The sequence below is a fragment of the Desmospora activa DSM 45169 genome (genome assembly GCF_003046315.1).
In the GTDB taxonomy this organism is placed as follows: domain Bacteria; phylum Bacillota; class Bacilli; order Thermoactinomycetales; family DSM-45169; genus Desmospora; species Desmospora activa.
On record NZ_PZZP01000003.1, the window covers coordinates 56273 to 113943 of the forward strand.

Annotated in this window: 58 protein-coding genes and 2 other annotated features; of the genes, 8 read left to right on the forward strand and 50 right to left on the reverse strand. The window is 49.5% G+C overall.

Translation table 11 applies throughout. The features are described from left to right. Nucleotides 1-276: 276 nt before the first annotated feature. From C8J48_RS16365 to rpmG, 8 genes are all read right to left on the reverse strand, one after another. Nucleotides 277-885, reverse strand: coding sequence for a class I SAM-dependent methyltransferase (locus C8J48_RS16365; RefSeq protein WP_107728341.1), 609 nt, complete (start codon nucleotides 883-885; stop codon nucleotides 277-279). 69 nt (nucleotides 886-954) lie between these two features. Continuing rightward, the gene (rplL, locus tag C8J48_RS16370) at nucleotides 955-1320 is read right to left on the reverse strand and encodes a 50S ribosomal protein L7/L12 (RefSeq protein ID WP_107728342.1); all 366 of its coding nucleotides are present in this window, start codon (nucleotides 1318-1320) and stop codon (nucleotides 955-957) included. Between the two features lie 72 nt (nucleotides 1321-1392). Further along, complete coding sequence (gene rplJ, locus C8J48_RS16375; RefSeq protein ID WP_107728343.1) at nucleotides 1393-1905, reverse strand: 50S ribosomal protein L10; 513 nt, start codon at nucleotides 1903-1905, stop codon at nucleotides 1393-1395. A gap of 25 nt (nucleotides 1906-1930) precedes the next feature. Next, nucleotides 1931-2070 (reverse strand) — a sequence feature (ribosomal protein L10 leader region). A gap of 25 nt (nucleotides 2071-2095) precedes the next feature. Beyond that, nucleotides 2096-2788: a 50S ribosomal protein L1 gene (gene rplA, locus C8J48_RS16380; RefSeq protein ID WP_107728344.1), complete on the reverse strand. Its 693-nt coding sequence runs from the start codon at nucleotides 2786-2788 to the stop codon at nucleotides 2096-2098. Between the two features lie 85 nt (nucleotides 2789-2873). Further along, nucleotides 2874-3299 (reverse strand): 50S ribosomal protein L11, encoded by a 426-nt coding sequence (gene rplK, locus C8J48_RS16385; protein ID WP_107728345.1) that lies wholly within the window; start codon nucleotides 3297-3299, stop codon nucleotides 2874-2876. A 199-nt stretch (nucleotides 3300-3498) separates the two neighbouring features. Then, nucleotides 3499-4032, reverse strand: a complete 534-nt coding sequence (gene nusG / locus C8J48_RS16390; RefSeq protein ID WP_107728346.1) for a transcription termination/antitermination protein NusG — start codon at nucleotides 4030-4032, stop codon at nucleotides 3499-3501. A gap of 52 nt (nucleotides 4033-4084) precedes the next feature. Then, nucleotides 4085-4312 (reverse strand): preprotein translocase subunit SecE, encoded by a 228-nt coding sequence (gene secE / locus C8J48_RS16395; RefSeq protein ID WP_107728347.1) that lies wholly within the window; start codon nucleotides 4310-4312, stop codon nucleotides 4085-4087. 42 nt (nucleotides 4313-4354) lie between these two features. After that, on the reverse strand, nucleotides 4355-4504 hold the full coding sequence (rpmG, locus tag C8J48_RS16400) for a 50S ribosomal protein L33 (protein ID WP_107728348.1): 150 nt from the start codon (nucleotides 4502-4504) through the stop codon (nucleotides 4355-4357). Between the two features lie 352 nt (nucleotides 4505-4856). On the opposite strand from rpmG, the gene C8J48_RS16405 reads away from it, so the two are divergent. Both C8J48_RS16405 and C8J48_RS16410 read left to right on the forward strand, forming a co-directional pair. Further along, a complete protein-coding gene (locus C8J48_RS16405; RefSeq protein WP_107728349.1) occupies nucleotides 4857-6203 on the forward strand; it encodes a purine-cytosine permease family protein in 1347 nt (448 codons plus the stop codon). Further along, nucleotides 6193-6936, forward strand: coding sequence for an N-acetyltransferase (locus tag C8J48_RS16410; RefSeq protein WP_146160521.1), 744 nt, complete (start codon nucleotides 6193-6195; stop codon nucleotides 6934-6936). The genes C8J48_RS16405 and C8J48_RS16410 overlap by 11 nt, the downstream gene beginning before the upstream one ends. A gap of 679 nt (nucleotides 6937-7615) precedes the next feature. On the opposite strand, the gene sigH is transcribed toward C8J48_RS16410, so the two are convergent. The 11 genes from sigH to C8J48_RS16465 form a co-directional block, all read right to left on the reverse strand. After that, nucleotides 7616-8272, reverse strand: coding sequence for an RNA polymerase sporulation sigma factor SigH (sigH, locus tag C8J48_RS16415; protein ID WP_425430489.1), 657 nt, complete (start codon nucleotides 8270-8272; stop codon nucleotides 7616-7618). Nucleotides 8273-8346: 74 nt separating this feature from the next. After that, on the reverse strand, nucleotides 8347-8850 hold the full coding sequence (locus tag C8J48_RS16420) for an NYN domain-containing protein (RefSeq protein WP_107728351.1): 504 nt from the start codon (nucleotides 8848-8850) through the stop codon (nucleotides 8347-8349). Between the two features lie 3 nt (nucleotides 8851-8853). Beyond that, nucleotides 8854-9606 carry a 23S rRNA (guanosine(2251)-2'-O)-methyltransferase RlmB gene (gene rlmB, locus C8J48_RS16425; protein ID WP_107728352.1) on the reverse strand — a complete coding sequence of 251 codons (753 nt, stop codon included), beginning with the start codon at nucleotides 9604-9606 and terminating at the stop codon, nucleotides 8854-8856. Then, a complete protein-coding gene (locus C8J48_RS16430) occupies nucleotides 9596-10033 on the reverse strand; it encodes a Mini-ribonuclease 3 (protein WP_245891267.1) in 438 nt (145 codons plus the stop codon). The genes rlmB and C8J48_RS16430 overlap by 11 nt, the downstream gene beginning before the upstream one ends. Nucleotides 10034-10035: 2 nt before the next feature. Continuing rightward, complete coding sequence (cysS, locus tag C8J48_RS16435) at nucleotides 10036-11436, reverse strand: cysteine--tRNA ligase (protein ID WP_107728353.1); 1401 nt, start codon at nucleotides 11434-11436, stop codon at nucleotides 10036-10038. Further along, complete coding sequence (cysE, locus tag C8J48_RS16440; RefSeq protein ID WP_281261229.1) at nucleotides 11402-12142, reverse strand: serine O-acetyltransferase; 741 nt, start codon at nucleotides 12140-12142, stop codon at nucleotides 11402-11404. Before cysE ends, cysS begins: the two co-directional genes overlap by 35 nt. A gap of 48 nt (nucleotides 12143-12190) precedes the next feature. Beyond that, nucleotides 12191-12408: a binding site (T-box leader), on the reverse strand. Between the two features lie 312 nt (nucleotides 12409-12720). Further along, the gene (gene gltX / locus C8J48_RS16445; protein WP_107728354.1) at nucleotides 12721-14205 is read right to left on the reverse strand and encodes a glutamate--tRNA ligase; all 1485 of its coding nucleotides are present in this window, start codon (nucleotides 14203-14205) and stop codon (nucleotides 12721-12723) included. 27 nt (nucleotides 14206-14232) lie between these two features. Beyond that, complete coding sequence (ispF, locus tag C8J48_RS16450) at nucleotides 14233-14715, reverse strand: 2-C-methyl-D-erythritol 2,4-cyclodiphosphate synthase (protein WP_107728355.1); 483 nt, start codon at nucleotides 14713-14715, stop codon at nucleotides 14233-14235. Continuing rightward, a complete protein-coding gene (gene ispD, locus C8J48_RS16455; protein ID WP_107728356.1) occupies nucleotides 14712-15398 on the reverse strand; it encodes a 2-C-methyl-D-erythritol 4-phosphate cytidylyltransferase in 687 nt (228 codons plus the stop codon). Before ispD ends, ispF begins: the two co-directional genes overlap by 4 nt. Nucleotides 15399-15482: 84 nt before the next feature. Further along, on the reverse strand, nucleotides 15483-16556 hold the full coding sequence (locus C8J48_RS16460; RefSeq protein ID WP_107728357.1) for a PIN/TRAM domain-containing protein: 1074 nt from the start codon (nucleotides 16554-16556) through the stop codon (nucleotides 15483-15485). Nucleotides 16557-16657: 101 nt separating this feature from the next. After that, entirely contained in the window at nucleotides 16658-17155 is a 498-nt protein-coding gene (locus tag C8J48_RS16465; protein WP_107728476.1) for a CarD family transcriptional regulator, read from the reverse strand. A gap of 269 nt (nucleotides 17156-17424) precedes the next feature. Here C8J48_RS16465 and C8J48_RS16470 point away from each other — a divergent pair, with 269 nt between their 5' ends. Continuing rightward, nucleotides 17425-17820, forward strand: a complete 396-nt coding sequence (locus C8J48_RS16470) for a nucleoside triphosphate pyrophosphohydrolase family protein (protein WP_107728358.1) — start codon at nucleotides 17425-17427, stop codon at nucleotides 17818-17820. Nucleotides 17821-18092: 272 nt separating this feature from the next. Here C8J48_RS16470 and pssA read toward each other — a convergent pair whose 3' ends face one another. The 9 genes from pssA to C8J48_RS16515 all read right to left on the reverse strand — a co-directional run bounded on the left by pssA (nucleotide 18093) and on the right by C8J48_RS16515 (nucleotide 28356). After that, the gene (gene pssA / locus C8J48_RS16475; RefSeq protein WP_107728359.1) at nucleotides 18093-18806 is read right to left on the reverse strand and encodes a CDP-diacylglycerol--serine O-phosphatidyltransferase; all 714 of its coding nucleotides are present in this window, start codon (nucleotides 18804-18806) and stop codon (nucleotides 18093-18095) included. A 104-nt stretch (nucleotides 18807-18910) separates the two neighbouring features. Further along, complete coding sequence (gene disA, locus C8J48_RS16480) at nucleotides 18911-19942, reverse strand: DNA integrity scanning diadenylate cyclase DisA (protein ID WP_245891277.1); 1032 nt, start codon at nucleotides 19940-19942, stop codon at nucleotides 18911-18913. A gap of 44 nt (nucleotides 19943-19986) precedes the next feature. Then, complete coding sequence (gene radA / locus C8J48_RS16485; protein WP_107728361.1) at nucleotides 19987-21369, reverse strand: DNA repair protein RadA; 1383 nt, start codon at nucleotides 21367-21369, stop codon at nucleotides 19987-19989. A 115-nt stretch (nucleotides 21370-21484) separates the two neighbouring features. After that, the gene (locus tag C8J48_RS16490) at nucleotides 21485-23932 is read right to left on the reverse strand and encodes an ATP-dependent Clp protease ATP-binding subunit (RefSeq protein WP_107728362.1); all 2448 of its coding nucleotides are present in this window, start codon (nucleotides 23930-23932) and stop codon (nucleotides 21485-21487) included. Between the two features lie 83 nt (nucleotides 23933-24015). Then, entirely contained in the window at nucleotides 24016-25083 is a 1068-nt protein-coding gene (gene mcsB / locus C8J48_RS16495) for a protein-arginine kinase McsB (RefSeq protein ID WP_107728363.1), read from the reverse strand. 15 nt (nucleotides 25084-25098) lie between these two features. After that, entirely contained in the window at nucleotides 25099-25626 is a 528-nt protein-coding gene (gene mcsA / locus C8J48_RS16500) for a protein-arginine kinase activator protein McsA (protein WP_107728364.1), read from the reverse strand. 6 nt (nucleotides 25627-25632) lie between these two features. After that, nucleotides 25633-26103 carry a CtsR family transcriptional regulator gene (locus tag C8J48_RS16505; protein WP_107728365.1) on the reverse strand — a complete coding sequence of 157 codons (471 nt, stop codon included), beginning with the start codon at nucleotides 26101-26103 and terminating at the stop codon, nucleotides 25633-25635. A gap of 250 nt (nucleotides 26104-26353) precedes the next feature. Next, the gene (locus C8J48_RS16510) at nucleotides 26354-27040 is read right to left on the reverse strand and encodes an MgtC/SapB family protein (protein ID WP_107728366.1); all 687 of its coding nucleotides are present in this window, start codon (nucleotides 27038-27040) and stop codon (nucleotides 26354-26356) included. Nucleotides 27041-27372: 332 nt separating this feature from the next. Continuing rightward, nucleotides 27373-28356, reverse strand: coding sequence for an aromatic acid exporter family protein (locus C8J48_RS16515; RefSeq protein ID WP_107728367.1), 984 nt, complete (start codon nucleotides 28354-28356; stop codon nucleotides 27373-27375). Nucleotides 28357-28626: 270 nt separating this feature from the next. Here C8J48_RS16515 and C8J48_RS16520 point away from each other — a divergent pair, with 270 nt between their 5' ends. Further along, nucleotides 28627-29946: an alkaline phosphatase gene (locus C8J48_RS16520; protein WP_107728368.1), complete on the forward strand. Its 1320-nt coding sequence runs from the start codon at nucleotides 28627-28629 to the stop codon at nucleotides 29944-29946. A 193-nt stretch (nucleotides 29947-30139) separates the two neighbouring features. On the opposite strand, the gene C8J48_RS16525 is transcribed toward C8J48_RS16520, so the two are convergent. Then, a complete protein-coding gene (locus C8J48_RS16525) occupies nucleotides 30140-32290 on the reverse strand; it encodes a HelD family protein (RefSeq protein WP_107728369.1) in 2151 nt (716 codons plus the stop codon). A 282-nt stretch (nucleotides 32291-32572) separates the two neighbouring features. Here C8J48_RS16525 and C8J48_RS18860 point away from each other — a divergent pair, with 282 nt between their 5' ends. The 3 genes from C8J48_RS18860 to C8J48_RS16535 all read left to right on the forward strand — a co-directional run bounded on the left by C8J48_RS18860 (nucleotide 32573) and on the right by C8J48_RS16535 (nucleotide 33740). Beyond that, nucleotides 32573-32740 (forward strand): hypothetical protein, encoded by a 168-nt coding sequence (locus C8J48_RS18860; protein WP_170105640.1) that lies wholly within the window; start codon nucleotides 32573-32575, stop codon nucleotides 32738-32740. A gap of 208 nt (nucleotides 32741-32948) precedes the next feature. After that, nucleotides 32949-33128, forward strand: coding sequence for a hypothetical protein (locus C8J48_RS16530; protein WP_107728370.1), 180 nt, complete (start codon nucleotides 32949-32951; stop codon nucleotides 33126-33128). Between the two features lie 153 nt (nucleotides 33129-33281). Then, nucleotides 33282-33740 (forward strand): STM3941 family protein, encoded by a 459-nt coding sequence (locus C8J48_RS16535; protein ID WP_107728371.1) that lies wholly within the window; start codon nucleotides 33282-33284, stop codon nucleotides 33738-33740. A 75-nt stretch (nucleotides 33741-33815) separates the two neighbouring features. Here C8J48_RS16535 and C8J48_RS16540 read toward each other — a convergent pair whose 3' ends face one another. The 18 genes from C8J48_RS16540 to C8J48_RS16610 all read right to left on the reverse strand — a co-directional run bounded on the left by C8J48_RS16540 (nucleotide 33816) and on the right by C8J48_RS16610 (nucleotide 53121). Next, on the reverse strand, nucleotides 33816-34943 hold the full coding sequence (locus C8J48_RS16540) for an acyltransferase family protein (RefSeq protein WP_107728372.1): 1128 nt from the start codon (nucleotides 34941-34943) through the stop codon (nucleotides 33816-33818). Next, nucleotides 34918-35931, reverse strand: a complete 1014-nt coding sequence (gene desA, locus C8J48_RS16545) for a Delta(5) desaturase DesA (protein ID WP_107728373.1) — start codon at nucleotides 35929-35931, stop codon at nucleotides 34918-34920. The genes C8J48_RS16540 and desA overlap by 26 nt, the downstream gene beginning before the upstream one ends. A gap of 12 nt (nucleotides 35932-35943) precedes the next feature. Beyond that, entirely contained in the window at nucleotides 35944-36609 is a 666-nt protein-coding gene (locus C8J48_RS16550; protein ID WP_245891269.1) for a hypothetical protein, read from the reverse strand. An 11-nt stretch (nucleotides 36610-36620) separates the two neighbouring features. Then, the gene (locus C8J48_RS16555) at nucleotides 36621-37019 is read right to left on the reverse strand and encodes a permease prefix domain 1-containing protein (RefSeq protein ID WP_107728374.1); all 399 of its coding nucleotides are present in this window, start codon (nucleotides 37017-37019) and stop codon (nucleotides 36621-36623) included. 3 nt (nucleotides 37020-37022) lie between these two features. Next, nucleotides 37023-37346, reverse strand: a complete 324-nt coding sequence (locus C8J48_RS16560) for a PadR family transcriptional regulator (protein ID WP_107728375.1) — start codon at nucleotides 37344-37346, stop codon at nucleotides 37023-37025. Nucleotides 37347-37500: 154 nt separating this feature from the next. After that, nucleotides 37501-38601 carry a site-2 protease family protein gene (locus C8J48_RS16565; RefSeq protein ID WP_107728376.1) on the reverse strand — a complete coding sequence of 367 codons (1101 nt, stop codon included), beginning with the start codon at nucleotides 38599-38601 and terminating at the stop codon, nucleotides 37501-37503. Nucleotides 38602-38735: 134 nt separating this feature from the next. Continuing rightward, complete coding sequence (locus C8J48_RS16570; RefSeq protein WP_107728377.1) at nucleotides 38736-39932, reverse strand: ABC transporter permease; 1197 nt, start codon at nucleotides 39930-39932, stop codon at nucleotides 38736-38738. Continuing rightward, nucleotides 39929-40621, reverse strand: a complete 693-nt coding sequence (locus C8J48_RS16575) for an ABC transporter ATP-binding protein (protein ID WP_107728378.1) — start codon at nucleotides 40619-40621, stop codon at nucleotides 39929-39931. The genes C8J48_RS16570 and C8J48_RS16575 overlap by 4 nt, the downstream gene beginning before the upstream one ends. Further along, nucleotides 40618-41475: an efflux RND transporter periplasmic adaptor subunit gene (locus tag C8J48_RS16580; RefSeq protein WP_170105642.1), complete on the reverse strand. Its 858-nt coding sequence runs from the start codon at nucleotides 41473-41475 to the stop codon at nucleotides 40618-40620. The genes C8J48_RS16575 and C8J48_RS16580 overlap by 4 nt, the downstream gene beginning before the upstream one ends. A gap of 16 nt (nucleotides 41476-41491) precedes the next feature. Further along, complete coding sequence (yknW, locus tag C8J48_RS16585) at nucleotides 41492-42202, reverse strand: YknW family membrane protein (protein WP_107728380.1); 711 nt, start codon at nucleotides 42200-42202, stop codon at nucleotides 41492-41494. A 146-nt stretch (nucleotides 42203-42348) separates the two neighbouring features. After that, a complete protein-coding gene (locus C8J48_RS18865; RefSeq protein ID WP_170105644.1) occupies nucleotides 42349-42519 on the reverse strand; it encodes a glycine zipper domain-containing protein in 171 nt (56 codons plus the stop codon). 175 nt (nucleotides 42520-42694) lie between these two features. Beyond that, nucleotides 42695-42826, reverse strand: coding sequence for a hypothetical protein (locus C8J48_RS19245; protein WP_281261230.1), 132 nt, complete (start codon nucleotides 42824-42826; stop codon nucleotides 42695-42697). A gap of 164 nt (nucleotides 42827-42990) precedes the next feature. Next, nucleotides 42991-44880, reverse strand: a complete 1890-nt coding sequence (locus tag C8J48_RS16590; protein ID WP_170105646.1) for an alginate lyase family protein — start codon at nucleotides 44878-44880, stop codon at nucleotides 42991-42993. A gap of 123 nt (nucleotides 44881-45003) precedes the next feature. Further along, nucleotides 45004-47607, reverse strand: coding sequence for a glycosyltransferase family 4 protein (locus tag C8J48_RS16595; protein WP_170105648.1), 2604 nt, complete (start codon nucleotides 47605-47607; stop codon nucleotides 45004-45006). A 276-nt stretch (nucleotides 47608-47883) separates the two neighbouring features. Beyond that, nucleotides 47884-49167 (reverse strand): glycosyltransferase family 4 protein, encoded by a 1284-nt coding sequence (locus C8J48_RS16600; RefSeq protein WP_107728383.1) that lies wholly within the window; start codon nucleotides 49165-49167, stop codon nucleotides 47884-47886. After that, nucleotides 49133-50398 (reverse strand): glycosyltransferase, encoded by a 1266-nt coding sequence (locus C8J48_RS16605; protein WP_107728384.1) that lies wholly within the window; start codon nucleotides 50396-50398, stop codon nucleotides 49133-49135. Before C8J48_RS16605 ends, C8J48_RS16600 begins: the two co-directional genes overlap by 35 nt. A gap of 312 nt (nucleotides 50399-50710) precedes the next feature. Continuing rightward, the gene (locus C8J48_RS18870) at nucleotides 50711-50875 is read right to left on the reverse strand and encodes a hypothetical protein (protein WP_170105650.1); all 165 of its coding nucleotides are present in this window, start codon (nucleotides 50873-50875) and stop codon (nucleotides 50711-50713) included. A 14-nt stretch (nucleotides 50876-50889) separates the two neighbouring features. Further along, complete coding sequence (locus C8J48_RS16610) at nucleotides 50890-53121, reverse strand: tetratricopeptide repeat protein (protein WP_107728385.1); 2232 nt, start codon at nucleotides 53119-53121, stop codon at nucleotides 50890-50892. Nucleotides 53122-53413: 292 nt separating this feature from the next. On the opposite strand from C8J48_RS16610, the gene C8J48_RS16615 reads away from it, so the two are divergent. Further along, nucleotides 53414-54724 carry an MFS transporter gene (locus C8J48_RS16615; RefSeq protein WP_107728386.1) on the forward strand — a complete coding sequence of 437 codons (1311 nt, stop codon included), beginning with the start codon at nucleotides 53414-53416 and terminating at the stop codon, nucleotides 54722-54724. Nucleotides 54725-54779: 55 nt separating this feature from the next. Here C8J48_RS16615 and C8J48_RS16620 read toward each other — a convergent pair whose 3' ends face one another. From C8J48_RS16620 to C8J48_RS16630, 3 genes are read right to left on the reverse strand one after another with little or no spacing between them, the layout of a single operon-like run. Further along, on the reverse strand, nucleotides 54780-55238 hold the full coding sequence (locus tag C8J48_RS16620) for a hypothetical protein (RefSeq protein WP_107728387.1): 459 nt from the start codon (nucleotides 55236-55238) through the stop codon (nucleotides 54780-54782). Nucleotides 55239-55264: 26 nt separating this feature from the next. Then, entirely contained in the window at nucleotides 55265-55732 is a 468-nt protein-coding gene (locus C8J48_RS16625) for a hypothetical protein (protein WP_107728388.1), read from the reverse strand. 20 nt (nucleotides 55733-55752) lie between these two features. Continuing rightward, a complete protein-coding gene (locus tag C8J48_RS16630) occupies nucleotides 55753-57093 on the reverse strand; it encodes a VWA domain-containing protein (RefSeq protein WP_107728389.1) in 1341 nt (446 codons plus the stop codon). Nucleotides 57094-57671: the final 578 nt, after the last annotated feature.

The window sequence follows — 57671 nt, forward strand, 5'->3', positions numbered from 1 at the left end:
CCCTCGAACCCAGTCGATTGGCGAAAGACGATTCAATCTCCCGCCGTTCCATTATTCACACCAATGGCTGCTGATCGACAAAAACGTATAAAATATATAAATCACCCTGCGATACCTCATTTTACCAATCATGAAGGTCTATTCATACAGGGTTGCCTCATTTGAGAGTTCTTATTCACACAACAAAAAACACCCTTGCTGTTGAATCCTGCAATTCACAGACTTTGGGTTTTAGCATTCTAAAACGATATCACATCCAACAATGGGTGTCAACGGCTAAATTTCACTCTTTTTTCCGCACAAAATCCAGTACCCTTTCTTTTTCAAGACCAGATCCACTTCCGCAAAAAGAGATTCCAACTTTTCTTTCGCCGAATTAGCCCCTTGTTGTTTGCGAATCACAACCCACAATTTGCCCTCAGGATTCAGATGGTGAGCCGCTTCTTCAAACAGCCGATATACCGTATCCTTGCCTGCGCGTATCGGCGGATTGGTTAAGATGGCATCAAAGCGCTTCTCTCCCAGATCGGCCAATCCATCGCTAACTTGGATGTCTACCCGGTCTTCTACGCCGTTTCTCTTGGCGTTGATTTCAGCTAGAATCAGACCCCGGCGATTTACATCCACCATCGTCACCTGACATTTTGGAGCAAATACAGCACAAGCGATTCCGACAGGACCGTAGCCGCACCCCAAATCCAAGATCGTGCCGGTTTCAGGAAGATCTACCGTTTCGATCAACAGACGTGTACCGAAGTCGACCCCCTTTTTGGAGAAAACACCGGCATCGGAACGAAAATAGAAGGCATGTCCCCGCAAACGGGCGGTCAATTCTCGCTGATCGCTCTCTCCCGTCGGCTGCGAGCTGTAATAATGATCAGTCATGGGTTCACCCCTCAAAATGAGAAAAGCCCGCCGACGCAACGCCAGCGGGCCCGGCTGGCTGGTGGCAGGTTACTTCACTTCCACCGTAGCACCGGCTTCTTCCAACTTAGATTTGATTTCTTCGGCTTCTTCTTTGGAAGCCCCTTCTTTTACCGGAGCGGGAGCGCCGTCTACCAATGCTTTGGCTTCTTTTAAGCCCAAGCCGGTGATACCGCGCACAGCTTTGATGACGTTGATTTTGGAGCTACCAGCGTTGGTCAAAACTACGTCAAATTCCGTTTGTTCTTCAGCGGCTTCAGCTCCACCGCCTCCGCCACCTTGGACTACAGCAGCAGCAGCGGTTACGCCGAATTCTTCCTCAATCGCTTTTACCAAGTCGTTCAGTTCGAGCACGCTCATGCCTTTGATGGCTTCAATGATTTGCTCTTTGCTCATAATAAACCCTCCAGTTAGAGTAAATGTTTTCGATTGCTTTTTCCTACAGTTACGAGGCAATGAGACCAAGCATTAAGCTTGGGTGCCTTCTCCGCCTTCTTCTTTTTCGGAAACGGCTTTGACTGCCAAGGCGAAGTTGCGCATCGGCGCTTGCAACACACTGAGCAACATCGACAAGAGCCCTTCCCGGGACGGCAGATCGGCCAATTCCTTTAGATCATCAGCACCGACGACGCTGCCTTCCACAATCCCCGCCTTCAACTCCAGGTTTTTATGATCTTTGGCAAACTGGTGCAGCACTTTGGCCGGAGCCACTACATCATCAGCAGAGAATGCAATGGCGATCGGTCCCACCAGATGCTCATCCAGTTCCGTGTAGTTGGTTTCGGCAGTAGCGCGGCGGGTCATGGTGTTTTTCAACACCTGATACTCCACACCAGCTTCGCGCAGCCGTTTGCGCAGCTCATTCATCTCAGCAACGGTTAATCCGCGATAGTCAGTCAGCACCGTCGCTTTGCTGTTTTGCAGTTTTTCCGCAATCGTAGCCACGATTTGCTTCTTTTGTTCAATCGCTTGAGTGGACACGGACACACCTCCTCAAAATATTACTCACCCCAATGAAAAAAGCCTTCGCAGACAGTCGAAGGCCGGGAACAACCCATAATGAGTACGAGTTGTCTCACAACACCTCGGCAGGAAAAATTAAGCACCAAGTGCCCCTGCTGTCTACGGTAATGGCTGTATTTCATTGTGGGTTCATGGATTAAACGCGGGATCAAACAAAACGGCTGGTGTTAACCGTGATCCCTGGCCCCATCGTGGATGAGACAGAAGCGTTTTTCAAATATTGACCTTTGGAAGCGGCTGGCTTTGCTTTTACCAGCGTTTCAATCAGCACTTGGAAGTTTTCGGCCAGTTTGTCATCGTCGAAGGAGACCTTACCGATGGGAGCGTGCACATTGCCCGCCCGATCCGCACGATACTCGATCTTACCCGCCTTTACTTCGCCGATGGCTTTGGCTACCTCAAAGGTAACAGTGCCGGTCTTCGGGTTTGGCATCAGACCGCGGGGGCCCAAAATCCGTCCCAATTTCCCGACTTGGCCCATCATATCCGGAGTGGCGATGACGACGTCAAAGTCGAGCCAGCCCTGGGTTACCTTGTTGACGAGATCTTCCTCGCCCACAAAATCGGCTCCAGCCTGTTCGGCTTCCTTCGCTTTTTCACCTTTGGCGAAAACGAGAACCCGTTTGGTCTTACCGGTTCCGTGGGGCAATACGACCGCTCCGCGCACCTGTTGGTCCGCCCGTTTGGTGTCGATACCCAGACGGAACGCCGCCTCTACGGTCTCGTCAAACTTGGCCGGGGCCACTTCTTTCACCAAGCGCAACGCTTCTTCCACTTCGTAGGCTTGTTCCCGGTCGATCTTCTTCAGCGATTCCTGATACTTCTTGCCATGTTTAGCCACGGTTTATCACTCCCTTCGTGGTCATAACGGAACATCCTCCCACTCCCCTCATCAGCCCGTGGCGGCCGAATAAAGGGATGAACCGTCAATCTTCAACAGTGATTCCCATGCTGCGGGCGGTTCCTTCCACCATGCGCATGGCTGCTTCTACATTGGCAGCGTTCAAGTCAGGCATTTTTAGTTCGGCGATCTCGCGAACTTTATCCCGCTTGACGGAAGCTACTTTATTCTTATTGGGCTCCCCGGAACCCTTTTCCACACCAGCGGCTTTCATCAACAGCACCGCAGCCGGCGGTGTTTTGGTGATGAAGTCGAAGGAACGATCTTCATACACGGTGATCTCCACCGGGATAATCATTCCAGCCTGATCGGCGGTACGGGCGTTAAAATCTTTGCAGAAGCCCATGATGTTAACACCGGCTTGCCCCAACGCAGGACCGACAGGCGGTGCCGGATTGGCTTTTCCGGCGGGAATTTGCAGCTTCACAACTTTTGAAACCTTTTTGGCCACACCATCCAACTCCCTTCTCTAGAAGTCTTCAGCGTCGATGTCGCGTAAAACTTCTCGTCCGGCACAGATTATGCCGGGCTACCTAAATTGTGGTTTCTTCGGGTAAAACCCTCCCACATTTAATGAAGCACTTACCGGAAGTGTCAAACCCAAACACGACTACTCTACCACAATGGGCGCGCAAATGGAAGATCCTTGCTCAAACTTTTTCCACTTGGAAAAAGTCGAGCTCCACTGGGGTTTCCCGACCGAACATATTTACAAGCACCTTTAGCTTCTGGCGATTGACGTCCACTTCCTCGATGGTACCGACAAAATCGGCAAAGGGACCCTCTTTCACCTTGACGCTCTCAGTAACGGTAAAGTCCACTTTTGGCCGGGCTTCCTCCATCCCCATCTGATTGAGGATTGTTTGTGCTTCATCCGGCATAAGAGGGGTCGGTTTCGATCCTGACCCCGTGGAACCTACAAATCCGGTTACTCCCGGGGTATTGCGCACCACGTACCACGAGTCGTCGGTCATCACCATCTCGACCAGAACGTATCCCGGAAAAACCTTGCGCTGGACGGTCTTCCTCTTGCCGTCTTTGTTTTCGATTTCCTCTTCCGTTGGAACGAGCACACGGAAGATTTTATCTTGCATATCCATCGAATGTACACGCTTTTCCAGGTTTGTCTTCACTTTGTTCTCGTAGCCGGAATACGTGTGGACCACATACCAATTCTTCTCCATGCACTCAGGGCGCGACACCCTGTCCCCCCTTATGACAAATTCGGACCACTCCTCAAGCAGCGGTGATCATTTCCACTAAGCTCCCAATGCCCAAGTCGAGCAACGTGATAAAGATCGTCACCAGGGTAACGGTCACCAGAACAACCAGGGTATATTTGAACAGCTCTTGGCGAGTGGGCCAGCTCACCTTTTTTAACTCCGTTCCAACACCACGAAAAAAGTTGATCATACCGGTGAAGCTTCTCTTGATGCCTCTGCCCAGTCGGCCGAGAAAACCCATGTCTGTTCCCCCCATGAGAGAAATCGATCGCAGTGTTTGCGATCACTTGGTTTCACGATGCGCTCGATGCCCGTTGCAGCGGGGGCAGAACTTGCGAAACTCCATCCGGTCCGGATGTTTCCGTTTGTTTTTGGTGGTTGAATAATTGCGTTCCTTGCATTCCGTGCAGGCTAACGTCACCAGTACCCGCATGCCAAACACCTCCTTGTCCAGAACCGATCCGCAGACGGGAATCACGGGCGTAATTAAAAATACCCAAACAACTTTATCATACACGATCAGGAATGTCAATGAAACCCAGAGCTTGTCTTTCCATTATAGACGCAAATGGAAACGCTAAAACTATTCAACTTGTGACAAAGTAGGTCTGGGTTTCAACTTCTACCTTCGCGCCTCTTTTCCTCTCAACGATGAACGGCTGTCCACTACGTCTCCTTCGCCCCTAGATTTATTCCTATTAAGCATTCATTAAGTGTCTATTCACAAGAAATAAAATATGGTATATTTCAACTGTTTCCACTTTTGATAGCGAGGTGGGTAAAATTTGCGAGAGTTTGGTACTGGTTTTTTTGTAAAAGATGATTATGCTCGTCAACCCATCCCTATACCAGAACGAAGAGCGTGGCTACTGATCGCACTCGTGTGGATAGGAATGGGAACTGATTTAGTCGGGGCATCGCTGGGTGTATATTTAAGCACGGGAATGACTGTGAAAGATGCGATCACATCAATCCTTATATCGAACATCATCATGGGAGTAATCGGGGGGTTGGTTTCCTACATTGGAGGAGCGACCGGCTTATCTACAGCTATGATTTCCCGCTTTGTCTTTGGAGAAATTGGGTCACGAATTCTCTCATATTCACTCTTTTTTATGCTACTCGGTTTCTTTGCAATTCAAGCGGGATTGTTTGGCGAATCAGCAAGTTATCTTATTTTATCGTTAACTGGAACAGAAGTATCCGATCAGTGGTTAGCGGTTATTGGCGCCTTGTTAATGACGTTAACCGCCACTCTGGGATTCATCGTCATTGAACGACTCAGTTCAATCGCCGTTCCACTCATGCTTTTTCTATTAGGAGGACTTATCGGTAAGATCTCGGCTCATTCCCCAGAGCATTGGTTTCTGGTTGAGCCGAACACAGGTATCACTATTACCATGGGTTCCGCCATTTCGATGGTAGTGGGAAGCTGGATTGGGATGTGTGTAATCTCCCCTGATATCGCTCGTTGGGCACGAACAAAAAAGACAGCATTCTTATCCGGTTTCGTTGGTCTCTTTATTGGAAATAGCATGATGATGAGTGCGGCAGTAATTATGTCCCGAATTACAGGTGCTGATAATGTGATTCAAGTGATGGTCGGGGTTGGTTGGGGAGCCTGGGCAGTAGTTATCCTCATCCTAGCACAGTGGACAACCAATGATAACAATCTGTACTCTGGCGGCTTATCGATGTCAAATATCTTCCGATCCGTTCCGAAGTCCATGCTAACGCTCGGCATCGGTCTCTTTGGAGCCTTTTTAACCTATATAAAGTTAGTTGACTCTTTAGTTGAATTTGTCAACATCTTAGCGCTAGTATTTGCTCCGGTTGCAGCAATTTATATTATTGAATATTTCTTGCTGAATCGAGCCAGATTTTTATTTGTTTTCATTCAAAATAAAAAAATCGCCCGGATTTACTGGGTTCCTATGATATCATGGTTCACTTCTTCCCTTGTCGGGCTTATGACCATGACAAAGGAAGAAGGGGGGTTGGAGTTATTCACTTTGACAGGTGCTGCGGGTATTGATGCTTTTGTAGTTGCTGCTGTTATGCATTTAGTGGTTGGTAAAAGCGCACAAATGCTTTTCAATAAAAAGGAGGAGGCGGAGCCTATTGATGCCTAATGTTTCTTCTCGATTTACCGTTCATACGGCAGAAGAAAAACCTGAACTCCTATCAAAGATTAACGAATTAACTCTTAAATCTTTCCCTGCTTTTCTCTTTCAAGGCGATCCGCCCACTCGTGATTATTGGGATTCCATGTTAGAACGGCATCTTCCCTTTCAGTTCGCACTGTTTGAAGGAGAAGAAATGGTGGGGGGCGGGGTAACCGTTCCATTGGAATGGGATGGGACTTTAGAAGATTTACCCGAAAACTTTGAACGCATCTTACATGCACGCGGAACCCCTAACGTCCTTTGTGCTACAGCAGGGTTAGTAGTGGAAAAACACCAAGGAAGAGGAATTAGTCGTGATGTGTTACTGGCAATGAAGCATATCGCCTCCCAGCATGACTTCTCCTCACTGGTTGTTCCGGTTCGTCCCAATCATAAACAACGGTATCCACTTCTGCCCATGGAGGAGTACTTAAAATGGCGGCGTGATGATGGCTTGCTGTTTGATCCGTGGATACGTACACATGAGCGACTCGAGGCGACTATCCTAAAGGTGATGTCAACTGCTTCTATCATTCCTGCTACAGTAAAGCAATGGGAAGAATGGACGGGCATGCGATTTATGAGCGACGGACAATATGTGATTCCCGGCGGACTCGCCCCTCTTGAAATAAGTTTATCAAAAGATGAAGGGGTTTATATTGAGCCCAATGTCTGGATGGAACATAAGGTTGATCTTTGACCGTTCCCGATAATATCAACCCTTCGATGGTACGCTAATATAAAAATGAGCATAAACTACAAATGACCCCAGGTACCAGCCTGGAACCCATTGTAGGGTGCATTTCATCGACGAGATGGGAGTCCCCATCCGAGCGAAGCTGAGGCCAAGAACCCCACATCCTAGCGGCGGGACCGACCAATCCTTTTGCTAGGAGGGGGTTTTTTCGTCTCCTGGGTTGTATTTCTTCAAAGTATGCGCATGTGTTTTCCGCATCGGCAGCAAGACTAAGGAACGAAGTGACTGTAGCGAGACTTGTGCTTTAGTGCAAAGCAAGACTAGGGAACGGAGTAACTGTAGCGAGACTTGTGCTTTAGTACAAAGGGAACTACACCGAAATCGTTCCCCTCTTCTCCATCACAAAATCTTTTGCGATAAATAAGGAGGAAAATGACGGTTATTGTCGAATCGGGTACGATGTAAGGAAAGAATGTAAATAAAAAACCCCAAATGGGGTTGCACCAACCATCTAAACTTTTCTGTAAAAACAATTCCGGCCAAACCCCGGCTGCCGCTCTTTCCCGCTTGATCCCTGCAGCAGAAATTCGATGTGTGGGTAGGCAGATTTCACCGACAACCCTCGAGGGCCGATGCAATATACCTAAGGAGTATGACGGCAGTCTAAACACACCGACGGTGTCTAAGGGGTAAACTCCCGGATTTCCAGATAACGTTCAAGCTTTCGTTTGACCCGTTGCAATGCGTTATCGATCGATTTAACATGACGGTTTAAATCAACGGCGATTTCCTGATAGGATCGCCCATCTAAGTACAGCATCAACACCTGCCGCTCCAACTCGCTTAAAATTTGCGACATTTTATCCTCGATGTCATCGAATTCCTCTTGGTTAATGTACAATTCTTCCGGATCCGACACGCGTCCCCCCGTCAACACATCCATCAGTGTGCGGTCGGAATCTTCGTCATAAATGGGCTTGTCCAGGGAGACATAAGAATTGAGAGGGATATGTTTTTGACGTGTCGCCGTTTTGATCGCCGTTATAATTTGGCGGGTTATGCACAGCTCGGCGAAAGCTTTAAACGATGCAAGCTTATCTCCGCGAAAATCACGAATCGCTTTGTAAAGCCCAATCATCCCTTCCTGAACGATATCTTCATGATCAGCCCCAATCAAAAAGTAGGAACGCGCTTTGGCCCTGACAAAATTTTTGTATTTGTTAATCAATTGCTCCAGCGCCACACCGTCTCCTAAACGTACAGACTCCACCAGTTCTTCGTCAGCCATCGTTTCGTAGTTTAACATCGTGTTCCACTGAAGATTGACGCTCACCTTCATCCCTCCGACCCGTTGGCTGGTAACCAGGATAAACTTATTATATCTGAGTTGAAACAAAAACGTCAAATTTCCACCTATTTTTTCCGTCGTAACGATTCCAGTTGTTTCAATATTTCCCCGTTTAATCCTTGACCCAGGGTTTGCTTCCCTCCACTGCTCTCCTCTTCAATCCGTCGAGAGATCTCCCGCTTCATCGATTGGATCTCCTGCAACAATTCCCGGGCGGAGACGCGAAACGCCCCTTGCCCGAAAATCATTCGCTGTTCCAGGTAATCCGAGGTAGCCACATACAGGCGTTGTCCGGTGGCTCGATTTTTTTTGACAAGCCGTTCAATCAGTTGATCAGCCGTTTCATGCTCTCGGGTATAGCGAACAATGATGTTTCCCAGCTTCTCTTCGCTCTCTCCACCCGGTGTGCGATGCGCGTCAAAGACGACCATCACCCGACGGCCGGAACTGGCCTGATATTCCGACAACAGTTCAATCAAGCGTGTTCTCGCCTCTTCCAAGGGAATCCGATCCCAATTTTGATGAGCACCGATGATGTTGTATCCATCTACGATCAGCCATTCATCCATTGATCACACCTGACCACTTTCCCGCCCGCGCATCACTTCATACATCAATAACGCCGCCGCGACCGAGGCATTGAGGGAAGGAACCCGCCCCTTCATCGGCAGCCGTACCAAAAAGTCACACCGCTCCTTCAGCACCCGGCTGATACCTTTACCTTCGTTGCCGATCACCAGGGCGACAGGGAGACTGTAATCAACAGCGGCAAAGCTTTCACTGGCAGCGGCATCGGTGCCTACCAGCCATACACCCCGCTCCTTTAAATCGGCGGCCAGACGATTTAGATTGGTTACTCGGGCGACAGGCACATGCTCAATCGCGCCAGCGGATGTTTTAGCTACAACGGGAGTAAGGCCCACCGCCCGACGACTGGGGATCACAATGCCGTGAACGCCCGCCGCATCGGCGGTACGCAGGATCGAACCCAGGTTATGGGGATCTTCGATGCCATCCAGCAGCAGTAAAAAAGGAGCCTCTCCCTGCGCTTCCGCCCGGCGGAACAGATCCTCCACTTCCGCATAGGTATAAGAAGCCACCTGGGCCATCACCCCTTGGTGGTTGCCACCTTGGGCCAGCCGATCCAGCTTTCGCCGCGGAACAGTCTGCACAGGCACTCGCTTCTCCGCCGCCAATTCCAATAGGGAACCCAGCCCCCCTTTTCCTTTATGCGCCCCTTCCGCCAGCAACAGCTTTTCTGTCTGTCGACCGGCAGTCAGCGCTTCCCGTACCGGTTGGCGCCCCATTACCCATTCATGTTCCATCGCCTTCGCCCTCTTCCAATGCAAGAATCACTTGTTCCATTATGTCTTGAAGCCGTTCGGCCTCCCCTTTTAAATGCCAATACCCGATCAACGTTTCCAGACCGGTGCTGGTACGATATTCCGAGGCTTTTGCATTTTTGGGAACGCCGCCGGATTTGGCATTGCGCCCCCGACGCAAGATATCTTTCTCCTCATCCGTCAACAGATGTTCAATCTGATGTACGGCTCGTGCTTGGGAGACAGCGGAGACAAACTGTACCGCCCGCCCGTGCAATTCGTTGGGACGGATTTTGCCCTGAGCCACCAGATGATAACGGATAAAGACTTCATATACCGCATCCCCGAGATAGGCCAACAGCAACGGGTTCAACTCCTCCGCTCGCTTGGCTCCTACTTCCTCTGTCATCCACATGTGCAATCGTTTCATCCTTATTTCCTCCGCCAGCGCACACCCTGGGGTGTGTCTTCCAGAATGATCCCCATTTCCTGTAACTGATCGCGGATAACGTCAGCACGGGCAAAATCACGTTTGGCACGGGCCTGCTGCCGCTCCTGGATCAAAGACTCCACCGTCACATCCAGATCTTCCTCTTCCGCCAGATCGACCAGACCGAGGATATCGGCACCCCTTTGTTTCATCCAGTCCAACAACTCCTCCAATGTGCTGCGAGAAACTGTCGGCCGGGAGAGAACCTCGTTGGCTAACCCTGCCCAATCGTGCAGAACACTGATGGCGTTGGCGGTATTAAAATCGTCGTCCATCTCAGCAGTAAAGCGTTGGGATAAAGACGCTAACGCCGCTACCACATCCGCCTCCACTCCACCGTCCAAGGCGCTCTTCATACGGTGGCGCAAGTTAATCACAGCAGTATCGATGCGTTCCAATCCGCTCTCCATCTGTTGAATCGTTTCATGGCTAAAAGCGATCGGATTACGGTAATGAGCAGACAGGAGAAAATAGCGCAACGCTCGCGGCTCAAACTTTTTTCTGAGATCGTGCACAGTGGCAATGTTGCCGCGGGATTTGGACATTTTTTCATTGCCCATATTGATGTAGCCATTGTGCAACCAGTAACGTGCAAAGGGTTTACCCGTCCACGCTTCGCTCTGGGCGATTTCATTTTCATGATGGGGAAAGCATAAATCAGTTCCCCCAGCATGAATATCAAGGGTATCTCCCAGGTATTTCTTTGACATGGCGGAGCATTCGATATGCCAGCCGGGACGCCCTTTTCCCCAGGGGCTCTCCCAGGCGATTTCTCCCGATTTGGCGCTCTTCCACAACGCAAAGTCGAGGGGCGTTTCTTTGCGCTCGTTTACCTCCACACGGGCGCCCGCTTTCAGTTCTTCCAGGGATTGATGGGATAGCTTTCCATAATCGTTTTTATGAAGGGCTCGATAATAAACATCCCCTTCCACCGCGTAAGCATACCCCTTCTCAATCAACCGCTCGATCCCTTCCTGCATCTCGGCAATATGCTCCGTTGCCCGCGGATGGATATCCGCCCGCTTGACGCCAATCGCATCCATATCCTCAAAATAAGCGTTGATATAACGCTCCGCCATCTCCTGGACGGTGGTATTTTCTTCTTGGGCACGCTGGATCAATTTATCATCCACATCGGTAAAGTTTTGCACATAGGTGACGTCATACCCCTTATCTTGCAAATAGCGGCGCACAACGTCAAAGAAGACAAACACCCGGGCATTGCCAATGTGGACATAGTTGTATACCGTCGGGCCGCAGACGTACATGCGGACTTTTCCCTCTTCCAACGGCTGAAAGGTTTCCAGTTTATGCGTCAGGGTGTTGTACACGCGCAGTGACATCCTGTTCTTGCTCCTCTCGCACGGTTTTCAGTTGCTGTCGCAAATCCTCGATTTCCCGTTTTAAACGTTCAATTTCGTGCTGACACGAACGCAAGTTATTTTCCACTGGATCGGGTAGATTTACCTGATCCAGGTCGGTTCGAGCGGGAACTCTTACTCCGTCCTGCATCACCACGCGGCCGGGAACCCCTACCACGGTTGAATTGGGCGGCACCTCCCGCAGCACGACAGAGCCGGCTCCAATCTTGGAACAGCGGCCGATCCGGATCGATCCCAACACTTTAGCCCCAGAGGCGATCAAAACACCATCTTCTACCGTCGGGTGTCTCTTTCCCTTTTCTTTACCGGTTCCACCCAGGGTGACGCCTTGATAGATGGTGACATAATCGCCGATTTCACAAGTTTCACCGATTACAACTCCCATCCCGTGGTCGATAAAGAGGCCGCGCCCAATCCGGGCCCCCGGATGGATTTCAATCCCGGTGATAAACCGGTTTAGCTGTGAAACGATACGCGCGAGCAGAAGTTGCTTCTTGTGAAACAGCCAGTGGGCAAATCGATGAAGCCAAACGGCATGCAAGCCTGAGTAGGTCAAAACCACTTCAAACGTGTTGCGTGCCGCCGGATCGCGATCAAAAACAGCATCGATATCGGATTTTAAGAGAGAACGAATTCCTCCCTTTTCCTTCTGTACAGATGGTTCCATCATGAGGGCCCCCTTTCGCTAAAAATAAAAAAACTGCAGCCAATTGGCTGCAGAGACGGTTTTATCCGTGGTTCCACTCTGCTTGGCCGCATTGAAAGCGACCCGCTCAACCCGATAACGGCGGGTACCGTCTCCCCTACACCTTGTGTTTCGGGGTATTCGCTCACGGGTGCATTTCCGACAGCGAATACACAGGACTCTTTCAGCCGAGGAGTCCCTCTCTGAAGTGTAGTCTGCCGCCGTACTCTCCCGATCATTGCTCGCTTTATTTTTATTGTATCCGCATTCTTCGCGGATGTGATCCTTCCGAACTACATCTTAATATAATTCGATGGATGCCAAAGTGGGCTCGGGCCCGATTTCATTCATCTGTAGTTAGTCTCATAACTGCCTTTACTCCTATTATAGCAAAAATGAATCAACCTTAACGGGGTGGCGGTGAGATTCTCGTCCCCCTGCTGTCGAAAATCCGATTTTACAGTAAGCTGCGGACGCGAACTACCCCAGAATCCCCCGCCTTCAGACGTGTAGAGACTCAACGAAATCTGCAGAAACAACCCATCGGAACACACTTTATCTCAACAGGAGGAGGTGTGATCCAAAAAATGGCGTAACCGGCTGATCACTGTCTCTGTCCCCAATAACGAAATCGTCTCCCGCAGATCGGGGCCATGGGTTTGTCCGGTAACCGCCGCCCGCACAGGCATAAACAGCTGTTTCCCTTTGTGTCCGGTCGCTTTTTGGACCGTTTTTAGCATCCCTTTTACCTCATCTGCCGATACATGGGAGTCTTCACTTTTTTCCAGTTCAGCCATAAAGGCGGCCAAAACCTGGGGCACCTGCTCTCCCTTGAGAACTTCACGCGCTTCCTCACTGTATTCCACTTCTGTGTGGAAGAAGAGCGTGGTCAGATCGACGATTTGGGCCACGTAGTCCAGCTGTTCTTGGTATAACCCCACCAAGCGGGTAACCCATTGCCGCTCCTGTTCATCCGGATCGGCGGAAACGCGCCCGGCACGCTCCAGATGGGGCCACGCTAAGTCGGCGATCCGTTCTACGGATGATTCTTTAATGTAATGGTTGTTCATCCATTTCAGTTTGCCAGGATCAAACACTGCCGGCGCCTTGGAGACGCGCTCCAGGGAAAAGCGTGCAATCAACTCTTCCTTGGTAAATAGCTCCCGCTCTTTCTCTTCGCCTTCTGGAGCCCATCCCAACAGCACCAAAAAGTTGATCACCGCTTCCGGCAAATAGCCGAGATCGCGGTACTGGTCGATAAATTGAATAATAGACTCATCCCGTTTGCTCATCTTTTTGCCTTCCGGGTTGAGGATGAGGGAAGCATGGGCAAACACCGGCACCGGGAACCCCAGCGCCTCATATACGAGCACCTGGCGTGGAGTGTTGGACATATGCTCCTCGCCTCGCACCACATGGGTAAACTTCATCAGCGCATCGTCCACAACCACTGCAAAGTTATAAGTGGGACGTCCATCCGGACGCACAATGATAAAGTCGCCGATGCCGTCGGAGTCAAAGGAAACCGTTCCCCGCACCACATCCTTCACGGTGATGGTCTGCCCTTCCGGCACACGGAAGCGAATGGAGGCAACACGCCCTTGGGCTTTTAACGCCTCTTCCTGCTCCAGCGTGAGATCACGGTATTTTCCGCTGTATTTGGGTGCCTCGCCCCGGGCCAACTGCTCTTCCCGTTCCGCTTCCAACTCTTCCGGAGTCGCATAGCAGCGATAAGCCTGACCCGCTTCCAGCAGCTGTTCTACATATTTTTGGTAGATATCCACCCGTTCCATCGAACGGTAGGGTGCATAAGGCCCCCCGATATCGACACTCTCATCCCAATCGATTCCCAACCATTTTAACCCGGCCAACTGCTTTTTCTCAGCGTCGACCACATTTCGCTCCACATCGGTATCTTCAATGCGCACCGCAAAGGAGCCGCCGTTTTTGCGAGCCCATAAATAGCTGAATAGTGCCGTCCGCGCCCCGCCGATATGCAAATGCCCCGTCGGACTAGGCGCGTACCGGGTTCGAATCGTGCTCATGTTGTTCCCTCTCCTTCCTCATCTGTATCACTCACCCCGGAGCAAACAGACAACGGCCATCGCCGCTATACCTTCCTCTCTGCCGACAAACCCAAGGTGTTCCGTGGTGGTCGCCTTTACGTTGATATCATCCACATCCACCTGCAGCAAGGCGGCCACACGCTCCCGTATCGCCGGAATATAGGGAGCCATTTTCGGTTTCTGTGCAATCAGTGTCGCATCCAGGTTGCTTAAACGATACCCCGCCTGCTCCACCAAATTCCAGACGGATTGCAGCAGCTCCGCGCTGTCCGCCCCTTTATAAGCGGGATCCGTATCGGGAAAATGCCGGCCGATATCCCCCTGGCCGATCGCTCCTAGGATCGCGTCCGTAATCGCGTGTAATAGTACATCTGCATCCGAATGTCCCTCCAACCCCCGTTCGTACGGGATTTCCAACCCACCTAAAATCAAAGGGCGGTTCGGGGCAAACCCATGGACATCGAAGCCTTGTCCCACTTTGATCTTCACTGTTCCATACTCCTCTTTTTCCAGATTGCGTCGGCTAACACCCAATCTTCCGGCGTGGTCAATTTGATATTGTCATATTCCCCTGCCACAATACGTACCGAGGCGCCAATCGCCTCCACCAACATCGCATCATCCGTCGCCGGGACATCTGAATCGGCTTGTTGATGGGCCTGGAGCAGGAGATCGCGACGAAAAGCTTGGGGTGTTTGCACCGCCCACAAGCGACTACGCTTCAGGGTATGGGAAACGACACCCGCTTCCACCTCTTTGATCGTATCCTTCACCGGAACCGCCAAAATCGCCGCCCCTGTCTCCTGCGCTGCCGTCAACAAAGCGGTGATGCGCTCATGGGAGACAAACGGGCGCACGGCGTCATGGACGAGGACCCACTCCGACTGCAGGCGCTTCAACCCTTCAAATACACTCTGTTGGCGCTCCCGTCCACCAGGGACCACTTCCACCCCTGAGGACGAAAGTCCGTATTCAGCCAACAGCGACTCCACCTGTGCCATCTCATCACGACCAGCTGCCACAACCGTGTGCTTCACTGCGGGATGAGTCGTCATCACACGCAGCGTCCGAATGAAGATCGGTTCACCGTACAAATCGAGGAATTGCTTGCTGACAGCGCTTTTCATCCGTTTTCCTTTTCCAGCTGCCGGGATGACTACACCCACACTCAAGTCTCCACCAATCTCCTCTCAAACACAAGAGTGCCCGGAGACGGCGTTTCCCGTCGCCGGGCCTGCTCTCGGTGTTTTACGCGCTTAGAGCGCCTTTTCCAACAGTTTCGGTTTGGCGAAAATCATTCTCCCTGCAGATGTTTGTAACACACTGGTGACCAATACGTCAATCCGTTCCCCGATGTATTCGCGGCCACCTTCGATCACGATCATTGTACCATCATCTAAGTATGCAACGCCTTGACCATGTTCTTTCCCGTCCTTGATCACCTGTACGTTTATCTCTTCCCCTGGTAAGACGACGGGTTTGACCGCATTGGCCAAGTCATTGATGTTGAGCACTTTTACCCCTTGTAACTCACATACTTTATTCAAATTAAAATCGTTGGTCACCACTTTGCCGGAAAGTACTTTAGCCAACTTAACCAATTTGCTGTCCACTTCCGACACTTCTTCAAAATCCCCTTCATAGATCAAAACACGCATATTGAGTTCTTTTTGGATTTTGTTCAAAATATCGAGACCGCGCCGCCCCCGATTTCGTTTTAGCACATCAGAGGAATCAGCGATATGTTGCAGCTCTTCCAACACAAAGCTAGGAATTACCAACGTTCCTTCTAAAAAGCCCGTCCGACAGATATCGGCAATTCGTCCATCAATAATGACACTGGTATCTAAAATCTTATGTTCAACCTCGCGGGCTTCTTTTTCTTTTCGTTTGTCTTTGGTTTGACGTCCCATCGTAAAGACGGACATCAATTCATCCCGTTTCTTATATCCGACCCGGAAACCTAAGTATCCCAAAATGCCCGAGGCCAGGAAGGGAAGAACCGAGGAAACGCCGGGAATCGGAAGTTCGGACAAGGGAGGTTCGATCAGAAATCCGACAATAAGACCGAAGATCAATCCCAGTGCTCCAAACAATACATCCGCGGCGGGAATCTTAACCAGTCGCTCCTCACTCCATTGTATCCATTGTACAATGGGTTGGGAGAGCCACAGGGTCAACACATACAGCATGATTGCCCCCACAGCGGCTCCAACGTATGGGGGAGCCGGAGGATTCCATTGGAGCGCCTCAAATGCAAGCGGTCCCAATGTAAACCCGAGTGTGGCTCCCATCAAGGCAAAAGCGATCTGCACAAATCTCTTTAACACGGGGTTCACCTCCTCATTAGCATTATAGACAATCTCGATGAATGAAAACCCTATTGTTTGCGATCGTTGAGGATCGATTCCCGTACACCCCGTAAAACCCGTTAACTGGAAGCCTTTTCCTCCGAACAGATCACTTCATCCAGGAGCCCGAAAGCCTGGTTTTCGTCCATTTCCTTTGCAAGCACCAATTCGCTGATCAGGATTTGGCGAGCATTGTCCAACATCTTACGCTCCCCCGTGGACAACCCCTTTTCCCGGTCGCGGAGCATCAAGCAACGTACGACATCGGCCATATCATAAATATCGCCGCTCTTCATCTTGTCCAGATTAGCCCGGTATCGTCTGTTCCAATTGTTTGAGACATCTGGATCCTTTTCTCCCAGGCGCTCGATCACTTCTGTGATCGTCTCCTCGCTAACCACTTCCCGCAAACCGATGGATTCCACCTTGGACATGGGGATCATCACCTTCATGTCGCCGATTGGCATCCGCATTACATAATAATGTTGGGACTGGCCGAGGATCTCTTTTTCTTCGATGGACTCGATAATGCCTGCTCCATGCATGGGGTAGACCACTTTGTCGCCGATATTGAACAAAAAACCCACCTCCAAGGGCAATATCCATTTTCCAAGATATCACAACCGCGGAGGAATGTCAATAAATTTAAAATGAATATATTAGCACATTGAAGCTAAGAACGTCAATAGTTTTTTCTATTGAAGTAGAGAGCCCATCTTTTATCTGGAAAATTGACACTTGTTACAAATCACAGCTATAATATTCTTGCGGAAAATTTTCAGTCGCTTCCGATATTTTGCCCAACCCCGTCAACAACGGGTTCTCGGAACTAAAAGAGGTGAAAGGAATGGATAGCATAGGCTTAGACCCCTTTCAACAACAAGTCTCCGATTTGCTACTTCGCCATCGTAGTGTTTTGGACATCTCCTCCAAGTATCAAGAATCCAATAGCCGCGTTAACCGCGCCATGGTTAAAGCCGTGACGGAATGCGGATGTATCGAAGTTCAAGCCTCCCGCCAACCTTTTCAAGCTGAACAGGATCTCAACCAAGTAAAAGATTCGTTGGACACGCATATGGTCGGCGGTCTGTGCGATCATTGTCTTGATGTAATCAAAGAGGAAATGGGTAAAAATTTATTCTATCTGACAGCAATGTGCAACTTATTGGACATCCGCTTGGAAGAAGTGATTGAAACAGAGAGTCAAAAACTGTCGACGCTGGGTGTGTTCAATTTGCGATAAAAGCGGAAAATAAAGGGAGTGTACGGGTACTTACACGGATTCTCTCTTTCAATAAAAAACTCCTCCCTTTTTTTCTAATTTATTGTAGAAAAATAAAACAACTACTCTCCTTTTTGCGATTTCCGCTTGTCGCCACATTTACTCAGCTACGCGATGTCGATTCGGACAAACCTATAAACTATAACGGGTTTCTTAAGCAAAAAGATGTCACTCAGGAAAAAAAACGAGCGCTTTCATATAAGCGCTCGTTTGCTTTCGGTTGTACTGCAACTTTACGGTTTTAATTCTTCCACCGGCTCATCCGCATTTCGTTTGCGGCGGCGGGAGATACTGCGCCTCAGGCCGAAAAAGGCGTACAATGCCAGCGGAATAAAGACGATCTTAGGAAACTCCTCCGGGTATCGAGCCACCAGCCAAGCCAACAGAATAATGATCAACGGAGAGATCCAATAAACGCTACGCGGAATCCCCAGACGTTTAAAGTTGGGGTACTTGAGCCGACTCACCATCAGATAGGAAAGAATCAGCATTCCCATCACTAATAACAGCGGGCTGGCAACCATATCGCTATACAGGGCCATTGTAGCCAAAACCCCACCCGCCGCTGTGATCGGCAAGCCGATAAAATAACCCGGGATACCGGGCCGAACATTGAAACGCGCCAATCGGAGCGCCCCGCAAATTGGAAAAATAGCAGTGATTAGCCAACCGAAGATACCCAGTTCATGAAGAATAGAAGTATACATGATTAGTGCAGGAGCGACTCCAAAAGAGATCACGTCCGACAGGGAGTCCAACTCTTTACCAAATTCACTCTGGGTGTTCAGCATCCGCGCTACCCGGCCATCCAACCCATCTAAAAACATACTGATAATAACCATGATCGCACCGTATTTCCATTCACCTTGGATGGCGAGAATCATCGCAACAATGCCTAAAAACAAGTTCCCGACAGTAAAAATATTGGGCAATGCTCTTGCAAACATGGGGGGAACCTCCTGTTAAAATGAAAAAGTACCGCCTGGTGGGCGGGAGGATACCATCTCCTCCTCTCAGTATTTAACAATATGGTGTTTCCATTCTAGGGAATTTAGATATGTCTGTCAATAAAGACTTGCTCCTGAATTCGCTTTAACCCTTCTTTGATGGCGCGGGCGCGCACTTCCCCGATTCCCTCCACCTCATCCAGCTCCTCAATCGTAGCCAGCATGACCCGGGGCAGAAACTCAAAATGACTAACCAACTTCTGAATGATCGGACCCGGTAGGCGCGGAATCTTGTGCAGAATGCGGTATCCCCGGGGTGAAACCGCTTCTTCTTGCAGATTATTGTTTCCACTGTAACCCATAATACGCACGATATTGGCATGTTCCAGCAATTCGTCGGCGGAGAGTTTATCCAACTGGTTTAAGATACTTTCCGGTGATTGTGAGTAAGGTTCGCGACAATAATCCCGTATCACCAGATGGGCTTCCTCTTCCACATGAACCACCAGCTCTTCCAGCTGCATGCTGATCAGTCGCCCCTCGGTGCCCAGCTCATTGATATAGCTTTCGATCTCACTTTTGATGCGAAGCACCATTTCAATACGCTGCATCACCATGGCCACCTCGCTTAAGGTGACCAATTCTTCAAATTCAAGCGCCGACAGATTGGTCATCGATTGATCCAGTACCGATTTGTACTTCTCCAACGTCTGAATCGCCTGATTTGCTTTGGTTAAAATGACGCCGAGGTCTTTTAAGGCATACCGGCTGTTTCCCTGATACAGGGTAATGATATTGCGTCGCTGGGAGATCGAGATTACCAGCTTACCGGTTTGCCGTGCCGTCCGCTGAGCGGTGCGATGCCGAATTCCCGTCTCTGTCGATGGAATGGAGGAACTGGGAACGAGTTGGGCATTGGCATACAAGATGCGGCGCCCATCGTTGGATAAAATGATGGCCCCGTCCATCTTCGCCAATTCGTACAGATAGGCGGGAGCAAACGGACAGTCGATATGGAACCCTCCATCCATCAGTTCCCGCATGCCCTCGTCGTAACCGACTACGATTAGTGCCCCTGTTTTCGCTCCTAAAACGTTGTCCAGGCCCTCCCGAAACAGCGTTCCCGGTGCTACCATACGTAGTGTTTCATGGTTGAAGTTGTTTTTTCTTATCTCTTCTTTCAACGATCTGACCCTCCCAATGCTGCTTCCAACGCTTCTTCCAATGTATCGACCCACACCATCTCCACATCAGCGGGCGGTGTCCACCCACGCCGGTTTTTGGCCGGTACAACCGCTCGCTTAAAGCCCATATTGCGTATCTCGGATACACGCTGTTCTAGGCGACTTACCCCTCTCACCTCTCCAGTGAGGCCCACTTCCCCGATAAAAACATCCTTGGGGCGAGTCGGTTTGTCGCGAAAACTGGAAGCCAGACTGATCGCCACCGCCATATCGACAGCCGGTTCACCCAGTTTCACTCCACCCACCACATTGACATAGGCATCTTGGTTTTGCAAAAACAGTCCCAGCCGTTTTTCTAAAACCGCCATAATCATGGTGACACGATGGTGATCCATCCCGGCAGCCATTCGCTTCGGTGTAGCAAAACTGGTCGACGAAACGAGTGCTTGCAGTTCAATCAACACCGGCCGGGTTCCTTCCATGCTGGCAGTAACCGCAGAGCCAGCCACACCATGGGGACGCTCTGACAAAAACATCTCTGACGGATTTTCTACCTCCACCAAACCTTGGGCCCGCATCTCAAACAGGCCGATTTCATTGGTGGAACCGAATCGATTCTTCACCGCCCGCAGTACGCGATAGGTGTGATGGCGCTCCCCTTCAAAATAAAGAACGCAATCCACCATATGTTCCAACATGCGGGGACCGGCGATCGCGCCTTCCTTGGTCACATGGCCCACGATGATGATAGCCAAATTTTTCCCTTTGGCCAGCCGCATTAAACGTCCGGTGCATTCCCGCACTTGCGCAACGCTACCGGGTGCGGATGTAACATCCGGTTGATAGATGGTTTGGATGGAGTCCACCACCAGCAGCTTCGGCTGAATCTCCTCCACCAGCGCTTCAACCGATTCCAGATCCGTCTCTGCCGCCACAAATAAGCGCGGATCCAATGCCTCCAATCGATCGGCACGCAACCGGGTCTGTTCCGTCGATTCTTCCCCGGATACATATAGTACCGGAAAATCCCGCCCGGCTAAGCGATGGGTTGCTTGCAACAGCAGCGTCGACTTTCCAATGCCGGGGTCGCCTCCCACCAATATCAGCGAACCGGGAACCAATCCTCCGCCCAACACGCGATTTAATTCACGGATGCCGGTATCGGCGCGGGGCTGTGTTAATTGGACGACTTCCGTGATCGGAGTGGCCTCCCGCTTGCGAACCCCGGTGGCGGCTACCCCAGAGCGACCCGGGGCGTGACGGGACTCACGCTCTTCCACCAAGGTATTCCACTCGCCACACCCTGGGCAGCGTCCCATCCATTTGGGTGATTCATAGCCACATTCCTGACAAGTGAATTTTGATTTGATCTTTGCCACTGCGAGTCCCCTATTCATGCATATGGTTTCTTTATCCATTATATCATCTTTTCCACCAAATGCAGGCCACACCATAAAAAATCACCGCCTACAATAAGGGCGGTGAAAGTGATATTTACGACTGAGCGGAATGGCTGAGGGCTGTGCGCGTCACTGTCAGCTCCCCGTCTTTTTCATCAATTTCAATGGTGTCGCCGTATTTAATGTTACCCTTCAGCAATTCTTCCGACAGCCGATCCTCGATATGCTTCTGGATCGCTCGCCGAAGTGGTCGCGCCCCATAAGTGGGATCAAATCCGGCCTTGGCCAGATAGCGTGTAGCTGCTTCCGAGAGGACAAAATCAATCTCCTGTTCCTTTAAGCGTTTGCGCAGGTCGCCGGACATCAAGGAGACGATCTCTTCCAAGTGTTCCTCTTTTAAGGAGTGGAAGACGATTAAGTCATCGATTCGATTGAGAAATTCAGGACGGAAGCTTTTCTTCAGCTCTTCCATCACATTCTGTTTCATCGTCTCATATTCATCAGTGTCCGTCTGACCGGTAGCAAAGCCGAGTCGGGCGTTTTTGCGGATCATATCGGCACCGACGTTGGAGGTCATGATGATCACCGTGTTGCGGAAGTCGACGGTGCGCCCTTTGCCATCGGTGAGACGACCATCTTCCAGCACTTGCAGCATCACATTAAATACTTCGGGATGTGCTTTTTCCACCTCATCGAATAGGACGACGGAGTAAGGTTTGCGACGCACTTTTTCCGTCAGTTGCCCACCTTCATCATAGCCGACATATCCCGGCGGGGCCCCGACCAAACGGGCAGTAGTATGCTTCTCCATATACTCCGACATATCGATGCGAATCATAGCACCTTCATCGCCAAACATCGACTCCGCCAACGCTCGCGCCAGTTCGGTTTTCCCCACGCCGGTAGGGCCAAGGAAAATAAAGGAGCCAATCGGTCGCTTGGGATCTTTTAGACCGGCACGGGCTCGCCGGATCGCCCTGGCGACGGAACGGACGGCTTCATCCTGCCCAATGACCCGCTGGTGCAAGATCTCCTCCATTTTTAGCAGCCGCTCCGATTCCTCTTCAGCCAGCTTTTTCACCGGGATACCGGTCCAGCTGGCTACTACTTCGGCGATATCCTCCCCGGTTACTTGCGAATCCGTCTTGCCTTGATCCGCTTTCCAACGATTGCGGGTGGATTCCAGCTCCTCCCGTAACTTCTGTTCCCGGTCCCGCAGTGAAGCCGCTTTTTCAAACTCCTGGCTCTGCACAGCGGCATCCTTTTCCTTGCGCACTTCTTCCAGCTTCTGTTCCATCTCTTTTAGTTCTGGTGGCACGGTATAGGAGGAGAGGCGCACCTTAGAGGCTGCTTCATCGACCAGATCAATCGCTTTATCCGGCAAAAAGCGCTCGGTGATATACCGGTCCGACAGCTTTACCGCTTGATCAATCGCCTCATCGGTAATCTTCACCCGATGATGCGCTTCATAGCGATCCCGTAATCCCTGCAAAATCTGAAACGCTTCGTCCGCCGACGGCTCTTCCACGGTAATCGGTTGGAAGCGGCGCTCTAAAGCGGCATCCTTCTCGATGTATTTACGATACTCATCCAAGGTGGTGGCACCGATGCACTGTAGGTCACCCCGAGCCAGCGCCGGTTTGAGAATATTGGAGGCATCGATCGCCCCTTCTGCGCCACCGGCTCCGATCAAGGTGTGCAACTCATCGATAAATAGGATGACGTTACCCGCTTGTCGGATCTCATCCATGATCTTTTTCAACCGATCCTCAAATTCACCCCGGTATTTGGTACCGGCGACAACGGTCCCCATATCCAGGGTCATCACCCGTTTGCCTCGCAGGGTTTCCGGCGTTTCCCCGTCGACGATCTTCTGCGCCAAGCCTTCAGCAACTGCTGTTTTCCCGACACCAGGCTCCCCGATCAATACAGGGTTGTTTTTGGTACGCCGGGATAATACCTGGATCACCCGCTCAATCTCCTTACTGCGTCCAATTACGGGATCCAGATTATCCTCCTCGGCGGAGGCAGTCAAATCACGGGCCAGACTGTCCAGTGTCGGTGTATTGGCCCCATTGCCGGCACTCTGATGGGAACTGACCGCTTCCGAACTGCCCAACAATTGTAGTACTTGTTGGCGCGCTTTGTTAAGGCTGACACCCAAGTTGTTGAGGACGCGGGCGGCCACCCCTTCTCCCTCCCGGATTAATCCCAGGAGGATGTGTTCGGTGCCCACATAGGTATGACCCAGTTTACGGGCTTCGTCCATCGATAGCTCAATCACTTTTTTCGCTCGGGGGGTATAGGCGATATCAGCTGTTTGTCCCTGTCCGCGCCCTATCAGGGATTCCACTTCTTTCTGGATCTTTTCCAAACCGAGACCCAATCCCATCAGCGCTTTGGCCGCAATTCCTTCCCCTTCCCGCACCAACCCCAGCAGAATATGTTCGGTGCCGATATTGCCATGCCCTAAGCGGGCTGCTTCTTCCTGGGCCAGCGCCAACACTTTTTGCGCCCGTTCTGTAAATCGTCCAAACATCATGGGTGAATGCACCTCGCTTTTTGGGAAATATTCGTTCTCAGCTTATCGATTAGTAATGGAGTGGGATTTTTGAGTCTGCGTGCTCAATCCTGCTTATGGATATGTTCCCGAATCATCGTCGCCCGCCGGATGTCTCTTTCATCCGAATCCAACCGCATCTGGGCGTGTTGTTGCAAAAATCCGGGTTGTGTCTTTACCATCAATTCATTCATCACATTGGCGGAAACTGCCGACAAGATGCCGAGATCGACACCCAATCTCACGTCGGAGAGTCGTTCCATCGCTTCTTTGGAACTGATCACCCGTGCATGGCCTAAGATCCCCAATGAACGGTGTACCCGATCTTCCAATGGAATCCGGGTCGTTTCCATCAGACGCCGGCGGGCATTTTTTTCATGTTCAATCATCTGGCGGACGACACTCTGCAATTTATCGATGATCTCCTCTTCCGCTTGCCCCAGAGTGACCTGATTGGATACCTGGTACAGGTTGCCCAATGCTTCCGAACCTTCGCCGTAAATCCCTCGCACCGCCAGACCTACCTGCGTAATCGCCGGAAACAGGCGATTGCGCTGCTGTGTCATCGCCAACGCCGGCAAATGGACCATTACCGACGCCCGAATCCCGGTACCTACATTCGTGGGGCAGCTGGTAAGAAAGCCGCTTTTTTCATTAAAAGCATAAGAAAGCGTGTTTTCAAACCAATCATCCAACTCATTGGCCAAGCGCCATGCTTCAAAAGGTTGAAATCCAGGAAACAGACATTGAATCCGGATGTGATCTTCTTCATTGATCATGATGCTGACTGCTTCGTTCGCAGAGAGGACCACCGCTCCACAGCGCGATTCTTCCGCCAGATGGGGACTGATGAGATGTTTCTCCACCAACACGCGCTTTTCCAGATCGGATAAATCATCCATCCGTAAGAGCTCCGCTTTTCGCAGAATGGGATGAACCGGCTCCTGGCGCAGCGCTTCCTCTACTTTTCGCACCACTTCTGCAGACTGACTGGAAGTAGCCAACATCGGAAACGGAAGGCCAGACAAATTGCGGGCAACCCGCACGCGGCTGGAGATAACAATATCCGACTGCGGACCTTCGCCGCGCATCCATTCGCTCAATGCGTGTTGGGTAAACCGTCGGAGTGACATGCCAGCTTCTTCCCCCTACCCTTGCAATTTTTCCTGAAGCGAGCGAATATGATCTCGCAACCGTGCCGCCTCTTCAAATTCTTCATTTTGTATTCGTTTGGATAACTCACCCCGCAACTGTTCAATTTCGCGGCGCAGTTTCAACTTTCCTCCGGTGCGCTGCGGCACCTTCCCCCGATGGGAAGTATTGCCGTGCACCCGCCGAAACAAGGGTTCCAAACGTTCGCCAAAAGCTTGGTAGCAATTACTACAGCCAAATCGTCCAATTTTGCTAAACTGATTGTATGTCAGACCGCAGGTGGGACAGCGCAAGACAGAAGGAGCTTCTGTTTGGCCCCGCGGTTTCCCTTCAGCGACAGAAGGCTCCATATTGAGCAATCCGGACAATAAATGATGAATCGAAAATCCACCGTCAAAGCCCGGCATCTGTTCGCCTTTGTCGCGGGCACAACTATCGCACAGATGAAACTCCGTCTTTTCCCCATTGATAATTTTGGTGTAGTGGAGGGTAGCGGGACGCTTTCCGCATTCCTGGCACTGCATCGGAAGTCACTCTCCTTTGTTGGCGAATAGCGTGGTCACGATGGAACGCAACATGCGCGCCCGTATATGGTCTCGCACCGATACCGGCAAATCCAGTACCTCGCGCGAAACCAACTTTTTCACCATATACGCTTCTCGCACCGTCATCCAATCTTCCTCCCGCAGACGTGTAATCAAATCTTCGGCGGCAGACTGGCTCAATTGGTTGCCGATCATGCGGAGGAGTACATCATAATGCGCTTTGGGAGTAGCAAAACGAACCTTTCGGATGCGGATATAACCGCCACCGCCCCGTTTGCTTTCCACTAGATACCCTTTTTCCACTGTAAAGCGGGTGCTAATCACATAGTTAATCTGGGAAGGGACGCACTGAAACAAGTCCGCCAACTCACTCCGTTTCACTTGGATCGTGCCGGAGGGAGCCTCCCGTAATGTTTTAATTAAATATCCTTCGATGATGTCTGAGATACTCGACATCGGAGAACCTCCCGCTGACTTTGACTAACTTTGACCTTGTGATTTCATTATAGCGAACCTTCCGCTGCTTGCCAAGAGAAAACCGATCTGGTAATCATTTTAACCGCCTACATTTGTTTCATACGAGTGTATGGAGCGAAAAGGCGGGATTCCCTGTTGCGAAAGCGAAGATGCGATGGGTGTCACATTTATGAAAAACGGCCAAACCCCCGGGTGTGGTACGAACTTTTGCTGTAATATGCGATGCTTATCAATCGACATGGACACTTTTTACACCGGATACCCCCCGCACCGCTTCAATCATTTCCGGAATCTGTTTGTCCGGCGGAAAGCGTAGTGTAAAAATAATTTCCACCTCTGACTCTCCACCTTCATCCACCTGTACTTGCCGAATAGAGATTTCCATCTGACCCATCGCCGTCGCCAATTCTCCCAGTAAACCCGGCTGATCCACAGCCTGAATTCGTACCACTTTTAGTCGACGGCGGTGAAAGAGAATGCCTTCCGCCCGGTTTAATAACTCCAAACTGATCAAAGCGATTACCGTGGTCAACGCTGCTTCAAAATGAAGTCCACACCCCACCGCCAACCCGATTCCCGCTACCACCCACAGTGATGCGGCAGTCGTAAGTCCGCTAACGGTATATCCCTGGCGCAGAATCGTTCCCGCTCCCAAAAAGCCGATTCCGCTCACCACCTGTGCTGCAATTCGATCTGGAGAAAAGCGTACCTGGGATTCCGCCATAAACGGAGCAAAGCCATAAATGGAGATCAACATGATTAAAGTCGATCCCACACAAACCAGAATATGCGTACGAAATCCGGCTGGATGGTTGTTTCGCTCCCGTTCCCACCCGATCAAACCGCCTAGAGCAGTTGCGATCAGTAACCGAATCGACGTCTCTCCATAGGAGATCACCCAAATGCTGTCTTCCATCTCATCCATCCCTTCACGCTTTTGCTTATATGAACAGGTTAGTTGATTATCTGAAAATATTCATATGTACCCACCGGTTTTCCATATCATTTGCCCTCACGAAAAAAAGAAAACACCTTTTCAGGAAACCATATCCTGAAAAGGTGTCCATTCATCCGTTTACCAACAAACCAAAGCAAAGATGGTGGCGATCACCAGCAAGAATATCAGCAAACGTCTCAATCCAAAGAAACTACCACTCATATCGGTCCCTCCCTAATCAAGGCTTGCTTTATACTATGTTGGTGTGCCAGTTTAGGAAAGTGATAGACAACCAATTCTCTCAATTTATTTTACAATTTTTGTTCCCACCGCAGATATTGCGACCATTCACGCATCAGTTGGTAGAGCGCGGAGCGGGTTTCAAATTCCTCTCGGGAGGCAGGTAGCGCATCATTGCGAAAACGTTCATATAAGAGCGCCAGCTCTTCCATCGAGTGAAGTTCCCGATCGGGCTTGGTGCTGTGATTGCGCCCTTTTATCCAATTTTCCAACAGCTGTGCAATCGGTGCTCCATGCGGATCCCGCCCTCGCAACGATCGAAGCAACGGCTCCATCCGTTCCAACCCGTAAAACTGCTGTGTACGCACATCCAGATAATGTTGAAACGATCCCTCGCCTCGAAACAGATGATTCTCCACATCGGAACGCCCCAGTCGTTCCGCCTGTTGCAACATCTCTTTCAAACGATCCAACTCTTGCTCATATCCACTGCTTTCCCCTTCGCGTATGCCTTGTGCCACCAACAGCAGCGTCTTCGTCAGTGCTTGATCGATCTCTTTTTTCATGCGATTCATTCGCTTTTGCAAATTGGGCATGTGCAAATTGAGGATTAAGGCCGTCACTACACCGATCAGGATTAAAATCATCTCATTGAAGAAGAAGGACCAAGTCCATTGTTCATATAAAAATACGTGAAAAACGACAACGGCACTGATCACAAGACCTTCCTGCACATTGAGGCGGGTAGCCAACGGGATGACCGCCAGAAAAAAGAGAATCACCGCAGGTATGTTGTAACCGACGAGGGTAAAGACCAACCCACTGACCAACATAGCCAACAATCCGCATAGAAGGCGTGACAGCGCGGTATTGATGGAACGTTTAATAGTCGGTTGGATACACAACATGGTGATGACGCCCGCCATCGTGTACGATTCCAATCCCAGTTCCCGCGCTATCCACACGGAAAAGCCGACTCCCACCGCCGTCTTTATCGTTCGGTATCCAATTTTAAATCGAAGCTCCCGTTTTTTTCCCAGAACGGTTCCCTCCATGGTTGATCGATGTCAAATGCGATTAATATAGCTTAACCCTCCTGCCGATCCTGTCTCTTCATTATAACCCCTTTTTCTTCATACCCTCAAAATGGTTCGACCAAAATAGAGAGGAATTCGACATCCAATTCCACTCTAGCGAAGGCAACTAGTGATGATCCGGATCTTAAACCAGAAAAATTGAACCAAACTTTACGGGATCTATATCGATTGTTTACGTATCGCTGTTAAAATCAAATTAATAACTACTCAAGGGAGTTGATTTCTTCCATGTGGAAAAAATGGACAAGCATCACACTGGCGATCGCATTGCTCGTTTCTGTGTTCGCCGTTTCCCTTTCTGGTGATGCGGAAGCGGTAAAGCAAAAACCGGCAAAAGGTGCGGTTAAAAACGTCATCTTCATGATCCCTGACGGTTTTAACGCTTCTTATGCCACCAATTACCGCTGGTTCAAAGGTTCTGACGCCGTGTGGGACGACATGCTTGTCGGCATGATGAAAACTTATTCCAACGATACGAAAGTGACGGATTCCGCCGCTGCCGGGACGGCGATGGCTACCGGCGTGAAGACCGACAACGGCAAAATCAGCGTAGATCCTGAAGGCAATGAACTAAAAACGATCTTGGAAGCTGCAGTTGAAGTAGACAAATCGACCGGACTGGTTGCCACTTCTACCATCACTCATGCTACTCCGGCGGTATTCGCATCCCATGTGGCCTCCCGTGCCGACGAAGCGGATATTGCACCGCAAATGCTGGAGCGGGTGGACGTGATGTTGGGTGGAGGCAAGCAATATTTCCAACCTGAATCCAAAGGCGGCAAGCAAAAAGAAGACTTAATCGCAACCGCACAAGAAGACGGTTATCAACTGCTTGAGGATAAAGATCAACTGAAAAAAGCGAAATCCGACAAATTGTTAGGTCTGTTTGCTGATGATGCAATGGCTCCGGAACAACAACGCGAGGAAACAAATGAGCCCAGCCTGCAAGAAATGACGGATACAGCGATACAAACCCTGAACAAAAACGACAACGGCTTCTTCCTGATGGTGGAAGGCAGCCAGATCGACTGGGCGGGCCACGCTCATGATGCCGCATGGGCTATGCATGATACCGCCGCTTTTGAAAAAGCGGTCAAATCCGCGATCGACTTCGCTAAGAAAGACGGCAACACCCTGGTTGTGGTAGCTGGTGACCATGAAACCGGTGGGATGTCCGTGGGCGGTTACGGACAATACGCAGCCAACCCGGAAATCCTGCGTGATGTCAAAGCCACCGGAGAACGGATGGCGGAAGAGCTAAACCAAGATCGCAGCAATGCCAAAGAAGTATTGAAACAATACGCCAACATCGAGATCAGCGATAAACAAGCGAAACAGATCCAAGACGCGACCAAACCGGTAGACGCGATTAACGCGGTGGTAAGCGAACATGCCTTGGTTGGTTGGACATCCTCTCAACACACCGGTGTAGACGTACCTCTGTACGCCTACGGCCCCGGTTCCAACCTTTTCAGCGGACTGCAAGACAATACCGACCTGCCCAAGCTGATGGCCAAAGCGATGAAAATCAAGTTTAAACAAAAATAAAACGCATCAGGCAGACGCCACCGGTACCCTTAGAGGGCAGGTGTGCCAAAGTAGAACGAAGCCGACTCAAAAAAACCAGGCCGTCATTGACGGTCTGGTTTTTGTATGACAACAAAGTGGGCCGGGGTCCGATTGCTGTCTTCGCGCCTCTTCCTTGTAGAGAGCTGCCCGCCTCCCTTTTTTCCTCCCTCGATCAACGAATCAGCGGAGAAGGTTGCTCACCCACACCGATCCACAGTTGATGGAGCGCACGTGTACAGCCAACGTAGAGAAGTTTTGCCTCTTGCTCGTTGACGCGATAATAGTGTTCATCCACCTCCCACAACAATACGGCATCAAACTCCAAGCCTTTGGTCAAATAAACCGGAATCACTGAGATTCCCCCTGTGTACTCCTGGCGGTTGGCATCGATAAAAGACGTTTCCAACCCGTTCTCCAGTAAATCCTGATAAATGTTGCTCGCCCCTTTTTCCGTTCGCGTCACAATCGCCATGCTCTGATAACCTTGCTTTTGCATCTGTTTAATCCAGGTCCGGAGAATTGAAACCTTGTTGCCAGGATCGATATGAATCCATTGAACAGGCTCACCACTACGAAAGACAGGAACCGCTTTGGAAACCGCCAACTTCGTCTTTTCAAGCAGATGATTGGCAAACTGGATAATTTCCATCGTTGAGCGATAACTCTGTTTCAGTTCATGATAGGTCGTTTGCTCCTCTGAAAACAGCTCCTGCAACTGCTTCCAATCCACCGTGCCGTGATCAGCGTGGATTCCCTGGGCCAAGTCACCCAAAATGGTAAAGGAGTTCTCCCGTACCAACCCTTTCATCAAATCGACTTGAAACGGCGAAAAATCTTGTGCTTCATCAATCACCACATGATCAAATCGTTGCTTTTGCTCCACACCGAACAATTGAAACTGAATATACAAAAGCGGGGCTAAATCCTCATACTCCAACACCTTGCCCTTAAAAGCGGTGGCCATTTCCTGTCTGACATCCTCCGGGATTTGACGGCTGACGGCAACCATGGGTTGCGGAGTTCGTTTGGATGGAAGGAATAGCTCCCGGTAAAGTTCAGAAGGCGATTGCGCCAACCATTGTTTGGACCAGGTTCGCAGGCGTTGGCTGGCTTTTTTTCTGCAATCCTTTTGCCGCTGCCGATCCTCAATCGCTTTTAACTCACTCTCCACCCACCGTTTGATGCGGGCCAGTATCCGTTCTTTACGCCGATAGAGCGGGTAGGAGCGGTACTCATACTCATACCAACGGCGCAGGGTATCTACTGACAGTGCGTGATTCTCCCACGCTTCAAACGGGCGATCCGGGGTATTCCACTCCTCCATACAGGTCAGATACGAATCGAGCAGCCTTTTAAAAGCAATCGAACCTTTGTAGCGGGACGCAGTATTTTCAGTGACAAAGCCATCTTCGGAGGAACATTTTAAATCCCCATCTTCCACCCCTCTCGGCTGCTCAAAGCGGCGGTAATAGCGTGAAGCGGGATCGGACAGTGCCACTTCCTCCGACAACAACCCTAACGCCCACTCCTCAAACGTACGCTGTTGAATATCACCCACACCCAACTCAGGCAGAACAGCGGAGATATAATCGAGAAACATGGTGCTGGGAGCAAAGATCATCATCCGTTCTGGTTTCAATTGATCGCGATAGTGATAGAGAAGGTAGGCCAACCGATGTAAGGCCACCGTCGTCTTTCCGCTTCCAGCTACCCCCTGGATAATCATAGCAGTATTTTTAGGAGCACGAATAATATCGTTTTGTTCCTGTTGAATCGTAGAAACAATATCGCGCAAGCGGTGATCCTTGCGATCACCGAGCTTATGGAGCAGAAATTCATCCGCTCCCGTCAGATTGAGCTCCCCTTTGACAAAGCTGTCCACCACCCGCAGCAACTGCTGTTGCCGGATTACCACATTTCGCTTCAAATACAGACTTCCTTCTACGATTCCATCCGGCGCTTCATAAAAAGTGCGATCTTCCTCTCCATTAAAACTGTAAAACAGGCTAGCAAGAGGAGCACGCCAATCGATCACGATGGGATGGTTGCTGTCATGATCCATAACCCCCACCTTGCCGATGTAGTAGGGTTGAACCTCCGCCTTGCCCTCCTCCTGAAAATTAAGCCTGCCAAAGTATGGCTCATTCAATGCCCGCTTAAGCTCTTGTTTTGTTTTCTCGTTCATCTCATCCAAAATCTGTTCCGTTACATCGTTGCCAACATAACGCGGCTTTTTTGATCGATACTCCAGGATCTCCCGCATCTGCTTCAATGTCCGTTCCAATTGCCGTTGTTCTTCATGGTAGGATTGCTCGGAAACCATCCCTTCTCCTCCTTATATGGAGGGGATTTTTATGCTTACAATCCCCTCCATCATTTAAAAACCAACCTCAATTTCAACAAACCCAAGTTTCGCACAGAAGGGAAAAAAATAGTAGACTTACATTCTTGTTTCTGTTAAGATGCTGTATAGAGTAGTACCTAAATTTCTTTTCCAATCATTGACATCTAATGCACCGAAAACCCATTGACATTGGCATCAAAGCAGAGTAAAATCAAAGCTGCTTTGAAATTCATGACATTTCTGTGAAAGGAGGTCGTCGTTATGTTGATGCAATTGCTTTTTACCCAACCGGGGATTGGTATGTCTGTTGGCGCTTTTACCAAAGGCAATGCCCTAATGACATTGGCAATCGGAATTGGCGGGAGTGGTCTGTCCAATTTCAGCTATCCCGATCGGCGACCTTCGTGCAGGGGAGTAATTCCCTTTTAATCACCTTTTAAAGTGGTTACAGCACCGTAGGTCGTTTCCGGCCTGCGGTTTTTTGCTGCCTTTTTACGGCTGAGCAAAAACCAACACCGCAGACCGGTATTCGATCTGCGGTGTTTTTTTATCGCCTGTTAACGGGCGATACACCCTCTCAGGAAGAAATATCAACTCTTGTGGTTTTTTCCACATTTATTTCTAGGAGGTTTTTTCAATGATTCAGCATCCCTATTTTCTGGAGCAATACCAAAAAGAGCGGCAGCGCGCCCTAGAAGCTTACCTGCGTGAACCCCGTTATACCCGTCCTTCGCTCTTCCATCGAATATGTAAGGGGCTTGCGCGTCTTCTTCGCCAGCCCCAAACTGCTTCCACCCACGAGGTTGAAAAACGCTAACAATGAGACAGTGAGGATTCAATTCCTCACTGTCTTGTTTTAAAGTGATGACAGGGATGGTATGCAAAACCATTTCACCGTATAATTAAGAATGTTGATATTTGAGCAACAACCAAATCCTCTACTTAAGCAACAATCTAGAAAGGATGGCTCATGAACAAACAAATCGAAGTATATCCGAGTAAAACAAAAATCGTATTTCACCTTTGTGTATACAGCTTTGTAACGTTTTGCTTGCTATTCTTCTCGTTAGGCATGATGTTTGTCGGCTTTTTTGATCCAGAAACCACTTTTTTGTTAGGTTTATTTGGAATGCTCATGTTTATTCTCGGCTGTTTCTTTGTAAAGATCCTCATTGAAGCAACAAAAATATTATTTTCATCCCAACCTCTATTTATATTTACGGAACAAGGAATATGGGATTTATCAAAAGAGGGTCAAAAAACATTATTGAAATGGTCTGACTTTACTCATTCCAAACTTAATCACACTCGTTCAGGTTCTGTGATCCACCTATATGGTTCAGAGCACTCATCTGTATTAGATATCAAATACATCGATATGAAGGCCAGAACCTTTCACGAATTCGTCAATCAGTTTCTGCAAACATAACAACGGCTTCCTCTGTATAAAACAACCCATCACCATAAACTTGGGATGGGTTGTTTTATGTTATTGCCGAATAACTCATAATATTTTATTAACAAGAGGCATTTTTCGGATGAAATGACTGATTACAAAACTTAAAATAGCCCCCGTGATCGAGACGATAACAAACTTTAAAAAAGGTCCCATTGCGATCTCTTCCATCGTAACTTGAAAAAGATAAACCATAAAGATATGGATTAAATAAACGGTAAACGCATTATCGGCTAACCATGTCATCAATCTCCCACGTTTGTTCCAAAAATCTCGACCAATCACCAGTAAACCTGTCATTAACCCTACACCGATGAAGGCTTCTAAGAGCGGCCATATGATAACGGATGGAATGAGATTCAACGATGTATTGGTATAGTGTATAATCCCTGCCATCACTCCAATGATAAACCAAATGACACCTGTCATCGTAGGAATGGTATTTAACCAGTTGTAACGATAAGCGATAATCCCTATTACAAAAAAGCATGCGTATTGTGGAAAGCGTCCTATTTCTAAAGGCATAAACGGGAAAATATCAACCCAGACCCCCACGGGAAACCAAATCCGAATGATAAAATTTAGAAACGCTAATATGATTGAGAAGATCAATAATGAGAAATGTCCTGGTAACGAAATGATCGGTTTTATGCGCACGTTAACAAGCGGGGATACAAATCGTGCAATGGAATAACAAACGGAGAAAACTAACAATAAAGCGATAAACCAAAGATGTCCAACTTCAAAATCACCTTGACCGATATAAACAAAAAACATGTATTCCCAAAAGCCGATATCAACCTTATCTACAACGTAGGTGATTGGGCCAAAAACCACCACTAACATAAAAACAAAAGGAATTCCTAAGAGTAAAAATCTTCCCTTTAAAAAAGAACCGATTCCTTTTCGATCCACCGAGGCTGGGGTAAAGTAAGCTGAGATTAAAAAGAATAACCCCATGAGAAAAGCGCCATTTACATCAAAAAATGATCCTAATATGGATGATCTTTCAACACTTAGAATGGGCCAATCGTTCGTTGGCCCATAAGCTTGCCCTGCATGATGAGCAACAACAAGCAAAGTTAAAGCAACTTTTATATTATCAAGGTAGACAAGACGTGATTTTTCCGAGATAGGGGAAAGTGCACTTTCAGTGCTTCCCTTCACTTTTTCCACTTCCTTTAATGTCCTGAAATCCTACAAATCTCTTATTTTGTTCGTCCCAAAGACGAAATCGAATCGCTTGCAGGCTAGAAGCAATCGTAATCGTGGTCACCTTCTGTAAATCAGGGGTGTTATCATGAGCCTTCTCCAAATAATAGTTTGGCACTCTGGGACTTAGATGGTGAACGTGATGAAAGCCAATATTTCCGGTCAGCCATTGTAACACCATGGGCAGCTTGTAAAAGGAACTGCCATCCACAGCGGCCTTTACATAGTCCCACTCTTCCTCTTTTTCAAAATAGCTATCTTCAAACTGGTGTTGTACATAGAAGAGCCATATCCCGGCAGCACCTGAAATATAAAAGATGGGGAGCTGGACCATCAGGAATGACTGCCATCCAATTGCATAACAGAGCAAGCCCGACAGGGATACGATGGCTACATTTGTGATATAAGTATTCAATCGCTCCTTTCTTCTCGCATTCTTTCTGTTAAATCGGTTAAGGATCAGCATAATCCAGAAGGGACCGAGCACAAACATGACAAACGGGTTGCGGTATAAGCGGTAAGCCGTTCGTTTCCAAAAAGAGGACGCTTCATATTCTTCTACTGTCATAATCCAAATATCCCCGGTCCCTCTTTTATTTAAATTGCCGCTGGTTGCATGGTGAATGGAATGATCGTGCTTCCATTGATGATAGGGGTGGCATGTCAGAATCCCCGTTATCGTACCGAGAATTTCATTGGCTTTACGACTTTTGAAGAATGAGTGGTGACAACAATCATGAAAAATGATAAAGATACGTATTAAAAAGCCAGATGCAACAACCGCGAAGGCCAAAGAGAGCCCATAAGAAATCGCCAAGCTCTGGTAAGCGAGATACCACAAAAGAAAAAAGGGCACAAACGTGTTTAATATTTGCTGTACACTTGTTTTTATATTGGTTTTTTCATATGGAGCGATCTCTTTTTTTAAATCGCGTTGATGTAGGTTAATCATGGTTTCTCTCCCTCAGTCATGTTGGAGTTTTTTATTTTGGTTTTGCAGTTCTTCTCTCTTAAAATGAAAATAATAAGTGGCAAGTGGCCACCAGAGAACGAGGAAGATGGGATAGATCGCCCAAATTGTCTGTGGTGAAGAGACGGCATTGACGATGATAAAAAAGAGAATGGTTAGTAAACTACCTACAACGGAAAAGCCAAAATGATTCTTTTGCCGTGCATAGTACAGAGCAAGCGGCCACCACAAAACAGCGAAAGTGGGGTAAATCGCCCATGGATACTGAGGTGAAAGGGCTGCATTTAGAATCGAATAATATAAAATGATACTCATGCTGCCAAAGAAGGCGAAGGCGAGTGTCTTCGCCTTGCTGCCACAAAATAGCGAGATCGGCCACCAAGTAATGGGGAAAGCAGCATATAGAAACCATGGATGCACCGGAAAATAAATCGTATTGATCGTGATTAGAAAAACGATCAGAAGGATACAAACAAAAAGCGCGTGCTGCTTATATTGACCTTTTTTTATAAAAAACAAGCTTATAGGCCACAACAGAAGAACAAAAGCAGGGTAAAAAAACCATAAATAATTGGGGCTAGTCAGGTAGTTTACAATCATAAGGAAAATAATACTCATCAGACTTCCGATAAAAGCAAATCCTATTCGATGTCTGTCCACCGGAATCCTCCTCACTTTGTACTTAACCAGTAATGAAACATCGATAATGGCCACCAGAGCACGGCAAATGTCGGATAAACAAACCAAATGGTATCAGGCGTGTAATAAAAATTGATAAATGCGACCAGTGCAATAATTAGGGCACTGCCCCATAATGAGAACCCTAAATTTAATTTGGCTTTATTCCGTTTTGATGGTTGTTTTATACCCAACTCATTTTTTATTTCCTCAATATCGCCGAACTCAATAATCGTTTTATTGATCGCATCCTCTTCTTCCTTACCCTGTTCCATTAGGTCTCGCATTTTTTCTTCTAGGTTTTCTGTGATTTCTTGTTTGATAATTTCCTTCTTTTCACTTTCCGGTATATCCTTAAATAAATCATCCACATGTTGCTTGATGGTCTTCAATGATTATCCCTCCATAAACATATCAATGATTTCTTTTACTTCCTGCCATTCTTCATATGTTTCCTTCAAATAAGCCTTGCCCAAAGTTGTAATTCTGTAATATTTCCGTTTGCTGCCGTGGGAAACATCTCCAAAGTAAGATTCGATACATTCTTTTCTTTCCAGCCTTTGAAACACTGCATATAAGGTGGCTTCTTTAATCTGGAAACGATTGTTTGTCCGTAAACTAATCTGTTTCGATATTTCATACCCGTACCTGTCTTTCTCCAGGATTAATCGTAAAACAATCGAATCCAAATGCCCCCGGATAATATCACTCCTGATCATTATGCACCTTCCTTGCGATTATTCTGCCTGGTTGCTCTATCTGATAGAGCAATATTAACTCACATTGCTCTCCCTGTCAAATCAAAAGTATAAAAACAAGCCATCCCGGATCAACGTTAGCCGTTAATCCGGGATGGCTTTTATATGAGCGATATTAAGAAACCATTAACGGTCCGGTCAGTGAAAAGCTGGCCAGCCGCCAAACCATATGTACCAGAAATGCACCTAATCCAAAATAGGCCAAACTATATCCCAACCGCACGCGAGCGCGCACTTGATAATAAGCGCGATCTTTGCGCAAAAGGGTCTCATCCTCACCTGGAATATAGGTGAGCAACATTTCCATCAAGATCCGCCGCTCCCCTTTTTCCTGTTCGATCCGCGTTTCCATCAATCGCACCCGTTGAAAACGGCCGGAAAAACCGCGAAGGCGGTGGACAATTCCTACTCCAGGATAATGAATATCGCACCAATGCTCGCGCTCCCGCAAGGTACAATACTGTTCAAAGCTGAGATCCCGCTGATGTCGCTCCCCCGGAATCAACATCCCTACATCCTCAAATAAAGCGGGTTGAAAATGTGCCGTCGTTCGCAGAGTGCGCATTTTTGCCCGTTTGCGGGGAATGTACGCATCCCATAACTGATAGGCGAACAACAACCAGATTAAGACCAACAAGATATTCAAGGTATAAAGGATCAGCCACAAACCCGCCACTAAACCCACCAACCAAAACCAACGCGAGATCGCGGTCACGATTCGTCCGCCGTCCAAGGGATGAATGGGCAATAGATTAAACAGATTAAGAATAAAGCCGATAAAAGCAATGGGCAACAACGCTTCCCACCCGGTCCAACGATAGAGGAGATAACAAGCAAAAGCTCCCGCTGCCCCCACCACCGGCCCACCTAAAGCGACATACGCCTCAGTCACTGCATCCCGGGGTTGCTTTTTTAGCGTGATAAGTGCTCCAACAAAAGGGATAAAAGCAGGAGCCGACACAGGCAGTCCCTTTCGTTTTGCCGCCCACACGTGCCCCATCTCGTGAATGAAGATCATTACCACCAGCCCCACAGAAAAGGTCCAGGGAAAAATCAAGGTGTATACCACCGCAGTAACGACCATACTCCAAAATGTGCAACCCGCCTTTCCCGGCTTCAATAATGTCGGGATCGACCGTAGCGCTCTGCCGACATAACCGCCTATCTTGGCCAGCCGTCCTTTGGACCTTCGCTTCTCTTTTTGATCTGAACCCACGAAGGGCCCTCCTTCACAGTTAGATCCCACCCGAACTCTCGATTATATTCCCCATCCAAATGGAATCTACACTTGGGTAAAATCAACGCAAAAAAGGATCAGTCGCCTACCGGCAATCTGATCCGTGATAATGATTATTCATAGCGCAAACATTCAATCGGGTTGAGCCGAGACGCTTTATTGGCCGGCAACAGTCCGAATATCACACCGAATAGGATGGAGAAGGCGACCGCTCCCACTGCCACCACAGGCGAGATCACCGCCGGCAACGGGGAGAGGAGACTGATTAACAAGGCGGCCCCGTATCCGATCAAGATGCCGATCAACCCGCCGATTACCGACAGGGCTACCGATTCAATCAAAAACTGTTTTAAAATTTGTCCACGGGTGGCACCTAGAGACATCCGAATCCCAATCTCCCGGGTTCGCTCGGTGACGGAAACCAGCATAATATTCATCACACCGATCCCTCCCACCAACAGCGAGATGCCACCGATGCTGCCGATCACTACGGTCATGATGTTGGCCACTTGGTTGATCCCCTGAACCAACTGGTCCAAGTTCATCACTTCGTAGTCCCCTTCAGTGCCATGATTTCGATTTAAAACCGCAACCGCTTCTTCCCCGACTTCCTGAATCGTCTCCGCGCTGGATGTTTTTACAGTCAACTGATTGATCTCATTTTTTCCGGTAACATTGCGCCAGGTAGCAAAAGGCAGATACACTTCATCCTGTGCAAAGGAACCCAATAAGCCGGTAGGCGGCTCCAGTACCCCAATCACCTGAACCGGCTGGTTCTGTACGCGGATGATTTCTCCCACGCCTTCGCCGTCGGGAAATAGCTTTTCATATAAACTTTGGCTCAGAACCGCGCCTCCATTTCCTCGCCGGAAGTCCGTCGCCTGAAATTGCCGTCCCTGGATCACACCCTGACCAGCCATCTCCATGTAGCCTGTATTGTTAACGCCGTAGACAAACGCACCATCGACAGATTCCTCACGATAAGCGGTATCCATCACCTGATAGCTGGCTACCATCACCTGCTCCACATCAGGGATTTGCTCCAGATCCCGCAGATCGCGCTGGGTGAAAAAATGGGGTGGAGTCACACCGTTGTTTTCAATCTGAATCTCCTGACTGGGCATAATCGTGATCGAGTTTCCCGTCCCGGCAAAGGATTCCGTCAGTTGCTCCGTCCCGCCTTGACCGATGGCGACAATCACCAGCACAGAAGCTACTCCGATTACAATCCCCAACATCGTTAAAAGGGAGCGCATCTTGTGCGCACGGATGGAGTCGAGGGCCATTTTTAGGTTTTCCCAGCCGTTCATGATGTCCCCTCCCTCTCCATGGCGCTGTCAGCAACAATTTCCCCGTCGCGAAGCCGAATTTGCCGCTGTGCCCGCTCCCCTACGTCGGGGTCGTGGGTAATAACGACCACGGTCCGCCCTTCATCATGCAATTGTTCAAACAAGTCCAACACCCGTTTACCGGAAGCCGTATCCAACGCACCGGTCGGCTCATCCGCCAACAATAGCCGCGGACGGTTAACCAACGCCCGTGCAATCGCTACCCGCTGCTGTTGTCCCCCTGATAATTCCGCAGGGCGGTGATGAGCTCGGTCGGACAGCCCCACCTTTTCCAACGCTTCCAACGCCCGCTCCCGTCGCTCCTGCCAGGTTACTCCGGAATAGATCAAAGGAAGCTCCACATTGTGTTGTGCGGTCATGCGGGGCAGGAGGTGAAAGTGTTGAAAAATAAAACCGATCTCTCGATTGCGCACACCCGCCAGCTCCACCTCATCCATCGCGGAAACCGGCTGTCCGTTTAAATGGTATTCCCCGACGGTTGGCCGATCCAGACAGCCGATAATATTCATCAATGTGGACTTACCGGAGCCGGAAGGTCCCATAATGGCGATATATTCTCCAGATTTGACGTGTAAATCGATCCCTTTTAACACTTCCAATGCAACGGTTCCCGTCTGGTAGGTCTTGCCCAACCCTTCCAGCCGAATCATCGCACAGTCACTTCTTTGCCGGTTTTCAAATCCTGAGGCGGATCGACGATCACATCCTCATCCGCTTTTACGCCGGAGCGAATCTCTACCCTGTCTCCGTCGGAAATGCCCAGTTTTACTTCCTTCTCTTGCGCTTTTCCATCCTCCACAATAAACACCAAATTTTTGTTTCCACGGCTGATCACCGCACTTTGCGGCAAGGTAGACGCTTCGGTGGGTTCTGTTTGAATCACTACCATTAATTTGGAGCCCAATTTCACCGGTAATCGCTCTTCCGGTTGGATCGTAATGGGGTACACCACTTGCTCATCGCCACCAGCACCTTCGGCTTCCGCCGGCAAATAGGCGACACGTGTCACTTCACCTACCCACTCTTCATCAGGCAAGGCATCAAAGGTCAAGGTGGCAGATAACCCTTTTTCGACGTTAAGCGCTTCATACTCCGATACTTTCGCATGTACTTCCTGTTTCGTCAGATCGGCAATCACCACCACCGGACGGGTTGCAGCCTGAGACGGGGGCACCTCTTCCACTTGAATCACCGTCCCCCCTTTTGAAGCTTTTACCTGTGAAGAGGGGTTTTTGTACGAGAGAATCGTATCCCCTTTTTTCACTTTGTCTCCTTCTTCTACCTTAATTTCATCCAGCTCTCCTCGCTCCGGTTGAAAAAAGATCTGTTCCTGATCGCGGGGCATGAGCGTACCGGTAAGCATCACTTCTTCACTTAACTCCTCCTGCGACAACGCGGTTACTTCCACTTCCGCTGTCGACCCTTGCGCTTGCAACGCAGCAATCGTGACCATACCACCTACCAACACCAGGATCCCCACTCCAATTAACCATTTCTTTTTCAAGATGTCGCTCCTCCTGTTAGCCCATATTGGCATCCATATTAAATGTTTCGCCAATTGCAACCATTCCCGCCGTCAGTAACAACACGATTACAAACGGCACCACTGCCGCCACCCATGCTTTCCCGCTGGATATACGGGCGATTGCAGACAAGCCCCATGCGCCAACGATCAACTGCCAGACGGCAAATACCTCGATCCCCGCCAGCACTCCTCCTACAAAACCTGTGGCAGGGAGCAGCGCTCCTAGACTGGTGGGGTATACGGCTGCACTTTCACTTACACCTACCACCCACAGAAAAGCCGCATATACAACGATGGACAAAATCCCAAAAATGCTGAGATGCGTATTCAGCGAAAAAATTTGACTAAAGCGGGCGCTTCCTTGGAACAACAGTGTCAACAACCATTGACAAAATGATGTAAACAGAATCGAGAGCAAAAGGACGAATACCGTGCTAATCGGTGTGAAGATATAGGTTGAGTTACGGAGAAGATCCTCTCCAATCAACTCCATCTGCGCTTGCATCTCAGGCAGTTCCATCATCGGCTCCACGGTTGCCACAGATGCCAGCCCCATCAACAATAGAACGATGAGCAACGGTACCACAATCACCGGTCGCTCCCGTATACGCTCAAACTGCTTACCCGGCTCCAGGATCATGCCCAACAGCGACGGCTTTGCCCTCTTGTTCCGCGGTTGGGGTGTCGTTTGTACTGACGATTCCATGTTTCATCTCCCCTTTAACAAATGGCAACGTTTTTATCCTATTTCATCGATGACAACAAAATTAGCAATGGGAAAATATTTGACCTCTTTTCACTCATCAGTCTACTGCGGATATAGCGCCTCTTCTTGATTTATAGCATGTCTGACTACTTCTTTTGCAAAGCGATCCCTAACACGACACCAATTGCAACCCCGAAGCCAATCCCTATAGCGATATTATCCATGACCACACCTATACCAGCGCCAATCGCGGTTCCGATAGCAATTCCCAAAGGAATATAAGAAGATCCGTTTTGTTTCTTATCTTGAGTATCCACAAAACCACTCCTATTCGTGAGCTCACAACAAACATTAGCGTTATATTGTGTATAATAATATTAACAATATAAACATCCCCGATGCAAGCCTTTTTTGTCATTTTCTTTCTATCGCCTGATGGGATTTTGAAGACGGTTCGTCACGTCTTACGCAGCACAAAAAAGACGGCAAGGGCTAACTTCCCTCACCGTCTTTTTCTACCGAACGCTCAATGATCTGGGCCAATAAGTTTTTGCCCGCTTCACCTTTAAACCGTTCTTCACTTGCGATCTCTACCATCAAGTCTTCTGCCTCAAGATTCTTCATTGAGAGGATCTAGCCGTTCAGGCGCAAGAAGGTGCTTAAAGCAGCAAGAGCTGTGCGTTTATTTCCGTTATGGATCGGGTGGTCTTGGACAAAAAAACGCACGATTATCGTGCGGATAAGGGATGGCAGGGATACGAGGAAACATATTTATGGCGATCAAATGATCAATCCAGCTTTAACTCGTAGGTTAAATTCCCCTTTTCAATATGCAGCACTTCCTGACCGCCTTTACCGGTTTCCAAGGAGACACCGGTCAGATCCGGCTTACCTGCCGGGCGCAGGTACAACACAGTAGCAAAGGTGACATTGCGGCCCTCTTTTTCATACTGTAAGGCCGTATTCGTTTCTTTCTCATTGGTGCGGGCGGATACCCAACCTTGGACCGGGTCTTTTTCTCCCTCAATGATTTCTACACGATCTACCGGGTCCAATTGCCGGATCTCCATCACTGCTCCCGCTTCTCCTTTGGCCGTCATATGCTCTTTTCTTCCTTCCGCTTGGATGCCAGGAGCAAGATGAAAATACTGCGTATACTGGTGGGGCTGATCCGATTGGATCGTATCCCGCACCAAGATGATATCCGGTTTAAGATAGGTCAGCCGGCGAGTGATGGTAACGCCATCGTACAACTGATGACTCCCTTCCACCCAAGCGTATCCGTCATCGGTTTTTCCCTGACTGATACCCGATCCATCAGCATTGGCCAAGGAGAGATCCGGTTCTTCCCCATCCACCCCGATGCTGTTGTGGGCGCGTACACTCATCATATAATCACGAAAGGGATCGTCCTTTTTATAGTTGTACTTGCCGGAATCGACGATCCAGTCCTGCCCGTACCCGTACAACTCAAAGGAGAGATCATCCGCCTGCTTATGAGCGCGGGAGTGAAACGCATTTGTAAACGCCAGATAAACCGTATCTTCAAATCGGTCTCCATCCTCCCACGCACTACGGAAGATGGCATATCCACCCTCTTGGTAGATGCGATCCACCTCGGCCGGTTTTTTTCCTTTTTTCCCTTGGGTAAAAGAATATAACGCCTGAGGAAAAGGTTTAAGTTCCTCTTCCTTTAAGTCGATGTTGTTGGCGCTATCCCCCAAAATGGGCATCGTTTGATCCGGCTTAAATAAATAGGTGATGACATCTACCATTTTTTCAATCCGCTCATCAAAGGTTTTTCCTACGGAAAATTCGTTCGCTTCCTCAAACTCGCGAATATCGAGCAAACTTTTTAACACAAATAGATGATAGTAGGGGGAGTGTTCCTTATGAACTCCGTCCGAGGCTACATCCCCTTCTACCTGTTGCGTCAGGCGGGTTTGGGCCAGCTTGACCCACTCTTTGGACTGGGGAAACTCCGAAAAGAGGACACCGGCTTGAAGCAGGGATTTACTCTGGATGATGCCATGGTTGTTGTTGGGATTGTAAAATTCTTCGCTGGCCAGACGATCGGCATGTTCCCGAATACTGCCCAACATGACGGCGGCAAAATCATCATCTTTGTCCTCGGAGAGACGCCACACCTCAAAAAAGCGGACAAAGTTCATCAAGCGGACAGCCGTACCATGATCGTGCCAGGACATCTCTGTCGCTGGCTTGTCATAGGGGTTGTTTGCCACCCAGTCGACCACGAGGCTTTTTCCTTTTTCTAAGTATTTTTTGTCCTCGGTGTGACGATACGCTTCCGTCAAGTATTCCAGGAAGATCATATTGTGAAGATATAGTTGCCAGGAACGGTTTTTGAAGGGATCTTCTTTCCAGGTAAGATCCGCGGGCAACTCCACTTCGTCCCAGCCGTCATGAAGCCAATAGCGATCTTCCAGGATTCCATCGGCCAAACGCGTATATTCCTCCGCGCTGAAGGAGCGTTGTTGAAAGGTGTAACGCTCCTCTTCATCCCCGTGTTTATCCAACCACTCCCGTGCTTCGGAACGCTCCATTCCCGCCTGTGGCGGCTCTTCCTTGCCGAAAGAAAAACAGCCAGACACGGTAAAGGATGTCAGCAATATAGACAGCAGAAGAGCTGCGTCCCGTGTCCTGTGATGGGTTCCCATGGCCTCCTCCTTCTCCTCTTTTTCAAAGCTTCCCATGCCACCTTGTATCCTCGAGCCCAATCAGCAAAGGGGGCTGTAGCCAATTTTAGTGCGATCACATGGCTGATTCACTGATACGGAGCATTAAACCGGAGTACTCAAGACGCGATCGTATACTTCGCGATAACGGGTAACCACATCGCGCCAATCCCGCTGTTGCAACACCCACTCCCGGGCTTGGCGGCCCAGTCGCTCCGCCTCACCGGGGGCCTCCAACACCTCTGCCAGCGCCTCCGTCAAGGCATCCACATCGCCGCGGCGGAAGACAAGACCCGTCTCACCCCCACGCACCAACTCCCGCAGTGCGGGCAAATCACTGACCAACACCGTTTTAGCAAGCGCCATTGCTTCCAACGGCTTCAACGGCGTGATCAACTCGCAGACGGTAGCATCGATCCGGGGAAAGGGACAGATATCCACCAGCGAATAGTAACGGGGCACGGCATCATGTTCCACCCGACCGGTAAAGATCACTCGTTTATTCACCCCAATCTGAGCCGCTAGTTCCTTCAACCGTGGCAACTCGCTGCCCCCGCCTACAATCAAGAGGCGCAGATCCTCCATCCGCTCAGACAAACGGGCAAAGGCAACGATCAGGTCATCCAACCCTTCATATGACGTGATCGATCCGATAAATCCGATTACCCGCTTTCCTTCCAAACCCCAACGTGCGGCCAACTCGCGGTCCGGTGACATCGGTTCAAATTGTTGGGTATCCACGCCGTTTGGCACCACTGTAATCTTATCCGCTTCTACACCCTCACCGATCAGATATTCCTTCAACGTTTCTCCGATCACCACCACTTGATCAGCAGCTTGGATCACTTCCTGTTCCATGCGACGATGGCTTTGATACTTGGCGGAATCATGATAGCCCTCTATCACCGCCGCCCGTGTCATCTCCCAGAAACCCCGCACTTCATAGATAAAGGGAAGGCCTTGAGAACGGGCCACAACCGCAGCAGGATAACCGTTGAAAAAATTAGAGGCAGCATGAATCGCTTCCGGTCGTACTTCTTCCACCACTTCTTCCAACGCTTCCGTATATCGCTTCAAGTATGTCTGAATCGGGGTAAAACGCAAACGATGGTCATCATCCATCAAACGGTAAGCTAACAGGCCGTCCACCGCTTCCCGCACCACACCCGCCTTTTCGCTGTTCTTGCCCTCCGGAAAGCCAAGACGGGTAACGACGACAGGTCGAAAGCCCCGTTCTTTCTGAAAGCGCAAGATCGCTTGACTGCGAATGGCATAACCGTTACCGGTGTACGGCAGCGTATTGTTCAACACATGCAGCACTCGCCCAGAAACCGACTCACCTTTTCGTTCGCTGATCGTAGGAATGACCATCGGGGAGTGGGCCAATGCCACTTCATCTTGAATAATCGCCCGTTTGCGTTCAGTCCCAGTCGTGGGACGAAGTCGATGCTCCTCCTCCACCGATGTAAGGGCTTCTTCCACCTGTCCCAACTCCCGTTGACACAAACCTAAATCCCGATACAACTCCGCCGGTTCAACCACATGGGGATAATCTTTTTGCAACCGTTCCAAGCAGCCCAAGGCTTGCAAATAACATTTTTCCTCCAGCAGAAATTGGGCTGCTTCCTTCAGCACATTGGCTTGGCGCACTTTTCCATCCTCATCGGAGGGTTCTGCCTTTAACCAGTCACCGACTCCCTCAACCACCCGATGAGTTTCACCGCGCCGGATACGCCAGGTGAGTTCCACTTCAAGGCGAAGCAGGGAATCCACTTCCTCTTCCTTCAATAGAGCAAAAAATTGTTCTGCTGACTCCTCATCGGCATCATGGCGATCGGCAAAAGAACGGGCAATCTCCACCAACACTGCTCCCATATGCGCTGGCACTTTTTCCTTGGCTTCTTCAAACTTCTCGCGAAAGGCCTCCATTCCTTCATGGAGAAGCGTATCCGCCAATTCCCGGCTGAGATGAATCGATTCCACCAACGCTTGCTTCCGTTCCACTTCCTGCCGGTCGGGGAAACGTTGACGCACCTGCTCCAACCAGCGTCCTCCCTCTTCTACCCGTTCCGCCCGGATCAGCGTATCCACCCACAATAGCTGTAAATCCAGCGAATCCGGCCAATCCCTCGCTGCCCGCTCCGTCAAGGGATGAAGCAACTCTTGTTGCTCATGGGAGGTGACATAACGATACAGAAAGCGATACTCTTCTTCTTCCAAAAAGGGAGAAGGCCAATCCCATCCCAGCCGGAGGAGATTTTCCACATCTCTGAGATCATAGTAGGTACGTTTGAGCACCTTGGCTGTTTTTTCCGATCCGGCACTTAAGACATAAGCCCGTTCCAACAGCGGCAACGCTCCTTCCAAATTCTTTTGCCGCCGATAATGGATGCCCAATTGATAGAAAGGCGCTTCGGAAAAAGGATGATCCAAAAACAATTGCTTTACCCACTCTTCCCAGGTATCCAATTCGCCCATTTGTCGCGCCAGTTGGTACGATCGCAAATGCGTACCCGGATGGACAGGATTGAGTATCAACGCTTCCTTAATGATCGCGCGGGCATACCGAAACTGGTTGCGCGCAATGTAGGCATCCGCCAACAACAGCTTCCAACGGATGCTGCTGGGAAACCAATTTTGCAGCTCCGGCTTTTTTTGCACCCCATAGGACAACATGCGTGTCACTAGGTAGCGAATCTGTTGTTTCATCATTTTTTCAAGCCTTTCTCTCCGATTTCGCTTCCATGCTACCACGCGCGCTCCAGTACAAACATCCCTTTACCCTCAGTCGTATTGGTTATATTTCGGTGGGGAGATCATGTTCACCCACGCTTATCCGGTTCTAAAATACCTGTGGTGCAAAGATCGCTTTGCACTAAAGCACAAGTCTCGCCTTAATCACTTCGTTCCTGGTCTCGCTTTGCACTAAAGCACAAGTCTCGCCTTGGTCACTTCGTTCCCGGTCTCGCTTTGGCATTAGAATAATCAACCGTCCTGCTTTATTCCATACAGTTTTAAAAGGGTGGGCTCTTCTACACCCCAGTGGTACCGATGTTTGTGACAACGGGCATTCTCTTTCATCTGAACCCATTCATCCTGTTGTACCATTGTCTGCATCGCCGCTTGTATCGCTTTCACCTCTCCCGGCGGGACGAGACAGCCTGCTTCCGTCTCCCTCACCACACGGCGCATTTCCGGTAAATCGCTGGCGATGACGGGGACTTCAGCCATCAGGTATTCATGCAATTTGTTGGAACAAGCGCTGTAATGGTTGAGACAGGTATTCTCCAACAGCTGCAAGCCCGCCCGCGCCCCGACAGTGTAAGAGAGCAACTCCTCATGGGGAATACGTCCCAAAAAGGTGACACGATCACTCAACCCCAACTGCTTTGCCGCTTGTTCCAGTGAATGACGCAAACGGCCAAAGCCGATCACTGCCAAATGTGCTCCCCTCACCTCTTGAAACGCCTCCAACATCAAGAATAGCCCGCGACCGGACTGCAACCCGCCCTGATAAAGAAGCACCGGCGTATCCCGGTCTACGCCGACGGCGCGGTGTAAGCGGCCATTGTCGGCAACATCGGTCAGCGGTGGGACATTGCGAACCACATGGACTTGTTTTAATCCATACGCCTCGCGAAAATGGGCGGCACGGGTTTCATTGGTGGTAATAAAGCCCTCCACCCGTCGGCTTAAGAATTTTTCCACTCGATACCAAAGGCGGGAATGGGACCAGCCCTCCCGATCGGTGGAGATTTCATGGGCATCATAGATTAAAGGACGGCGACACAGACGGGCAGCGAGAAACAGCGGAACCAATGTATTCACATCATGAGCGTGAAACATCTGTGGACGCGCCCGTCGTGCTTCCCGGAAAAATAAAAAATCGATCCACCGTCGATCCAACCATAGCAAAAAGGAGCGAACCAGAGTGGAAGCCCACTTGGTTCGCCCGGGTTCCGCCGTTGCGGAAGCGGGCCGGGCGGAGGAGGATCGAGGGGAGGAACGATCCGATGAAGTGGAGCGGCGGCGGGACAAGCGGTGGATCAAGCGGGTGAGGCGGCGGATGATAATGCCATCCTTCTCCTCTTCTTCCGCTGTATCCCCCGGCTGATGAATGGCCAAAACCGTCACCCGCCAACCCGCCTTTGTTAAGGTGGCCGCTTCTTTCATGACGCGGGCGTCGGTGACACACGTGTTACGCACCGCCATTACCACGGTTTTTTTATCAAATTCAAAGTTCGCGGAGGTGGGGTTGGATCGAAACATGGTTTTCCTTGTCCCTTTCCCGTGTACTTTCGATTGTCTGATAGAGTTGGACCAGCCGCTCCTGTTCCTTCTCCCTTGTTAGTTGTTTTTTCGCCTTTAAACCATTGATCAGATAGGATTCCGGTATCTCCAAAATCTCCTGAACCGCCGTAGCGATCCCCTGTTCATCCTGAGGATCCACCAGTTTACCTGTTTTATAGGTGCCGACAACAATCGCTTTCCCCGGATGATCCGAGGAGACGATCGGGATACCCGCCTGGATGTATTCGTAGATTTTATTGGGTGTGGATAAGACGTTATTGAGGCAGCTGTCCTGGTATAATACCAAGCCCACATCCGCATGGGCCGTCACTCGCAGCATCTCCTGCGGCAGCAGCGGTTCATGGAAGAAGACGCGCTGAGTCAATTGCAGATCGTTTGCAAGCCCGATGAGCCACTCTTTTCGTTCACCAAATCCGAGTAACACCAATTTACAGATCTCCGGTAGATAGAGAAGGGAACGAATCAACTCTTCCAACCCGCGATTGCGAGAAAATCCTCCCTGATACAGCAGAATTCGATCCGCTTCGTCCAGATTGTACTTTTGATGGAAGTAATTCTTTTCGAGCGGCAATTCTTCCAAGGATTCAGGAATATTGCGAACCACTGTAGTCTTCAGTTCACCGCCATACCGGTTTTTAAACTCCCGTTCCATCAATTCATTGACTGTGATCAGCCAGTCCACATGATTGATCCACCAGGATTCCACCTGGTAGCCCACTATCCGCTCCCACCGCCCTTTGCCGTTCATTTCATTAAACAGTTCATGGGAGTCGTAGATCAGGGTGTACCCCTTTTTCCGCTTGAGGTGAACCCCAATGTTTAAGGTATTCAGATCGTGGCAATGAACAGCATCATAAGATGCGGCCTGGCAGAGCTCGCCGATCTTCATGGCAAATTGCCGCTGGGCGACAACATCTTTGGCCATCTTGACAACCGGATTGCGGATCACCCGGAATACTCCCCGCTTGACACGACGATCCGCCTTCCGTTCCACATAACGTTTAATCTGCTTGGTGCGGATGGGGATACGGAGCAGTCGGATATTTTCATGCAAATCCGGTGGCGGTTCGGCGGTGGTATGCAAACAGGCGATGTCCACACCCCAGCCCGCTCGGGCCAGGGCAAGTGCTTCCCGCTGCACCCGGGCGTCGTAGTGAATATCCTTAAATAAGATCATTAACACGCGCACCGTCGCCAACCTCCTTTATGAGTTGGTTTCTCCACTCCCCGTCTACACGCGTAGCTTAGGACAAGCTTGTTGATTATTTATATTTTGGTTGAAGGGGGGAGGGGTTTTTTGAGTCTATGTGCTCTTGCTGTTTGCAATGGAGAAGGGAGCTGCCCGCTCCAACCACCGAGGTTGGGAGCGGGCAAAACTCGCTACCGCTCAAACAGGTAGCCCGCTTTTCCCCGCCCTGGGTGGCTTCCGCTGAGTGGCACAACAAAGGCACTTCGCTTTCAAAAAACCCTCCCATCATTTAGACAATCGAAAGACCTGTGCTTAAAAGTCAAAGGGAATCGGCGAAACGTCATAGCTCTCCGGTTTCATTTCAAGAGGTGGGGTGTAGACCTCAACCGTCGCATCCGCCTGCACCCCAAAGGTAAGTCCCAGCAAGAGCAGAACTACAACCATCCACGAAACTCGTCCGGCTAACCGTCGACCCATCTGCTCTCCCCCCTTTAATTCAAGTCCTTGAGCGCTTGTTGATAACGCTTGTTGTCCGGATCGATTTCACGCGCTTGATGCAAGCTTTCCTCCGCTTGCTTTAAATCACCTTGTTCCACCGACACAACTCCCAACTGATAGTGATGGAGAGCGCGGTCCGGCTTCAGTTCCACCGCTTGTTTAGCACTCGCTGCGGCTGCATCCAAGTCCTCGTTGTAATAGTAGGCCATCGACAGGTGGTAGTGTGTACGGGCGTCGGACTCATCTAACTCCAACGCATTGGAGTAAAAATTGATCGCGTGACGAGCCAGCGTGAGACTTTCAAAGCGCCGTTCCTTGGCGGAGAGTTTCTTATCCTTAAGAACGCGCTCGCGATCTTCCAAGTAGATATTACCTGCGGTAATCCAGTAACGGGGGTCGTCCGAGTCCAACTTAGCAGCGCGCCAAGCGTAATTTTTCGCCCGCTCCAGATCCCCATCCTCTAGTAAAAAAACAGCTCGATCATGATGGTATAAAGCATTGTTCCGATCCTGATCGATGGCGAATTGGAGCGAGCGGATGGCGGCGGTGGTGTTGCCCTGTTTCCCTTGAATCTTGCCCTGATGATAAAGGAATTCCGGATTGTTCGGCTCCAGTGACAACGCCCGGTCTATCGCTCGTTCCGCCTCTTTCCAATCCTCGGCGTAATAGGCATGGACCGCCAAGGCACCGTACACCTCCGCCTCGGGAATCTGTTTGACGCCGTTTTTCAGCAGACGAACACCATCATCGTACTGCTTTCGTTCCCCGTAGAGATTGGCGAGGTTGAGGAGGTATCCTTTCTCCTGTGGATTTAGTTCCACCGTTTGCATCGCCAGTTCTAAAGCTTTATCCTTGTCGCCCCCCTGGTAGAAGTGAGCAGACTCTTCATAAAGTTGAGCCGCTTTTTCCGCCCTTTCCTCCGGGCTGGCAGCGGTTAGGTCCTTTTCTCCAAAGAGAAAAGCAATGGCCCAACCTCCTCCCCCAACGACCAACAAAGCGACTGCGGCGATCGTTGCCCACAAGGGCCAACGGCGACGCGAGGGGGCATCCTTCTCTTCCGACTGTTTAAAGATAACGGGCCGCGGTGATGGCTTTTGCGAAGTGTCCGATGGCGATTTATCCGTTTCTTCTGCCGGTTCATCAGTTGTCGTCAACTCCGTCTGTGACACGGCCTCAGACGATTGCAACCGCTTTGAGTCAACCGGCGAGTCCTTGTGCCACACGGGGTTGAGGATGTCCGCCGCTCCGTTTGTCGTACGGGACAAAGACGAAATATATCGCCCCGGAGCATCGATCACACCCGCTTCCCACCCTTCCCACTCGGTGGGATCAAGGCTGGATGGGGGCTCACTGATTTGTGGTTCTTTCAATCCTCGGGTAAATAGATCGTATTGGAAACTATCTACATCTGGAGTCAGATAGTAGACAAGGTCATCTTTTTTTTTTTGCCTGTCAGCTTCGACTGGAATTTTATCCAGCCACCGCCGCAGTTGATTGATGGTTGGTCGGTCATTCGGTTTCGCTAACAGACTGTTCATCACAAAATATTCCAATCCTTCCGGAACATCGCTGCGGAAGGTTTGAATCGGCTCCAACTTTCCTGATCGACCGATCTGCGGACTGCTGCCGGTCAACATGATATAAGTGAGAGCGCCGAGGGAGTAGGCATCCAGTGCCCGCTCCTGTTTAAGTTGCGTTTGTGGATCGGAGGCGGTAGGAGCGTTTCCGCTCCACTTGGGCAAAAGGCCGGAAGCCCCTCCATATAGAAAAAGGACCGAATCAGCGGTGATCAACATGTTTTGCGGGTGAATGACGGCAAATTGCCCTTGCTCCTCCATCCGTACCAGATGACCGGAAATGGATCGCAGTAAATCCAGGGTCTCCCCCAGGGAGAGAGGAACCGCCTCATATAAGTGATGAGCCATCAAGGTACCTTCCATCTTTCCGTACACTTGATAGAGGATACCCTTCTCTACAAACAGGCCCTGTAACGGCACAAACGCCTTCCGCTCACGATTCATTAAATCTGGCAGCTGTGCTCCTTCCTGGATGTAGCGAAGGTCCAACCCGTGTAAAAAGCGAGTGGGAACCGACTCTTCCTCATCTGACGCTGCATCCGATTGCGGCGGGATCTCCGCATAGTAAAGCGCCCCCTGGACAAAGGGGAAGGAATGAAGCACCCGATAGGTGTTACGGATCCAATCGCCTGGTTTTATCATATTCATGCGCCATCGGACTCCTTCGTTCAAATCTCCCCTGGGATGGAATCCCGAAATATGTATAATGAGGCATGGGGTTGTGCCATGTTTCTACACAGTTTGACAGGATCACACTGGTATTCATTTTACCATGAACACGGATGGCAGGACACCCTTTTTTCCGCAATAAAACGGACTTTCCACCTTTGTCAAGCCCTTATTTGAAGGAACGATTGGAAAATCGATACAGCAGGATCGATCCCTCTAACCTGCGAATAAAAGATAGGAAAACCATTTATCCGAGAGAGGAATGATCCCGATGAATCCTAAAGCGGTTCGGGCCTGGATCTTATACGACTGGGCCAACTCCGCTTTCGCCACCACTGTGATGGCGGCGGTGATGCCGATCTACTATGCCGATGTCGCTGCCAGCGGATTGGATAATACTACTAAAACAGCCTATTGGGGCTACACCCAATCGATCGCTCTTATTTTTGTGGTTCTTCTTGCCCCAGTACTGGGTGCCATCGCCGACCGTTCTCACTCCAAACGCGCCTTCCTTCGCTTTTTCACCTATATGGGCGTAATCGCTTCGATTTTGCTGGCTTTTGTAGGTGAAGGAGAGTGGCTACTCGCCTCACTGTTGGTTATCGTGGGCACACTGGCTTTCTCCGGCGGCAACGTTTTCTATGACGCCTTCCTGACCGATCTTGTTCCTGAGGAGAGCAAACGGGATTATGTTTCCTCCCAAGGGTACGCTTACGGCTATATCGGCGGTGGTGTCCTTTTGGCCATCAACTTGGCCATGATCTCTTTTCCCACCGCTTTTGGCTTGGCCAATGCCACAGTCGCCACCCAGCTTTCCTTTTTATCAGTGGGGATCTGGTGGTTTCTCTTTTCGATTCCCTTTTTTCGTCATGTTAAAGAGCGCACAACCAACCACAGCAAAGAGAAACCCCTCGCGCTCGCCGCCACCGGCATCCGTTCCACCCTGGCAACCATCAAGAGCCTTAAGCGCTACCCGGAATTACTCAAGTTTCTGATCGCTTTTTGGTTCTTCTCCGACGGGATCAATACCATCATCAAGATGGCTACCATCTACGGCCGTGAAATCGGCATCGGTCAGAACGATCTCATCGCCGCTCTTTTGATCACCCAATTCGTCGGTATCCCCTGCACCCTCCTTTTCGGCAAATTGGCGGAAAAAACAGGCGCCATGCGCACCCTCATCATCACCTTGATTGTCTATCTTCTCATCGTCGTTCTCGGTTATTTTATGCAAACCGCCCTCCATTTTTATCTACTTGCTATCCTGGTCGGAACCGTTCAAGGGGGGAGCCAGTCCCTGAGCCGCTCCATCTTTACCCGCCTCGTCCCCATCCACCGCAATGCCGAATTCTTCGGCTTTTACGGCTTATCCGGCAAATTCGCTTCTATCTTCGGTCCCTTTGTCTTCGGTCTGGTTGGGCAGCTCACCGGTACCAGCCGGATCGCGATCACTTCCCTCTCCTTCTTCTTTATCGCCGGAATTGTGATGCTGTTGCTGGTTAACCTAGAAAAAGGAAAACAGGAAGCGGAGGCGGTCATGCGGGAAGAGATGGGCAGTAAGGGCGTGACACCTTCGATGTAGAAGTGGCTGTAAAAAACAACGGGAAGAAGCTTTATCGCCTCTTCCCGTTTCTCGATCAATTTGTAATCGTAAATTCCCCTTCAGCGAGTACATCCTCACCGCGCAACACTTTCACCTCGTAATCTCCCGTTTCATAGAAACCGTAAAAATCGGAGGAACTGGTGAATTCCCACTTGTATTGGCGGCTGTCCGGTTTTACTTCCTTAATAATTTCTTGAAGAACACGGTCTTCTTTCTTATTTTTAATCTGGATTTTTAAACGAGCGGTATCAAACTGTTCTCCTTCCGGCAAAGAGAACACCATCGCAAAGCCTTCATCGATACCAAAGTGCTTGCGCGGATTAACCGCCTGAAAGTTGCCATCATCCCGGGGATAATTTCCGAACTCGATTTTGGGTATTTGTGGCCCTTTTTCTTCCTCAGCGGCATCCTTACCTTCATCGGAAAACAGCCCGCAGCCGGCTCCCAGTATAAGCAATGCCGCACTCAACATCAATAGCCAAACCTTCTTCACATTCTTACCCTCCTGTACGCTTTCGATCAATCGGTAATAATAAAGTCACCTTCAGCAAGCAAATCCTTCCCACGCCACACTCTCATCTTGTAGTCCCCAGTCTCGTAAAAGTCATGGAACTTGTCCGCATCGGTAAATTGCCATTTTAATTGTGTCTGGGATGTTTTTACTTCGGCATTCACTTCTTGCAGCAATCGGTCTTCTGATCCGTCAGTCTTGATCATTTGAAACTTTAAATGCTTCACATCAAAGGCTTCCTCATTCGGCATTTGAAATGCCATTGCAAATGACTCGTCCTTGCCAAAGTGTTTACGAGGATGAATCACTTCATATTTTCCTTCATCTTGAGGAAAGTCCCCAAATTGAATCACAGCCGTTTTGGCTTCTTCCTTTTCTTCCTGATCAGCATCCGCATCATCGCCACCCAGGATTCCGCATCCAGCACCAATAATCAACATCCCGACACATAATAAAACCAACCACGGTTTGGCCAATCATGCCTCCTCCTTCCCGATCAATTTAGCTTCTCTTGTTCAGAATCCCGTTGATAGCGCACATTTTCCTGAATCGCATCCCGATTATGCCGGACACGTGACTGCAACTCTTGCTTGACTTGATTTGAATAATTACGCAAAGCACTATCCCGGCTGTAAAAACGGGATCTTACTTGCGAGATAAGTGAGTAATCAAAATCCCGTTCCTCTTCTAAGTAGGTAAGCGCATCTTTAAAATGGACGTGTTCCCAACTCGACAACCGGCGCATTTCCTGATGATACTGTTCCAGCGCACCGATCTTGTGCGCAGCAATGGTTTGCGATTTTTCTATATGGACATCGGCCCACTTTTGCCATTCCTCATAGAGGCGACTAAATTCCGCTTCAAAATATTCCTCCAGCCCCACTTTGGATTCCACCGATTGAAAGTCTCCACCACCAGCGTTGGCGATATCATACAGATTTTCCTGTTCTTCTTCCTCGCCTACATCAAATCCGATGATGTTGACCACCGCTTCAATATCCGACTCATAAAGGTCCTCGGCAGCCGCCACCGGGTCGCCGTCGCATGTTTCAATGCCATCACTTACGACATAGACAATATTTTGTACATTTCCGCCAGTATGACCAGCAAGGGATTCCTTTGCTTTTTCAATCGCACCTGCCAACGGTGTCCAGCCCGCCGGTTTCACTTTATCCAAGGAGGACTGAAATTGTTTGTTGTTATATTCGCCCAAGGGATAAGCTTCGGCAAAACTTTCGCAGGAGAGCTCCTTGTCACTTTTGCTGTTGCTTCCTTTGTGACCGTATACCTGTAGGGATACGTTGGCCCCTTTGGGCATATTGGAGACAAAATCTTTAATCGACGATTTGGCCAGGTCCATCTTTTGTCCGCCATCCACCTTCTCCGCCATACTGCCGCTGGCGTCCAAAAGGATGACAACGTTGACCTCCTGCCCTTTTGGCAACTCAATCGCGCGGACACTGCCTGGTCCTGCTTCAATATCGATCACAGAGGCATCAAAATCTTGATAATCCTTCACAAAGGGACGATAATCTTCCGCCAACAATTTGATCAGTTGAGATTCCAGTTGATTGGCCGAGATCGAAGGGGAGATCTTGTCCAATTCCGCCCGTACCTTTTTTAAATCATACTTCTTTCCCGCATAGGTTCCCGGTTCCCGCAAGACATCGACCGATTCCAGTTCGCCAGGTGCTTTTAGTCTAGAATAATCAGGCCCTTTTTTCTCTTCTTTCTTCTCTTCTTTTTCATCCGGTGGCTCCGACTGTACCAACAAAGAACAACCCGTCGTCATCACCAATATCACGACCAGGAGTCCCGTTCCGATTCGTTTCCACATCAATCTCGTTCAAAAGCCTCCTTGTGATAAAAATAAAAAGTGGAACAAAAGCCGCGAATCTCCCCCTCTTATTCGCCGCTCCCGCCTCCATCATAATAGAAGGTGCAACCATCTTCCACCTCCTTGCAAGAATATTTTACCACATCACAAAAGAAACCTACATTCGGAATTAGGAGTAAAAAAGAAAACACCCTGGTGGGTGTTCTTAATGTAGGAGGGTGGGCTACTTGGTAGGATAGACGTTTATCTTAATCACCAATCAGCATCATCTACCCTAGCCAATACATATGTAAAGATTTTTAAATCGATAGCCCACTACTGTATTACTTATCATTTTTAAATAGAAAGGCTCCGCCAGCCGTAAATGCGAAGCCCTATCTCTGAAAAATATTTAATCGTTGTTATATTCATCGATTTTTCCCTATATTTCATTCCGATTTTTTTGTGCCTCATCCTTTTACCTTATTATTTCCTTCTTGACTATTATTGAAAATCTCCCTATCTAGCTTATGATACTTTCCCCAAAAATAACTGTGGATCTCACTCCATCTGTTTCCGATATCGCTTCGAATCCCTTG

What these genes read in the sequence shown, in the direction of transcription:
- C8J48_RS16525 (WP_107728369.1), bottom strand. Translation starts at nt 32,290, where the DNA reads ATGGTTTCCGAGCAATCCTACCATGAAGAACAACGGCAATTGGAACGG.
- C8J48_RS16590 (WP_170105646.1), bottom strand. Translation starts at nt 44,880, where the DNA reads ATGGGAACCCATCACAGGACACGGGACGCAGCTCTTCTGCTGTCTATA.
- C8J48_RS16615 (WP_107728386.1), top strand. Translation starts at nt 53,414, where the DNA reads ATGAATCCTAAAGCGGTTCGGGCCTGGATCTTATACGACTGGGCCAAC.
- C8J48_RS16505 (WP_107728365.1), bottom strand. Translation starts at nt 26,103, where the DNA reads ATGTCGAGTATCTCAGACATCATCGAAGGATATTTAATTAAAACATTA.
- C8J48_RS16600 (WP_107728383.1), bottom strand. Translation starts at nt 49,167, where the DNA reads ATGTTTCGATCCAACCCCACCTCCGCGAACTTTGAATTTGATAAAAAA.
- C8J48_RS16575 (WP_107728378.1), bottom strand. Translation starts at nt 40,621, where the DNA reads ATGATTCGGCTGGAAGGGTTGGGCAAGACCTACCAGACGGGAACCGTT.
- disA (WP_245891277.1), bottom strand. Translation starts at nt 19,942, where the DNA reads ATGGTAGCACCGGGAACGCTGTTTCGGGAGGGCCTGGACAACGTTTTA.
- C8J48_RS16560 (WP_107728375.1), bottom strand. Translation starts at nt 37,346, where the DNA reads ATGATCAGGAGTGATATTATCCGGGGGCATTTGGATTCGATTGTTTTA.
- cysS (WP_107728353.1), bottom strand. Translation starts at nt 11,436, where the DNA reads ATGTCACTGCGCGTGTACAACACCCTGACGCATAAACTGGAAACCTTT.
- secE (WP_107728347.1), bottom strand. Translation starts at nt 4,312, where the DNA reads ATGGGTTTTCTCGGCCGACTGGGCAGAGGCATCAAGAGAAGCTTCACC.
- sigH (WP_425430489.1), bottom strand. Translation starts at nt 8,272, where the DNA reads ATGAAGGTGAGCGTCAATCTTCAGTGGAACACGATGTTAAACTACGAA.
- C8J48_RS16420 (WP_107728351.1), bottom strand. Translation starts at nt 8,850, where the DNA reads ATGGATGAATGGCTGATCGTAGATGGATACAACATCATCGGTGCTCAT.
- C8J48_RS16490 (WP_107728362.1), bottom strand. Translation starts at nt 23,932, where the DNA reads ATGATGTTTGGACGATTTACAGAACGGGCGCAAAAAGTGTTGGCGCTG.
- C8J48_RS16430 (WP_245891267.1), bottom strand. Translation starts at nt 10,033, where the DNA reads ATGAAACGATTGCACATGTGGATGACAGAGGAAGTAGGAGCCAAGCGA.
- rpmG (WP_107728348.1), bottom strand. Translation starts at nt 4,504, where the DNA reads ATGCGGGTACTGGTGACGTTAGCCTGCACGGAATGCAAGGAACGCAAT.
- C8J48_RS16510 (WP_107728366.1), bottom strand. Translation starts at nt 27,040, where the DNA reads ATGGAAGACAGCATTTGGGTGATCTCCTATGGAGAGACGTCGATTCGG.
- C8J48_RS16630 (WP_107728389.1), bottom strand. Translation starts at nt 57,093, where the DNA reads ATGTGGAAACGAATCGGAACGGGACTCCTGGTCGTGATATTGGTGATG.
- C8J48_RS18860 (WP_170105640.1), top strand. Translation starts at nt 32,573, where the DNA reads ATGTTGATGCAATTGCTTTTTACCCAACCGGGGATTGGTATGTCTGTT.
- C8J48_RS16520 (WP_107728368.1), top strand. Translation starts at nt 28,627, where the DNA reads ATGTGGAAAAAATGGACAAGCATCACACTGGCGATCGCATTGCTCGTT.
- C8J48_RS16470 (WP_107728358.1), top strand. Translation starts at nt 17,425, where the DNA reads ATGGATAGCATAGGCTTAGACCCCTTTCAACAACAAGTCTCCGATTTG.
- C8J48_RS18870 (WP_170105650.1), bottom strand. Translation starts at nt 50,875, where the DNA reads ATGGGTCGACGGTTAGCCGGACGAGTTTCGTGGATGGTTGTAGTTCTG.
- gltX (WP_107728354.1), bottom strand. Translation starts at nt 14,205, where the DNA reads ATGAGCACGATTCGAACCCGGTACGCGCCTAGTCCGACGGGGCATTTG.
- C8J48_RS16570 (WP_107728377.1), bottom strand. Translation starts at nt 39,932, where the DNA reads ATGAACGGCTGGGAAAACCTAAAAATGGCCCTCGACTCCATCCGTGCG.
- C8J48_RS16595 (WP_170105648.1), bottom strand. Translation starts at nt 47,607, where the DNA reads ATGAAACAACAGATTCGCTACCTAGTGACACGCATGTTGTCCTATGGG.
- C8J48_RS19245 (WP_281261230.1), bottom strand. Translation starts at nt 42,826, where the DNA reads ATGAAGAATCTTGAGGCAGAAGACTTGATGGTAGAGATCGCAAGTGAA.
- yknW (WP_107728380.1), bottom strand. Translation starts at nt 42,202, where the DNA reads ATGGAATCGTCAGTACAAACGACACCCCAACCGCGGAACAAGAGGGCA.
- mcsB (WP_107728363.1), bottom strand. Translation starts at nt 25,083, where the DNA reads ATGTCACTCCGACGGTTTACCCAACACGCATTGAGCGAATGGATGCGC.
- rplL (WP_107728342.1), bottom strand. Translation starts at nt 1,320, where the DNA reads ATGAGCAAAGAGCAAATCATTGAAGCCATCAAAGGCATGAGCGTGCTC.
- C8J48_RS16610 (WP_107728385.1), bottom strand. Translation starts at nt 53,121, where the DNA reads ATGAATATGATAAAACCAGGCGATTGGATCCGTAACACCTATCGGGTG.
- cysE (WP_281261229.1), bottom strand. Translation starts at nt 12,142, where the DNA reads ATGGAACCATCTGTACAGAAGGAAAAGGGAGGAATTCGTTCTCTCTTA.
- C8J48_RS16515 (WP_107728367.1), bottom strand. Translation starts at nt 28,356, where the DNA reads ATGGAGGGAACCGTTCTGGGAAAAAAACGGGAGCTTCGATTTAAAATT.
- desA (WP_107728373.1), bottom strand. Translation starts at nt 35,931, where the DNA reads ATGATTAACCTACATCAACGCGATTTAAAAAAAGAGATCGCTCCATAT.
- rlmB (WP_107728352.1), bottom strand. Translation starts at nt 9,606, where the DNA reads ATGGAACATGAATGGGTAATGGGGCGCCAACCGGTACGGGAAGCGCTG.
- C8J48_RS16365 (WP_107728341.1), bottom strand. Translation starts at nt 885, where the DNA reads ATGACTGATCATTATTACAGCTCGCAGCCGACGGGAGAGAGCGATCAG.
- nusG (WP_107728346.1), bottom strand. Translation starts at nt 4,032, where the DNA reads ATGGAGAAGAATTGGTATGTGGTCCACACGTATTCCGGCTACGAGAAC.
- pssA (WP_107728359.1), bottom strand. Translation starts at nt 18,806, where the DNA reads ATGTTTGCAAGAGCATTGCCCAATATTTTTACTGTCGGGAACTTGTTT.
- mcsA (WP_107728364.1), bottom strand. Translation starts at nt 25,626, where the DNA reads ATGCAGTGCCAGGAATGCGGAAAGCGTCCCGCTACCCTCCACTACACC.
- C8J48_RS16535 (WP_107728371.1), top strand. Translation starts at nt 33,282, where the DNA reads ATGAACAAACAAATCGAAGTATATCCGAGTAAAACAAAAATCGTATTT.
- C8J48_RS16530 (WP_107728370.1), top strand. Translation starts at nt 32,949, where the DNA reads ATGATTCAGCATCCCTATTTTCTGGAGCAATACCAAAAAGAGCGGCAG.